The sequence below is a fragment of the Dechloromonas denitrificans genome (assembly GCF_001551835.1).
In the GTDB taxonomy this organism is placed as follows: domain Bacteria; phylum Pseudomonadota; class Gammaproteobacteria; order Burkholderiales; family Rhodocyclaceae; genus Azonexus; species Azonexus denitrificans.
In genome coordinates this window covers 570-55,275 of record NZ_LODL01000010.1, presented here as the reverse complement: position 1 = coordinate 55,275, position 54,706 = coordinate 570, and the positions used below count along the sequence as shown (strand labels likewise).

Below are 54,706 nucleotides of genomic sequence, written 5' to 3'. Positions count from 1 at the left end.
TTCGGCGTAGAAGTCGACGCGCTTCTGCGTGTAGTGGTCGTAGGCCTCGGCCTGCGCGGCGCGGACGCCCTGTTCCTTGTGGGCATTGATGAAATGGCACAGTTCGCGCGGCGGATATTTTTCGTCGTCGAGATTCAGGTTCTTCAGCAGGCGCTTGACCATCGCCAGCTGGTCGGCCGTATCGAGAATCTGAAAAGTCTGCGGCAGGCCGGCCTCGCGGTAATGGGCGCGCAACAACCGGTTGCACAGACCGTGGAAAGTGCCGATCCACATGCCGCGCGTATTGATCGGGACCAGCGACGAGAGGCGCGCCGTCATTTCCTTGGCCGCCTTGTTGGTGAAGGTCACGGCCAGGATACCGTGCGGCCCGACCTGGCCGGTCGACATCAGCCAGGCGATGCGCGTCGTCAGCACCCGGGTCTTGCCGCTGCCCGCCCCGGCGAGGATCAGCCCGTGCACAGGCGGCAGGGTGACGGCCTGGAGTTGCGGAGGGTTCAGGTTGGCAAGAAGGTCTGACATGGATCAATCCAAACTATTACTAAAGGCGTAGAATGCGCCCGATAATTCAGCGCCGGAAAATTGGTCTTACCAATTTGTTGTAATTGTGCAACGCAGCATATAGCTCACAACAATTCGTTACACACAGCAAAAACGGGGCAAGTATACTTGCCTACATATATATTGCAGTGCACAAAACTTTAAGCCCACAAGGCAGTCATACAAATAAGTGGTCACCACCACGCAGTACAAGGAGTAACAGCATGAATAACATGAACGCCCCCAAAATCCTGCCCTGGATTGCCAAGAAAGCCGGCATCAGTGACGAACTGGCGCTCAAGCTGTGGCGTCGCGCCGTGTCCGAGGCCGAATACCTGACCGGCAACTCGGAAGGTGCCGAGTACTGGGGCCTGGCCGTCGAGCGTTTCCTTGGCATCGTCGAAGACGAAGTCGGCGACACCCCGGAATATACCCTGACCCCGGCCCCGCGCCTGTCCTGGATGTGGCACCACCAGAGCCGGATGTCGCTGCTCTCGCTGATGGCCGCCCAGAATGCCTACCGTTACTGGCAGAACACCTGGGAAGGCATGTACGGGCAAAAACACGCCGCCTGAGTGAGGGCTGTTGGTAGCGCCGGATGCCCGGCGTAGATACACGCAGTTCACGCACCGGTTGCAGTGCGCCTAGACAGCCTCGTCAAACCCGGATCGCTCTGATTCGACCGGCCAAGCCGGCAGCAGAGAGTTGGTCGTGCAGGACCATCGCCCCATCCGGGTCAAGACGAGGCAACACCGGCGACCAGCGGCCATCCGGCCGCTGCGCCGACGGTCAACGGCAGAAAACAACCGAAAACCGCCACCACACCTCCCTGCTTTGCCCGCATCACCTCTCGAAACGGGTTCAACCGGTATAATTCCGCGCTTGACAACGATTCTTCAGCAGAGAGCCATGCAGGACAAATACGCCCCCGCCGACATCGAACGCGCCGCCCAGAGCCACTGGGACAAGACCGGTGCCGCGCGCGCCGTCGAAGACGCCACCAAGCCGAAATATTACTGCCTGTCCATGTTCCCTTACCCGTCGGGCAAGCTGCACATGGGCCACGTCAGAAACTACACGATCGGCGATGTGCTCTCCCGCTTCCACAAGATGCAGGGCTACAACGTGCTGCAGCCAATGGGCTGGGACGCCTTCGGCATGCCGGCCGAGAACGCCGCACTGCAGAACAACGTGCCGCCGGCCGGGTGGACCTATTCCAACATCGACTACATGCGCAAGCAGTTGCAGTCGCTCGGCTTCGCCATCGACTGGGAACGCGAATTCGCCACCTGCACGCCCGAGTACTACCGCTGGGAACAGTGGCTGTTCACCCGCCTCTATGAAAAGGGCCTGGTGTACAAGAAGCTCGGCACCGTGAACTGGGACCCGGTCGACCACACCGTGTTGGCCAACGAGCAGGTCATCGACGGCCGCGGCTGGCGTTCCGGCGCGCTGATCGAGAAGCGCGAGATCCCCATGTACTACATGAAGATCACCGCCTACGCCGAGGAACTGCTGTCCGAACTCGACAACCTGCCGGGCTGGCCGGAACAGGTCCGCCTGATGCAGAAGAACTGGATCGGCAAGAGCACCGGCGTCCGCTTCGCCTTCCCGCTGGCCGATAACGCCGACGAAAAGCTGTGGGTATTCACCACCCGCGCCGACACCATCATGGGCGTCACCTTCGTCGCCGTCGCCGCCGAACACCCGCTGGCGACCAAGGCTGCGGTCAACAACCCGGAACTGGCCAATTTCATCGAGGAGTGCAAGAAGGGCGGCGTCGCCGAAGCCGACATCGCGACGATGGAAAAGAAGGGCATGCCGACCAGCATCTATGTCACGCATCCGCTGACCGGCGAACGGGTCGAAGTCTGGGTCGGCAACTACGTGCTGATGAGCTACGGCGACGGTGCCGTGATGGCCGTGCCGGCGCACGATGAGCGCGATTGGGATTTTTCGGTACGACACTCACTGCCGGTCAAACGTGTAGTAGCCAGCCAACAGCTACTCCAAGATTGGCACAAAGCAACCGAAGCATTGAAGGCAGCGGGAATCGCTTACCCGGACACAGAGGTAGCACCGTACTCATTCATTTCGTTCATCGAACAAAATCTGTTTACCAAGCAGCTACCTAATGATGTTCATGAAGCAGTGAGCATGCTTCACACCCAATTGCTGCACGAATCTCCGAACTGTGACAAAGGAATTTTGATCAATTCCGGCAAATACGACGGCCTCGGCTATGAAGCCGCCGTCGACGCCATCGCCGCCGACCTCGCCGCCAAGGATCTGGGCGACAAGAAGGTGCAGTTCCGCCTGCGCGACTGGGGTATTTCCCGCCAGCGCTACTGGGGTTGCCCGATCCCGATCATCCACTGCAAGACCTGCGGCGACGTGCCGGTGCCCGACGAGCAATTGCCGGTCGTGCTGCCGGAAAACGTCGAGATCACCGGCGCCGGCTCGCCGCTCGCCAGGATGCCCGAGTTCTACGAGTGCAAGTGCCCGAAGTGCGGCGGCGACGCCCGCCGTGAAACCGACACCATGGACACCTTCTTCGAGTCGTCCTGGTACTTCCTGCGCTACGCCTGCCCGGACAACGCCACGGCCATGGTCGACGAGCGCGTCGCCTACTGGTGCAAGGGCGGCATCGACCAGTACATCGGCGGCATCGAGCACGCCATCCTACATTTGCTCTATTCGCGCTTCTTCACCAAGCTGATGCGCGACGTCGGCCTGATCGGCGATCTCGGCGAGCCCTTCGCCAACCTGCTGACCCAGGGCATGGTCGTCGCCCCGACCTTCTACCGTGAACTCGACGGAGGCAAGAAGCAGTGGCTCAACCCGGCCGACGTCGATGTCGTCACCGACGAGAAAGGTCGCCCGACCGGCGCCACGCTGAAGGCCGACGGCTTGCCGGTGGTCATCGGCGGCACCGAGAAGATGTCGAAGTCGAAGAACAACGGCGTCGATCCGCAAGCCCTGATCGACCAGTACGGTGCCGACACGGCGCGCCTGTTCATCATGTTCGCCTCGCCGCCCGACCAGTCGCTGGAGTGGTCCGATGCCGGCGTCGAAGGCGCTTACCGCTTCCTGCGCCGTTTGTGGAAGACCACCTACGACCACGTCCAGGCCGGACTGGTCGCCGCCAGCACCGGCAACGACGGTCTGAGTTCGGCCCAGACCGACCTCCGCCGCAAGCTGCACCAGACGATGGGCAAGGTCGCCGACGACTACGGCCGCCGCAAGCAGTTCAACACCGCCATCGCCGCTGTGATGGAACTGTTGAACGCCTACGACAAGTGCGACCTCAAGGAGGCCGCCGGCCGCGCGCTGGCCCAGGAAACGCTGGAAAGCATCGCCCTGCTCCTCTTCCCGATCGTACCCCACATCGGCCAGGCGCTGTTCGCCGAGCTGAAGCCGGGCCAGGATGCCGGCAACCAGGCCTTCCCGAAAGCCGATCCGGCCGCCTTGAAGCAGGACGAGATCGAACTGATGATCCAGGTCAACGGCAAGCTGCGCGGGGCCATCCGCGTTGCCGCCGCAGCCGACAAGGCGAGCATCGAAGCGGCCGCGCTGGCCAACGCGGATGCCGTCAAGTTCATGGAAGGCAAGGCGCCGAAGAAGGTTGTCGTCGTTCCCGGCCGTCTGGTCAACATCGTCGTTTAAGGAAATTTCGCCATGCGTGTCCCGTTCAGGCTTTTGCTCGCCGTGCTTTTCGCCGCCCTGGTGGCCGGCTGCGGCTTCCAGCTGCGCGGGACGCTCAGCGGCAACCTGCCTTACAAGACGATGTACATCGCGCTGCCGGAAACGGCCGACGTCAATATCTGGCTGCAGCGCTACATCAAGGCCAGCGGCAGCACCGAGATTCTCGACGAGCCGACCGGCGCCGAAGCGATCTTCCAGCAACTGGGCGACAGCCGGCAGAAGACCATTCTCAGCGTCAATGCCCAGGGTCGCGTCCGCGAATACCGCCTGCAACTGAATTACCGCTTCCAGGTCACCAACCAGAAGGGGCAGGTACTGGTGCCGCCGAATGAAGTCAGCCTGAGCCGCGACATCACCTTCGACGATTCCAACGTGCTGGCCAAGGATCTGGAAGAAGGCCTGCTCTGGCGCGACATGAACAACGACCTGGTCAACCAGATCATGCGCCGGCTCAGCCTGACCAAGCCGAAGAACCCCAATCAGCAAGAAGACGACTGATGCTGCTCAAGGGCGAACAGCTGGCGGCGCATCTCGAACGCGAGCTGCGCCCGCTTTACGTGCTCTACGGCGACGAGCCGCTGCTGGTCATCGAAGCGGCCGACGCCATCCGCGCCAAGGCACGGAAGCAGGGCTACAGCGAGCGCGAAGTGCTGACCGTGCTGCCGCAATTCGACTGGGGCGCCTTGCTCGCCGCCGGTGGCAACCTGTCGCTGTTCGGCGATAAAAAACTGATCGACCTGCGCATTCCGACCGGCAAGCCGGGCAAGGAAGGCAGCGCCGCCTTGCAGCAGTGGTGCCAGAACCTCTCGCCCGACAACCTGCTGCTGATCACGCTGCCCGAACTCGACTGGCGCGAGGAAAAGGCCGCCTGGTTCACCGCGCTGGTCAATGCCGGTGTCGCCATCAAGCTGATGGCCCCGCCACTGGCCGAACTGCCGGGCTGGATCGCCGGCCGCCTGCGCCGCCAGCAGCAGAGCGCCGACCTCGACAGCCTGAAATTCGTCGCTGAACGCGTCGAAGGCAACCTGCTCGCCGCCCACCAGGAAATCCAGAAACTCGGCCTGCTCTATCCGGCCGGACAGTTGAGCGCGGCACAGATTCGCGATGCGGTGCTCAATGTCGCCCGCTATGACATCGATGGCCTGCGCGAAGCCCTGCTCGCCGGTGATATCGCCCGCCTGACGCGGACGCTGGACGGCCTGATGCAGGAAGGCGAAGCACCGCCGCTGGTGCTGTGGGCGATGAGCGAGGAAGTCCGGGCGCTGACCGTCATTCGCGCCGGCATGGATGCCGGCCGGCCGCTCGATCAATTGCTCAAGGATGCCAAGGTCTGGGGACCGCGCGCGACGCCGGTGAAAAAGGCCTTGCAGCGACTGTCGACCGCAGCCCTCGAAGCGGCGCTGCAACATGCCGGCAAGATCGACCGCCTGGTCAAGGGCATCGGCCAGGGCAATGTCTGGGAGGAGTTTCTGCGCCTCGGCCTGCGTCTCTGCATGACCAATCAAAAATAGAAGGGCACGGCGCCTGCGCCGCGCAAAAGCAACCCGGGGGGGAGTGATGAAAAACGTTTGCCGCAGCCTACTCGCGCTCAGCCTGAGCGCCACGCCCTTCGCTGCCGTGGCAGCCGACAGCGTCGCCGCCCTGCTCCCCCTGTCGCTCGAAGAACTGATCGCCACCCCGGTCGTCACCGCCTCCCGCCACCAGCAGGGGCGCGAGCAAACGCCGGCCCACATCATGGTCATCACCCGCGAGCAGATGCGTGACCGGCGCTACAAGAGCCTCGCCGATCTGCTCGAAGACCTGCCCGGTGTCGATTTCCAGCGCGGCACCCGGTCCACGCAGTACAACAATTTCGTTTTTCAGGGCCACCTCAGCAACAACAAGCTGCTGATCCTGCTCGACGGCGTCCGCATCGACCACCCGGCCGGCGGCAAGATTCCGATTGCCGAGAACTTCTCGCTCTATTTCGCCAAGCAGGTCGAAGTCCTCTACGGCCCGGCCGCCGCGCTCTACGGCGCCGACGCCTTCGCCGGCGTCATCAACATCATCACCGAAAAGGCCGGCGATACGCCGGGCGGCAAGATCTCGGCCGGGGTCGGCAGCTACGGTTCGCTGGAAGGGAATTTCCTGGTCGGCGGCAAGCTCGGCGAAACCATTGCCTTGACCGTCGGCGCCCACTATCAGGAAAGCGACCGCGCCCCGCTCGACAAGGATTACCCCGACACCTACCGCAAGGTCGCGGCCGGCGGCGTGCCGGCCGCCCAGCGCGAGGATTACGTCGGCAACATCAGCAGCCAGAGCCAGTATTTCCGGCTCGACGCCGGCGAGGCACTGACCGTTGGCTTCTACCGCAACAATTTCCGCAGCCTGAGCAGCACCGGCGACCGGCCAAACAGCGTCTTCTATCTGAGCGATGCGTTCTGGGACACGACGATCGAGACCTGGCAAGGCAAATACCGCTTCGATCTGACGCCGACCCTGAAAGGCGAACTGATCCTCGACCATTCGACCTACGAGGTTGATCCCCGCTCGCGTTACATCAACTCGGTCACCAACTTCCAGAACCACGGCTACGACTATTCCTACGCCCGCCGGCGCGGCATCGAGCAGAATTTCAACTGGCAGGCCAGCGACGAACACGTGATCCAGGCCGGCCTCGGCTACAAGGATTATTACGCCATCGAAACGCCGGACCTGCCCTACCCCTACGACACCTCGAAAGGGGCGCAGGGCCAGGGCATGATCTATCCGAACACCAGCCTGCCCTTGCGCATCTTCGACAACCGCTACGACAGCTGGTCGGCCTACATGCAATGGCAGGCGCAATGGACGCCGAGCCTGTCGACGATGGTCGGTGCCCGCGAGGACTGGTTCTCGACCTACGGCTCGAGCTTCAATCCGCGCCTGGGCGTGGTCTGGCAGCCGGCGGCCGGCAATTACCTGAAACTGCTCTACGGCGAGGCCTTCCGCGCGCCGTCGCCGGAAGAAAGCTACAGCGCCTTCGGCAGCTTCAACGCCAGCGGCAAGCCGAGCGGCCTGTTCCGCGCTCCCAATCCGAGTCTCGAACCGGAAAAGTCGAAAACCCTGTCGCTGACCTGGGACTGGCGACCGACCAACAAATTCAACCTGGTCACCAACGCCTACCTGACCAAGGTCGAGCACATCATCATTACCCGCGCCGACCCGGTCCCGGTGCAGTACATCCCGGGCGCGACGCTGACCCAGACCGAGTCGAAACAGAACAGCGGCCGCGACCAATATCATGGCATCGACTTCATCCCGCAATGGCAGGCCCACCTGGGCGGGCCATGGCATGCCGATTTCTGGGGCAGCTACAGCTACGTCAAGGGCTGGATTCGTGAAACCGATGACGGCCCCGAACTGCAGCAGGTCAATATCGCCGCCCACAAGATCAAGCTCGGCGTCACGCTGCGCTACCAGGACTGGCTGACCATCACGCCGCGCCTGCAATGGATCGACGAAACGACGACCGGCGCCATCAACCGCATCCAGAACGACCGGATCAAGCTGACCGAACCGTACACGGTGGCCAGCCTGCACATCGGAGCCCACAAGCTGGCCGGCGAGCACCTGTCGCTCTATTTCGACATCTACAACCTGTTCGACGAGCGCTACTACGCGGCCAACACCTCGTCCTCAAGCGCCGTCCTGCAGGCCGTACCGCAGCAGCCCCGGACCTTCATGGGCACGGTCGAATACCGTTTCTGACCCGGCCGCGTGCGCACAGCTTCCACCTTCCGTCACCGACTGGCCCTGAGCCTGGCCTGCTGGCTCGGCCTCGGCCTGCCGCTGAGCGCGGCCGCCCAGGCCCAGGCCATTTCGGAATACGGCATGAAGGCCGTGCTCTTCTACCGGCTGTCCCAGTTCGTTTACTGGCCGAGCGACGAGAAGACGCCGGCCCCGCTGATCCTCTGCGTCGTCGGCAAGAACCCGTTCGGGGCCAGCATCGCGCAACTGAACCAGGGCGTCAGCGGCATTGAGGTGCGCATCGCGCCCAGCGATCCGCATGCCTGCCACCTGCTCTTCATCAGCCGCTCGGAAAGCGGCAACCTCGACAGTTGGCTGAGCCGGACCGAAGGCCGGCGCCTCGTCACCGTCTCCGACATTGCCGGCTTCGCCCGCGCCGGCGGCATGATCGAATTGCCCGTCGAAGGCGAGCGGGTCGGCATCGTGATCAATCGCAAGACGGCGCAAAGGAAAGGCTTCGAATTCAATGCCCAGCTTTTGCGCCTAGCCCGGGTCATCGAACCATGAAGCGCCTGAGCACACGCCTGCGCCGCCTGCTGCTGCCCGACCCGAGCATCCGCAACAAGCTGATCCTGCTCTCCGTCTCCTTCCTGCTCATCACCGTGCTGCTGGTCTTCCTGCTCGTCTATCACCAGCAGAAGCAGTTATTGCAGACCCAGCTCGCCGAATCGATGAGCGCCCAGGCCCGGCTGCTGGCCACCAACACGCAGGCGGCCATCGCCTTTCTCGACCGCCGCGAAGCCGATCGCCTGCTTTCCTCGCTGGCCGTCAATCCAGCCGTCGATGTCGGCTACGCGGTGCTGACCGACGGCAGCGTGCTGGCCAAATTCGAACGCGACGCCGAGCTCGGCCTGACGATCCCGCCCGGCGACGAGAGCACGCTGTTTCTAGAGAAACATCTGATCATCCGCCAACCCATCCATCTGGACGACCAGGCACCAGCAGTCGGCCGGATCGAACTACTCGTTTCGCTCGACCAGTACCACCAGACGATGCGCCGGACGGTCGGCGAAACCCTGCTCCTGCTTTTCGTCGCGCTCAGCATCCTGGCCCTGCTCACCCGCCTGATCGTCGGCCGCCTGACCGCACCGCTGGAAAAGCTCGATGGCCTGGTCAAACGGATCTCCTCCAGCGCCCGCTTCGACGAACGGGTCAGCATCAACCGGGCCGATGAAATCGGCCGTCTCGGCCAGGGCTTCAACCAGATGCTCGACACGCTGCAGACGCGGGACCAGGAACTCGACACCTACCGGGTGTCGCTCGAGCAAATGGTCGATGAGCGGACCGCCGCGCTGCAGGAAGCGATCGCCGAAGCGCGCCGGGCCAATCACGCCAAGTCGGACTTTCTCGCCCGCATGAGCCACGAAGTGCGGACGCCGATGAATGCGATTACCGGCCTCTGCCGGATGGTCCTCGAAACACCGCTCGCCCCGCAGCAACGCGAGCATCTGGAACAGGTCCTGCAGTCCTCCGACGCCCTGCTCGGCATCATCAACGACATTCTCGACTACTCCAAGATCGAGGCCGGCGGCCTGCGCCTGGAAAGCATGCCCTTCGACATCGAGCAAGTCTTCCAGTCGGTCGCCAGCCTGTTCAGCGCCAAGGCACAAGCCCAGGGCCTGAAGCTGAGCTTCACCGGAGCCGGCGAGGTGCCCCGCCCGCTGCTCGGCGATGCGCTGCGCCTCGGCCAGATTTTGATCAATCTGGTCGGCAATGCCGTCAAATTCACCAGCCGGGGCGCCATCGAAGTCAGCGTCAAGGTCGCCAAACGGCTGCCCGACAACGGGATCAGCCTGGCCTTTGCGGTGCGCGACACCGGTATCGGCATCCCGGCCGACCAGCACGAACATCTGTTCGCCCCCTTCACCCAGGCCGACAGCAGCATCACCCGGCGCTTCGGCGGCACCGGCCTCGGCCTGACCATCTGCCACCAACTGGTCGAACTGATGGGCGGCCATATTTCGCTGGAAAGTACGCCCGGCCAGGGCAGCACCTTCCGCTTCACGATCAGCCTCCAGCTCCCCGCCGACAGCGAGCAAACGGCCATGCCTGCGGTCGACGGCAAAAAAACGGCAAATTTGCCGCGCTGGGCCGGCGAACGCATCCTGCTCGTCGAAGACATCGCGATCAACCGGACCATCGCCATCGCCTTGCTGCAACGGGTCGGTCTCAACGTCGGCATCGCCGCCAACGGCCAGGAAGCCCTTGATCTACTGGCCAGGGAGGATTTCAGCCTGGTCCTGATGGATATCCAGATGCCGGTGATGGACGGCCTGACCGCGACCAGGCTGATTCGCGCCAAGCCTCATCTGCAGGCGCTGCCGGTGATCGCGATGACTGCCCACGCGACCAGTGAGGACCAGGAACAGACGCGCCTGGCCGGCATGAACGAGCATCTGGTCAAACCGATCGTGCCCCAACTGCTCTATGCGGCACTCAGCCGCTGGCTGCCGCCGAGCGCCACCGAAGATGCCACAGCGCCCGACAGCGTGCGGCCGGCCGTGAAAGTGCCTTGCCCCGCGCTGCCCGGCATCGACCAGAACAACGGCCTGGCCCTGCACATGCATCGTCCGGACCTTTACCTCCGCTCGCTGCACGCCTTCCGCCACGACTTTTCCGATATCGACCAACGCATCCGGGAGGAACTGGACAGCGCGAACATGATGGAAGCGCGCCGCCTGGCCCATTCGCTGAAGTCGGTGGCCGGCTCGCTCGGTGCCGGCGCATTGAGCGAAGCGGCCCGAGCCCTGGAGCAGGCGCTGGCCGGCGAACAGCCACTCAGCGCAGTGACTGCCCTGGTCGACCGCCTGAGCGACGCGGCAGCCATCATCAATGATGGACTTGCTGCGCTGCCTCCGCTAAGCTCCAACCCGAACCGCATAAACAAAGCCAAGCGCGACGATCTGGCGTCGATCATCGGCCAACTTGAGCAGAACCTGCGAAATGCCGACGCCGAGAGCGAAGCCCAGCTGGAGCGGCTGAAGGCCGCGCTGGCCGATGCGGCGCCCTTAAATGATGAGCTGAAAGGAAGGCTCGCCAGCCTTGGCGAGTTGATTGACGATGTCGAATATGAAGCCGCCCTGGAAAAACTGCATGAAATGCATCGCCTCCTGAAAGCCGACCAGGCATGAACCAACGGCAAACCGTGCTCGTGGTCGATGACGAAAAGCAGAACCGGACCCTGCTCGCCGAACTGCTCAAGGACGACTGCCGCGTTGCCCTGGCCGGCAATGGCAACCAAGCGCTGGACCGGGCGCACGAATTGCAGCCGGACCTGATCCTGCTCGACGTGATGATGCCGGACATGAACGGCTACCAGGTCATCCAAGCCCTGAAGAACGACGACACGACACGACAGATTCCGGTCATCTTCATCTCGGCGCTCGATTCACCGGCCGACGAGGAGCGTGGCCTTGATCTCGGCGCGGTGGACTACATCACCAAGCCCTTCCATCCGTCGATCGTCCGCAAGCGGGTGCGCAACCACCTGCAATCGGTACACCACCGGCACCTGCTGGAAAACCTGGCGATGATCGACAGCCTGACCGAGATCGCCAATCGCCGGCGCTACGACGAGGCGCTGGAACATGAATGGCGGCGCGGCGCCCGCAACGGCAGCCCGCTATCGCTGGCCATCATCGACGTCGATCACTTCAAGGCTTATAACGACCGCCTCGGCCATGCCGAAGGCGACCATGTGCTGCGCCAGATCGCCCGCGCCCTGAGCGCTTTCGTGCGCCGGCCCGGCGACCTGATCGCCCGTTACGGCGGCGAGGAGTTCGTCCTCCTTCTCCCCGAGACCGATGCCCAGGCCGCGGCCGAGATCGGCGAGGAGATCCGCGCCAGCATCGAAAACCTGCATCTGGCGCATCCGAATTCGCCGGTCAGCAACTACATCACGATCAGCCTGGGCGGCACGACACTGATCCCGAACGGCGGCCAGGTGGCGCCGCTATTCTTCCAGATCGCCGACGATGCGCTCTACGCTGCCAAGGCAGACGGCCGAAACCGTGCCTTCTGGCGGCAGCGCACCGACTGAAACTTGGCTAAAACGGGGAAGTGAATCAGCCGGCCGCTTTGTCTGCGGCCTGATCCGGCTCCAAATCTTCCCAGATACAGGAGCGTTCCTGGCGAACATCCTGCAAGGCGTGTTTCTGCTCCTCCTGCACCAGGCATTCGCCATGGCACTCGCCGGAAACCACCACTACTTTTACATCAGCATCTACCTGGCGTTCGCCGTCCCAGTAGCTGCACGTTGCACAGACCTTGACCTCGGTCGGCAAAATCAATTTTTCGGCCATCTTATCCTCGATGGAAAGCCCTGTTGTCGTTGCGGATAAGAGTTTACCCGGTTCTGGAAGTTCCCCCTAAATTTGCTGGCTATAATGTTCCTTTGCCCAGCACCCGGAACATCATGGACATCAAGGAATACATGCAGACCGTCGGCCGCCAGGCGCGGGCCGCCTCCCGCCGACTGGCCGGAGCGACGACTGCCGAGAAGAACGCCGCCCTGCTCCACATCGCCGCCGCCATCCGCCGCGACAAGGCCGCGCTACTCGCCGCCAATGCCGAAGACCTCGCCGCCGCCCGTGCCGCCGGCCTGGAAACCGCCATGCTCGACCGCCTGACGCTGTCCGACAAAGGCGTCGACAACATGGCCGAAGGCGTCGAACAGGTCGCCACGCTGGCCGATCCGATCGGCGAGATGAGCGACATCAAGTACCGCCCGTCCGGCATCCAGGTCGGCAAGATGCGCGTGCCGCTCGGCGTCATCGGCATCATTTACGAAGCTCGTCCGAACGTTACCGCCGACGCCGCGGCGCTCTGCCTGAAATCCGGCAATGCAGCCATCCTGCGCGGCGGCTCGGAAGCCATCCGCTCCAACCGCGCCATCGCCGCGCTGGTCCAGGAAGGCCTCCAGGCCGCCGGGCTGCCCGCCGAATCGGTGCAGGTCATCGACACCACCGACCGCGCCGCGGTTGGCGAGCTGATCACCATGCGCGAATTCGTCGACGTCATCGTGCCGCGTGGCGGCAAGGGCCTGATCGCCCGCCTGCTGGCCGAATCGCGGGTACCGATGATCCAGCATCTGGACGGCAACTGCCACGTCTATCTCGAAGAAGAAGCCGACCCGAACAAGGCGCTGAAGATCGTCGAAAATTCGAAGACCCAGCGCTACGGCACCTGCAATACCGCCGAATCACTGCTCGTCGACCGCAGCGTCGCTGGCCTGCTGCTGCCGCCGATTGCCGCCATGCTGACCGGCAAGAGCGTCGAAATCCGCGGCTGCGCCGAAACGCAGGCCATCGTGCCGAACGCCGTCGCCGCCACGGAAGAGGATTACTACACCGAATACCTGGCGCCGATCATTTCGGTCAAGGTGGTGGCCGGCCTCGACGAGGCGATCGCCCACATCAACCAGTATTCCTCGCACCACACCGAGTCCATCGTCACCGACAACCACCCGAAGGCGATGCGCTTCCTGCGCGAAGTCGATTCGGCGTCGGTCATGATCAATGCCTCGACGCGCTTCGCCGATGGTTTCGAGTATGGGCTGGGCGCCGAAATCGGCATCTCGACCGACAAGATCCACGCCCGCGGCCCGGTCGGCCTGGAAGGACTGACCAGCCAGAAGTGGGTGGTTCTCGGCGACGGGCACGTGCGCGGATAATTTTCGTCATTCCCACGAATGCGGGAATCCAGCGACTTTCCTGGGTTCCCGCCTTCGCGGGAACGACAAATACACTGGAGCAGACCGATGGCCAAGGCCACTTTCAACTGGGAAGACCCACTCCTGCTCGACAGCCAGTTGGCGGCCGACGAGCGCCAGGTACGCAACGCCGCCCGCAGCTTCGCGCAGAAGGCGCTGCAGCCGCGCATCCGCGACGCCTTCCGGCATGAGTTGGTAGACACGGCGATCTTCCGCGAGATGGGTGACATGGGCCTGCTCGGCTGCACGCTACCGCCGCAATACGGCGGCGCCGGCCTGAACTACGTCTCCTATGGCCTGGTCGCCCGCGAAATCGAACGCGTCGATTCGGCCTACCGGACCATGCTCAGCGTCCAGTCCTCGCTGGTCATGCTGCCGATCTTCACGTTCGGCTCCGAGGAACAGAAAGAGAAATACCTGCCGAAGCTGGGCAAGGGCGAGCTGATCGGCTGTTTCGGGCTAACCGAACCGAATTCCGGTTCCGACCCCGGCAGCCTGGCGAGCCGCGCCCATGCCGTGCCCGGCGGCTGGAAGCTGTCCGGCAGCAAGATTTGGATTTCCAATGCGCCGATTGCCGATGTCTTCATCGTCTGGGCCAAGGACGATGCCGGCGCCATCCGCGGTTTCATTCTCGACAAGGGCATGGCCGGGCTGTCGGCGCCGGTCATCCACGGCAAGGTGGGGCTGCGCGCCTCGATCACCGGCGAGATCGTCATGGACGAAGTCTTCGTGCCGACCGAGAACCTGCTGCCCAAGGTCAGCGGCCTGAAAGGCCCGTTCACCTGCCTCAATTCGGCCCGCTACGGCATTTCCTGGGGCGCCCTCGGTGCCGCCGAGTTCTGCTGGCACACGGCACGCCAATACACGCTGGACCGCCAGCAGTTCGATCGACCGCTGGCCGCCAACCAGTTGGTGCAAAAGAAGCTGGCCGACATGCAGACCGAAATCACGCTCGGCATCCAGGGCGTGCTGCGCCTCGGCCGGATGATGGACGACGGTAGCGCGACGCCGGAGATCGTCTCGATGATGAAGCGCAATAGTTGCGGCAAAGCCCTCGACATCGCCCGCCTTGCCCGCGACATGCTGGGCGGCAACGGCATTTCGGACGAATTCGGCGTCATCCGCCATCTGGTCAATCTGGAAGTGGTCAATACCTACGAGGGCACGCACGACGTCCATGCGCTGATTCTCGGCCGCGCCCAGACCGGGCTGTCCGCTTTCTGATTTTTGCCCGTTTTCGGGCGTCGACCGCAGGAATGCCTTGGGAGGGGCACATGAGCGAAGCAATTTACCAGGCCATCGTCGCCGCCCCCGGTTTCGCCCTCGGCATCGAATGCAGCGACGACGAAATCACCACCATCGAATTCCTCGAACCTCAGCCGGCGCTGCCGCCGCGTACCGCGTTGGCCGCCGAGGCGGTACACCAGCTGGAAGCCTACCTGGCCGACCCGGCCTTCACCTTCGGCCTGCCGCTGCGCCCGGCCGGCACCCACTTCCAGCGCCGCGTCTGGGCGCAGATCAGCGCCATTCCGCTCGGCCGGACGCTGACCTACGGCGAGGTCGCCAAAAACCTGCACAACGCCCCGCGCGCTGTCGGCCAGGCCTGCGGCGCCAATCCCTACCCGCTGGTTGTCCCCTGCCACCGCGTGATTGCCGCCGGTGGCGGACTCGGTGGTTTCAACCGGCACGGCGGCGGCTTCCTGCTCGATGTCAAACGCTGGCTGCTGCGCCATGAAAACAGCGAGTTCACCGCCGCGCCCGGCTGATCTCGCCGAGATCGACAACTTCTGCGATGCGCTGTGGCTGGAAGACGGGCTGGCCAAGGCGACGCTCGACAGCTATCGCTCCGACCTCGGTCGGCTGGCCGGCTGGCTGGCCGAGCACGGCCACGAAGCGCTGCTCGACCTGCGTGAAACGACGCTCGCCGCCTTCATCGCCCATCTGTCGCGCCTGACCCGCGCCACCTCGCAGGCGCGCTACCTGTCGACGCTGCGCCGCTTTTACCGCTGGCAACTCGGCCGTGGTCGAATTTTTACCGACCCGACGCTGAAGCTGGCCAACCCGAGCCGCCCGTCGCGGCTGCCGAAAGTGTTGTCGGAGAAGCAGGTCGACGGCCTGCTCAATGCCCCCGACCTCGATACGCCGCTCGGCCTGCGCGACCGCGCCATGCTCGAAACCCTGTACGCCACTGGCCTGCGCGTTTCCGAACTGGTCAATCTGCAACTGCATGAAATCGGCTTCAACGACGGCGTCGTCCGCGTCATCGGCAAGGGCAGCAAGGAACGCCTGGTCCCGCTCGGCGAACTGGCCATCGACTGGCTGGGCCGCTATCTGAACGAAGCCCGGCCGGAGATTCTCAAGGGCCAGCTCAGCGAAGCGCTGTTCGTTACCGCCCGCGGCGGTGCGATGACCCGTCAGGCCTTCTGGCAGCTGATCAAGCGCTATGCGGCGCGGGCCGGCATCGCACCGGACAAGCTGTCGCCGCACGTGCTGCGCCACGCCTTTGCGACGCATCTGCTCAACCACGGCGCCGACCTGCGCGTCGTCCAGTTGCTGCTCGGCCATGCCGACATCTCGACCACCCAGATTTACACCCATGTCGCGCGCGAACGGCTGAAGAGCCTGCACGCCACCCACCACCCGCGCGGCTAGCCAGCCGTGCCCCAGCCTTCAGCGAAAGACCGGAGACTCGCCATGCCCAGGATGCGCCTAGCTTTATCGACCATCTTCCTCACCGCCCTGCTCTTCTCGGGTGCCTCGCAGGCCGGCGAACTGGAAGACATCCGCGCCCTGCTCGGTCAGATGCAAAAGACGCTGCAGCAACAACAAGCCCGCATCGAACAACTGGAAAAGCAGGCCGCCACGCGCAGCCCCCCGGAAAGCGCCGCTCCGACCGCAGCCAGCACCCCGCTGCCCGCTGCCCGCCCGAACGCCGCCCCCCGGATCGTCATGGCTTCGACCGCCGGCAGCAGCCCAAACAGCATTCCCCCATCGACCCAACCCAATGCCACCGAGCCGAGCCAGCCCGACATGCCGTTCGCCACCTTCTATGGTCGCCTCGACATCTTCGGCGAAGCGAACTGGGGCGGCTCGACCGGCAACCGGCTGGCCATCGAATCCGGCGGCATGACTGGCAGCCGGGTCGGCCTCAAGGGCGGCAAGGCGCTCAGCCCCGAGACCAACTTTATCTACCAGCTGGAAACCGGCTTCTTCGCCAACGACGGCAAGCTGGGCCAGACCGACAGCACGCATACTCGCATCTTCGGGCGCCAGCTCTACGTCGGTCTCGAAGGCCGCCTCGGCAAGCTGACCGTCGGCCGCCAGTACTCGCCCTTCTTCCTTGAAATGATGGTGTACGACGCCTTCGACAACGGCTACGGCTCGCCGACCAACGACGGCAACGTCAAGCCGGGACCGACCCGCTACGACAATTCCATCGTCTACAGCAGCCCGCGCTATCACGGCCTGGCCAGCAGCACCTTCGCCTCGCTCGGCGGCGAGAACGGCGGCGTCGAACAAAGTACCCTCGGCCTCACCCTCGATTACGCCAAGGGCCCGCTCGGCCTCGGCCTCGCTTACCAGTACGACAACCACAACACCTATACCGACCGCAGCAACCGGCATGCCTTCGCCGGCGCCAGTTACCAGATCGGCAAGGTCCGCCTGATGGGCGGCCTGGCCGGCGTCGATACCCGTTACGACAGCGGGATCGACAGCGAGTGGCGAAGCTGGTTCTTCGGCTCGCGCATCGACGTCACTGCCACCGGCCAGTTGCGCCTGAACTACGGCGAAGGGCACACTCCCGGCGCCACCATCAAGGACCGCGGCCGCGTCTTCTCGGCCGCCTGGATGGAAAGCATCAACCAGCAGTTCAAGGCCTACGTTGTCTGGTCGCGCCACCTCAACGAAGAAGGCGTCGCCTTCGCGCCTTCCGGTACCGCCGCCAACGGCTACTACACGGTCAATCCCGGCGACACGGCGAACGGCCTGGCGGCCGGCGTCCAGTACTATTTCTGAGCGGCGCACGCGGTAAAATCAGGCGCCGACCACCCACCGACAGCCACGCATGAGCAAGCACGAACACGCCCCCGAAACGCAGGCCACCAAGTTCCTGAAGGCGCAGAAGATCGCCTTCTCCAGCCACCTCTACGCCTATGAGGAACATGGCGGGACCAAGGTCTCGGCCCGCGAACTGAATGTTGACGAGCACGCCGTGGTCAAGACGCTGATCTTCGAGGACGAGAACGCCAAGCCGCTGATCGTGTTGATGCATGGCGACTGCAAGGTCTCGACCAAGGAACTGGCCCGCCAGATCGGTTGCAAGAAAGTCGAGCCGTGCAAACCGGAAGTCGCCAACCGCCACACCGGCTACCTGGTCGGCGGCACCAGCCCGTTCGGTACCAAGAAGGCGATGCCGATCTATCTCGAAAAAAGCATCCTCGACCTGCCGCTGATCTACATCAACGGCGGCCGGCGCGGCTATCTGGTCGGTGTCCATCCACACGACATCCTGCGCGCACTTAATCCGAAGCCGGTCGAGGCGGCACTGAAAGGATGATTGCCATTAGCAATCGACAGTATTTAATCAATCGATTGGAGCTATAACAGAACGCTCCGTAAAGTGGCACTCATCAAAGAAGGAGCGCCACCATGAGCCAACTCGTCATCCGGCATTACACCCGACCCACCGCCCGCCGCCACTTGTGGACCGGCCTGGCGATGGCCGTCGTTGCCCTCGCCTTTGCCACCGAACAGTCCATGCACTGGCTGGCCGCCCACCCGATGGCGGCGCGCGGCCTTGAAGCCAGCTTGCTGGCCGGCCTCGCCACCGGCCTCGGGGCAATTCCGGTACTTTTCATGCGTCGACCGCAGGAACGCCTGATGGCGCCGATGCTCGGCCTCGCCGGCGGCATGATGCTCGCCGCCAGCCTCTTCTCGCTGCTCGTCCCGGCCGTGCAGAACGTCGCCGCCAGCGGCGCGCCGTGGCCACTCGCCATCGTCACTGCCGCCGCCTTGATGGCCGGCGTCGGGCTGATGCAGCAGATGGATAGTCGGACGGCGCACGCCCATGTCGAATCTATCGAAGTCGGCAAGGCGATGCCGCAGGTCGGCCTGGTGATCGCCGCCATCGCCTTGCACAACGTGCCGGAAGGCCTTGCCGTCGGCATCTCGGCCGCCGCCGGCGCCGACCACGGGATGACGCTCGGCATCGCGATCCAGAACATTCCTGAAGGCTGGATCGTCGCCAGCGCAATGATCGCCCTCGGCGCCGCGCCGTTGCGCGCCGCCTTGATCGCCCTGGCGACCGGTCTGGTCGAACCGGTCGGCGGCTTGTTCGGGGTCATCGCCAGCAGCCTGGCCGGCAGCGCCTTGCCGCTTGCCCTCGCTGCCGCCGCCGGCGCCATGCTCTGGGTAGTCAGCCACGAGTTGATCCCGGCCTCGCACCAACCCGGTCGCGAGGCAGCCGGCACGGCCGGCCTAGCCGCCGGTTTTGCGGCGATGACGGTGCTCGCCACCGCTTTCTGAAGCGCCAAAGCAAAAGCCCCCGGTCGACGCCGACCGGGGGCTTTTTCCTGATTGATGCTTAAACCGAGCGCTCGATGATGACGCCGACCCGCTTGACGCCGGGCATCATGCCCAGCTTGGCGACTGACACCCGCACCCATTGGGCGGCGAAGTTTTCCAGCAGCCAGGTGGCGATATGCTCGGTCAACTTCTCCAGCAGGTTGAAATGGCTGCCCGACAGATCGGCACGCAGACGCTCGACGACCACGGCGTAGTCCACGGTGTCGCGGATGTCATCGCTGGCGCCGGCCGATGCGGTCGACACCCCGATATGCAGAGAGATCTCGACCGTCTGCGACATGGCTTTCTCGCGCGGATAGATGCCTATCCACGTTTCGGCGCGCAGTTCTTCGATGAAAATGATGTCCATAGGGCGGTCGACCGCAGTGAGGGGTGTAAAATTCGCCGCGATTGTACCTCAGCGACCCAAGCAACCCATGCAAACCGCCCTCGCCATCCCCCTGGCCCTGATCGCCGCCTACCTGCTCGGCTCCGTTCCCTTCGCAATGATCTCCTCGAAAGTCTTCGGCCTGGCCGATCCGCGGACTTACGGCTCGGGTAATCCGGGGGCGACCAACGTACTGCGCAGCGGCAACAAGAAGGCAGCCCTGTTCACGCTGCTCGGCGACGCGCTGAAGGGCTGGCTCGCCGTCTTTCTGGCCCAGCAGGCCGGCTTCAGCGACCTCGCCGTCGGCCTCATCGCGCTCGCCGTCTTCGCCGGCCACCTGTTTCCGGTCTTCCTCAAGTTCAAGGGCGGCAAGGGCGTCGCCACCGCCGCCGGCGTGCTGCTCGCGCTCGATCCGCTGCTCGGCCTGGCCGTGCTCGGCACCTGGATCTTCGTCGCCTTCGCCTTCCGCTACTCCTCGCTCGCCGCCGTCCTCGCCGCTACCCTCGCCCCGGTCTTCCAGGTCATGATGCACGGCGCCAATGGCCAGACGCTGATCGTCGGCGTGCTCTCCCTCGCCCTGATCGGCAAGCACTGGCAGAACCTGCAGCGCCTGATGGCCGGCCAGGAATCGAAAATCGGCAGCAAGAAGAAATAAGCTATTTGGCCAGTCGCTCGTAGAGCTTGACCGTCGTATCGACGTGGCGCAGCAGCCGCTCGCCCTCGGCCAGCGCGGCCAGCGCATGCCGGCTTTTGCTGGCATGCTGCAGACTCGGCAGCAGCACGCTTTCAAACTTTTGCCACTGCTCGGTCACCTCGCTTAGCTGCGCCGCCAGTTCCGGCACGCCGATGCCGCTCCGCTTCAATTCCGCCAGATTGCTCTCGAATTCGCAGCAGGATGCGCCGAGACGCTGCAGCGTCGCCTCGTCGCTCAGCCCCCATTCGCGAAACAGGAACAGTTTGCCGATTCGTTGCGACAGCATGCGATTGCGGCCGGCAATATTGACGTAGTGCGCCGCCGGCAAGGCAACGTGCACTGCCGCCTGGCGGGCCAACAGGTCGATCGCCTCGAGGATTTCCTCGCTCAGCTCGAGCACTGCCGACGCCTTCTCCAGAGCCGGCTCGACCTCGCTCAGCGCCGCCCAGTAGCGCGGCCAGATCGCCTGCACCGCCTGTAGCTGCTCGGCCAAGTCGCCCGGCAAACCCAGACTCTCCAGGCGCGCCAGCGTCCGCTCCATCTGCGCATGGAGTTGGCGCAGCCTGACCGCCGCCTTGGCCGGGCTGATGTTCTGGCCGATCAACGCCCAGGCAGCCGCCATGCGCTGCGACAACAGGCGCGGCCGACCGCAGAGATTGATCAGGACGCCAGGTGACAAGGATTTGGCCAGACCCGCCGCGGCCTTTTTCGACTTCCGGGAAAAATTCACCCGCTGCTTGGTATTGCCGACTTCCGTATTCAACAGCGCGGCATTCTGGATATGGACGTTGCGCCCGTCGACGACGATGACGCCGCTCTCGCTCAGTAAGCGCAGACTGCGCGACAGGCTTTCCGGCGTCATGCCGATGCGCGCAGCAATGATTTTCTTGCTGGTCTTCAGCGTCACCGTGGTTTCGCCGGCCAGCCCGGGATGACCACCGGCCAGTTCGATCAGGTAGTCGAGCAGGCGCTGGGTGCCGGTCAAACCGTAGTGATAACCGGTGACATCGAATTCGACGGCGCATTGCCGCTCGGCCATCGCCTGGATGATTCGCCAGCTCAGGTCGAGATCCTGGCGGACGATGGCGCGCAGCTTGTGGATGTCGATGGCGACGACGATGCACGGCGTGATCGTCTTGCCGGAGGAAGCGTAGCGGCTGGCGCTGAAGGCCTCCCCGAGGCCGAGCAGTTGCTGCGACTGGGCCAGTTCGATGACCTTCTTGGTCTCGCCGGCCAGGATCGTCGACCGTTTCAGCGTACCGCTGACCAATACGTAGGCTTCGCGGACCGGGTCGCCGGCTTCGAACAGCACACTCTGCGCCGGCACTTCCAGCAGGCGACTGGCGCGGCTCAGTTCATCGAGCAGCTTCGGCGCCAGGCCGGCAAACAGCGGGCTGTGCGACAACAACTCGCGCTGCGCCCAGTTGGGCTTTCTTAACGGGACGTTCACTTTCGCAAAACCTCGCGACACTTCGGGCAAAACCACATGCTAAGCAATAAAAGAAGGGGGCAGAACCCCCTTCTTTTTGCCTAAGCACCCGGACGGGGCTTAGTAGACGTCGTGCTGCGTGTTGAAAACGTTGAACTTGCCGGTCGGCGTGACCAGCTTCGGATCGCGGATGACGGCCTTCAGCTTGCGCGTCTTGTCATCGACGACGACGATGGCCGACTCCTGGTCCTTGCCGTTCCACACTGAGAACCAGACTTCGTCACCGGCCTTGTTGTACTCCGGCTGGACGACGCGTTTCGGCCCGGCCTTGATGCCGGACCATTCACCGATCGGGATCAGCTCGCTGCCCTTTTCCAGGTTGTTGATGTCCCAGACGGCAACCGACTGGCTGACGCCCGGCTCCGGATTGAGCGTCGTATCGACCCACAGGTTCTTCGACTTCGGATGGGTTTTCAGGAACAGCGAACCGCCGCCCAGGCCCTTCAGCGTGCGCACGACCTTCCAGGCGTTATCCGGATTCTTCTTCGGATCGGTGCCGATCAGGGAAATGCTCTCGTCGCCGAGATGGCCGGTCGCCCAGACCGGGCCGAACTTCGGATCGATGAAATTGGCGCCACGCCCCGGGTGCGGCGTCTTGCCGACATCGACCAACTTGGTCAGCTTGCCGTCCTTGGTGTCGATAACGGCAATCTTGTTCGAGGCATTGGCCGCATCCATGAAATAGCGATGCGACGATTCGAAACCACCGTCATGCAGGAAGGGCGCCGCCTCGATCATCTTGATCTTCAGGTTGCTCAGGTCGCGATAGTCGACCGAATAGACCATGCCGGTTTCCTTCACATTGACGAAGAATTCCGGGTTGAAGTGCGAGGAAACGATGGCCGCGACGCGCGGTTCCGGATGGTAATCCTGGGTGCCGACAGTCATGCCGCGGGTGGACACGATTTTGCGCGGCTTCAGCGTGTCACCGTCCATGATCACGAACTGCGGCGGCCAGTAGGTGCCGGCGATCGCGTACTTGTCCTCGTAACCCTTGGCCTTCGAGCTTTCGACCGAGCGCGCTTCCATGCCGACCTTGATTTCGGCAACGGTGTCCGGTTTTTCCATCCACAAGTCGATCAGGTTGATCTTGGCATCGCGGCCGATCACGAACAGGTAGCGACCCGAGGCCGACATCCGCGAAATATGCACGGCATAACCGGTGTTCAGGATGCTGACAATCTTCTTGCTGTCGCCGTCGATCAGCGCAATCTCGCCGGCATCGCGCAGCGTCACCGAGAACAGGTTCTCCAGGTTGAGATTGTTCATTTTCTTCTTCGGACGCTGGTCGACCGGCACGATCACCTTCCACGACGCTTCCATTTCCTTCAGGCCGTACTCCGGCGGCGCCGGCGGCGTCTGCTGGATGTAGCGGGCCATCAGGTCGACTTCATCGTCGCTCAGCACGCCCGAGGTGCCCCAGTTCGGCATGCCGCCGGCCGAGCCGTACTTGATGAAGACCTTCAGGTAATCGAGTCCCTTGTCGAGCGTGATGTCCGGGGTCAGCGCCTTGCCGGTCGCCCCCTTGCGCAGCACGCCGTGACAGCCGGCGCAGCGCTCGAAAAAGATGCGCTTGGCCTTGTCGAACTCGGCCTCGGTCATCTTCGGGGCCAGCGGGTTGATGTCCTGGTGCATCTTGACGTTAGCCAGCGGTGAACCGCCGGCCGTCTGATAGTCGCGCATCGTGCCATCGCTGTGTGCGGCCGGCGCCTGGGCAAAAGCTAGCTGACAAAGCACGGCCAGGGCTGGCAGCGCCGCCAGGCGGTAGCGCTTGAAATTCCTTGCAATCATGAGTCCCTTATCCTCTCTGAAAATTGATACGGCGGCGCACTTTCGCAAGCAGGGGGATTTGCGCTTTGATCGAAATCAAGCATGAGGAAGAGCGAGAAGGCAGGCGGCTTCGGCGTCGGCGCGAACTTGACCAGCGACAAGAAAGCCATTTGGCGCAGCAAAAATCGTCATGAAAACGCGACAGCGCTGGCTGCGGCCGTCGATAGCAAAAAACGATAAGCGGAATTTATTCAATCAATTCGAACAATCGATGACTACTCTCTAGACTGCAGTCATCAGGTCGGGACGACCGACCTTAAATCAGGAGAGCACCATGATTTCGCGTTTCATAGATCGCTGGTTCGACGAACTCGCACCATGGGAGGCCTATGTTGACATCCTGGCCACCCTGCCGGACAACTTCTGAATTCAGTCACCGCGATCCGGGAGTCGCGATGGGCAAAAAATGCTGCCACAGCAAACCGCCATGCAAGAACTGTCCGAAGCGCCGCAAGAAGGCGAACGGCCCGCTCGAACGCGGCGCCGTCCCTGGCTACTTCGTGCCGCTGACCGCCATGTCCATCAAGGGCCAGCGCGGCTGCACCGAGAAGATGCCGGCCTCCTTGGGCGGCGTCCCGGCCTGCAAGCGCAGCGCTCCGGCCAGGGCGATCATCGCGCCGTTATCGGTACAGAACTCCAGCTCCGGGTAATAAACGCGGAAACGCTTGCGTTTTGCCTCCAGATCGAGGGTCGACCGTAGCTGCTTATTGGCGCCCACCCCGCCGGCCACCACCAGTTGCTGCAGGCCGGTCTGCTTCATAGCCTTCAGCGCTTTTTTCAGCAGCACGTCGACCATCGCCTCCTGGAAGGCGCGGGCCGCATTGGCCTTGAATTCGTCGGTCATCGCCTCGGCATGCTCGCGGACCAGCGTCAGCACCGCCGTTTTCAGGCCGGAAAAGCTGAAGTTGAGGTCGCCGGAATGCAGCATCGGCCGCGGCAGTTCGTACACGCCGGGGGTACCCGCTTCGGCCAGTTTCGACAACAAGGCACCGCCCGGATAAGGCAGGCCGAGCAGCTTGGCGCTCTTGTCGAACGCCTCGCCGGCCGCGTCGTCGAGCGTTTCGCCGAGCAGTTCGTATTCGCCGACGCCGGTCACCTTCATCAATTGCGTATGGCCGCCGGAAACCAGCAGCGCGACGAACGGGAAGGTCGGCGGGTCGCGCGACAGCAGCGGCGACAGCAGATGCCCTTCGAGGTGGTGCACCGGAATGGTCGGCTTGTCGATGGCCAAGGCCAGCGCCTCGGCAAAGGCACAGCCAACCAGCAGCGCGCCGGACAAGCCCGGGCCGCGCGTGTAGGCGACGGCATCGACGTCGTCGAGCGACTTGCCGGACAGCCCCAGCGCCTCGCGCAACAGTGGCACGACCCGCCGGATATGGTCGCGGGAAGCCAGTTCCGGGACGACGCCGCCGTACTCGGCGTGCATCGCTACCTGGGAGTGGAGCGCGTGCGACAAAAGCCCGGCTGCGCTGTCGTAGAGCGCAATGCCGGTTTCGTCGCAGGAGGATTCGATACCAAGGATCAGCATGGATCGCATTTTAACACTTGAGGCAAAAAGGTTTTTTGCAATATACTGTTCGGCTCTCCGCAAACATGCGGATAAAAATTTTGCGCGCACTGCCTTTTACTTGACCTGGCAGGCGCCTTACGGAAGGGGGTGATTTATATGCCGAACATTCGTGTCAAGGAAAATGAGCCGTTCGAAGTTGCTATCCGCCGCTTCAAGCGGACGGTTGAAAAGACTGGTCTCCTGACCGAGCTGCGTGCCCGTGAGTTTTACGAAAAGCCCACGACCGAACGCAAGCGCAAGGCTGCCGCTGCCGTCAAACGCCAGCACAAGCGCCTCCGTAGCCTGACCCTGCCGCCGAAACTGTACTAATCCAGTACGTTTCGCCGCACAAAAGAGCCGCCAGCCTTCAACAGCCGGCGGCTTTTTTCTTTGAATTTTCGAAAAGAACGTCCATGAGCCTCAAAGCACGTATCACCGAAGACATGAAAACGGCCATGAAGGCCAAGGAAGCCGGCAAGCTGGCTGCCATTCGCCTGCTGCTCGCCGCCGTCAAGCAGAAGGAAGTCGATGAGCGCGTCGAACTCGACGATGCCGCCGTCGCCGCCGTCATCGAAAAGCTGGTCAAGCAGCGCAAGGACAGCGTCACCCAGTACGAAGCCGCCAACCGCCAGGACCTGGCCGACGTCGAGAAGGCCGAAATCGCCATCCTCGCCGCCTACCTGCCGGAAAAAATGGGCAATGACGAAATCGCCGCCGCCGTTGCCGCCGCGGTCGCCGAAACCGGCGCCAAGGGCCCGGCCGACATGGGCAAGCTGATGGCCGTCCTCAAGCCGGCGCTGGCCGGCAAGGCCGACATGGCGGAAGTCTCCAAGCTGGTCAAGGCCGCGCTTGCCGGTTAAAACGCTATGATCCCGGATTCTTTCATCCAGGATCTGCTGGCCCGGGTCGATATCGTCGACCTGGTGGACGGCTACGTGCCGCTGAAGAAGGCCGGCGCCAACTACGCCGCCTGCTGCCCCTTCCATAACGAGAAATCGCCGTCCTTCACGGTCAGCCCGACCAAGCAGTTCTACCACTGCTTCGGCTGCGGCGCCCACGGCACGGCGATCAGCTTCGTCATGGAATATCAGGGCCTGGGTTTTGTCGATGCCGTCAAGGACTTGGCCACTCGCGCCGGCATGCAAGTGCCGGAAAGCGAAGGGCGCAGCTTCAACGATGAAAAACAGGGCCAGACGCGAACACTGATCGAAGTCATGGCGCGTGCCGCGCAGTACTACAAGGACCAGCTGAAGCGTTCGCCGAAGGCCATCGAGTATTGCAAGAAGCGCGGCCTGAGCGGCGAAATCGCCGCCCGCTACGGCATGGGTTATGCGCCGGAGGGCTGGCAGAACCTGCAGGAAGTCTTTCCGAATTACAACGCCGACGAACTGAAGGCCGCCGGCCTGGTCATCGAAAACGAGGCCGGCCGCCGCTACGACCGCTTCCGCGACCGGCTGATGATCCCGATCATCAACCCGAAAGGCGACATCATCGCCTTCGGCGGCCGGATCATCGACCAGGGCGAGCCGAAATACCTGAATTCGCCGGAAACGCCGCTGTTCGAAAAAGGCCGCGAATTGTTCGGTCTACCGCAGGCCCGCCAGGCCCTGCGCGAAACCGACACCGCCATCGTCACCGAAGGCTACATGGATGTCATCGCGCTGGCCCAGAACGGGGTCGGCAACGCCGTCGCGACGCTCGGCACGGCGACCACGGCGACCCACGTCACCAAACTGCTGCGTCAGGTCGACCGCGTCGTCTTCTGCTTTGACGGCGACAACGCCGGCCGCAAGGCCGCCTGGCGCGCCCTGGAAAATTCGCTGGAAGCGCTGGCCGACAACAAGCGACTCGCCTTCATCTTCCTGCCACAGGAACATGACCCCGACAGTTACATCCGCGAATTCGGCAAGGAACAGTTCGATCGCCAAGTCACCCAGGCCATGCCGCTGTCCGATTTCCTGCTGCGCGAACTGGCCCAGCGCTGCGACCTGACCAGCTCGGAAGGCAAGGCGCAACTGATCTACGAAGCCAAGCCGCTGCTGCTCAAACTGCCGACGCCGCTGTTGCGCCTGCAACTGGTCAAGCGCCTGGCCGAAGCCAGTGGTTTCGTGCAAAGCGAAGTCGAACGCCTGTGCGAGCTGAAATCCTACACCCCGGCCGCCCCGCCCAAAGCCAAGCGCACGGCTCCATCGCTGACCCGCAACCTGCTGCGCATCGTGCTGCACAAACCGAAACTGGCCGCCCAGCTACCGATCGACCTGCTGCCGGACACGCCGGAACGCCCGGCCTTGATCCGCCTGCACGACCTGGTCGTCGGCGCCAGCCAGGAAGCCAGCAGTTACGCCGCGCTGCGCGAACAACTACGCGGCCTGCCGGAAGAAGGCATCATCGAAAACGCCGCCTCGGAACTTCTCGCCCTGCCGTTTGACGAAGAAGGGGCTGAGGCCGAGTTTCGCGACACGCTGGAAAAACTGCAGGAAGGCGGCCAGAAGAGAGCCTTCGCCGAACTGCAGGCCAAGGCACAGCAATTCGGCGTCGCCGGGCTGAGCGCCGCTGAAAAGCAGGCCTACATACAGCTGCTCACCAACCGGGGAAACCGAAGCTAAGTTATGGTAGAATTTGAGGTTTTCCGCAATTCAAGGGATCGTGTTCATGGCCAAGGCAAAAGATACTGCTAAGGAAGCCCCCAAGGCTCGCACCAGCAAAGCCAAGGAGAAGGCAGCCGAAAAGGCGCTGCTCGAAGGCGCAATAGCAGAAACTCCGGAACCGCTTGACGCCGAAGCGCGCAAGACACGCCTGAAGGCCCTGATCAAGCTCGGCAAGGAACGCGGTTACCTGACCTACGCCGAAATCAACGACCACCTGCCGGATGACGTGGTCGACGCGGAAAGTATCGAAGCGATCATTTCGACCTTCAGCGAAATGAGCATCCAGGTCTTCGATGAAGCCCCGGCTGCCGAAGACCTGCTGATGTCCGACACCGCCGCCGCCGCGACCGACGACGAAGAAGTCGAAGCGCAGGCCGAACAGGCGCTGTCCACGGTCGACTCCGAATTCGGCCGCACCACCGACCCGGTCCGCATGTACATGCGCGAAATGGGCACGGTCGAGCTGCTGACCCGCGAAGGCGAAATCGAGATCGCCAAGCGTATCGAAGAAGGCCTCAAGCACATGGTCCAGGCGATTTCCGCCTGCCCGACCACGATCGACGACATCCTCGAAATGGCGACCAAGGTCGAAAACGAGGAAATGCGCATCGACGAACTGGTCGATGGCCTGATCGACCCGAACGCCGTTGAACAGGCACCGGCCGCCGAACTGCCGGAAGAAGCCGAAGAAGACGAAGAAGCCGACGAAGCCGAAGAAGAGGAAGGCGGCCCCGGCGCCGTTTCCGCTTCCCTGCTGCAACTGAAGGCCGACGCGCTGGAGCGCTTCAAGACCATCCGCGCCCTGCACGTCAAAATGCAGAAGGCGCTCGGCAGCAAGGGCCCGCACGACAAGGCCTACCTCAAGATGCAGGCCGAGATCTCCGACGAGCTGATGAACATCCGCTTCACCTCGCGCTCGATCGAGCGCCTGTGTGACAGCGTGCGCGGCATGGTCGACCAGGTGCGCGGTTGTGAACGCAAGATCCAGCAGATCTGCGTCGACCGCGTCAAGATGCCGCGGCCGCACTTCATCCAGTCCTTCCCGGGCAACGAAGTCAATCTCGACTGGGCCGACAGCGAAATCGCCGCCGCCCCCAAGACCTACGTCGCCATCCTGACCCGCAACGGCCCGGCCATCAAGGAAGAACAGAAGAAGCTGCTCGCCCTGCAGGATCGCATCGGCATCTCGCTGAAGGACCTCAAGGACATCAACAAGCAGATGTCCACCGGCGAAGCCAAGGCCCGTCGCGCCAAGCGCGAAATGACCGAAGCCAACCTGCGTCTGGTCATCTCGATCGCCAAGAAATACACCAACCGCGGCCTGCAGTTCCTTGACCTGATCCAGGAAGGCAACATCGGCCTGATGAAGGCCGTGGACAAGTTCGAATACCGTCGCGGCTACAAATTCTCGACCTATGCGACGTGGTGGATCCGTCAGGCCATCACCCGCTCCATCGCCGACCAGGCACGGACCATCCGCATCCCGGTGCACATGATCGAAACGATCAACAAGATGAACCGGATCAGCCGCCAGATTCTGCAGGAAACCGGTGCCGAACCGGATCCGGCAACGCTGGCCAAGAAGATGGACATGCCGGAAGAGAAGATCCGCAAGATCATGAAGATTTCCAAGGAGCCGATCTCCATGGAAACCCCGATCGGCGACGATGACGACTCGCATCTCGGCGACTTCATCGAGGACTCCTCGACGCTGGCCCCGGCCGATGCAGCGATGTATTCCAGCCTGCGCGGCGTCACCAAGGAAATCCTCGACACGCTGACGACGCGCGAAGCCAAGGTGCTGCGCATGCGTTTCGGCATTGAAATGAACACCGACCACACGCTGGAAGAAGTCGGCAAGCAATTCGACGTCACCCGCGAACGTATCCGTCAGATCGAAGCGAAGGCGCTGCGCAAGCTGCGTCACCCGAGTCGTTCCGACAAGCTGCGCAGTTTCATCGACACTAACGGTAATTAAGTTTTCCGGGCCTGTAGCTCAGTTGGTTAGAGCAGAGGACTCATAATCCTTTGGTCCACGGTTCAAGTCCGTGCGGGCCCACCAGTAAATCGAGCACTGCGGCCAATCCCCAGGGGTTGGCCTTTTGCTTTATTTCTTCATCTGAGCACTTCGAAACACTCTTCATCACTCGAGGTAGACAGTTCTAATTTGGCATCTTTATTAAAGGCTCTCGACATGCACACAGACTCCATCCTTTCGCACCTGAAAAAACACGGTCAATTGCTCGACGCGGATATCGCCAAGGGCACCGGCATTGACCTGACCGAGGTTCGCGCCTCGCTGCAGGAGCTATCCGCGCAAAAGGCCATCTCCATGTGCAGCATGACCACCTTCAAGAACGGCACCCCGATCGAAGGCATCTTCTGCCGCGTCGCCGGTTACATGCCGTCCGCCGCGCCCGGCCGCAAGCCAGGCGTCAAGAGCTAGGTCCAGGGGCCCCGCGGGGCCCTTTCTTTTGCCCTATCCCCGATGACCATCGCCCCGCCCCTGTTCAGCCGGCTGGCCAGCTTCTCGGAGCAGGCCTGGCTGGTCGGCAACCGGCTGGCCGCCTACGCCCTGCTCAACCTGCTCGACGACCCCGCCCTGCTCGCCTTCGCCTTCTGCTGAACCGATGTCGGCGGCAGCGCTATACTTGAAACGGAAGTTGAAGGCGCCTGCTTTCCGCAGCGCCGATCGCTTCAGACAGGGGAATCAGATGTTGCGAAAATGCCTCGCCGCCGGGGCGACCATCGTGCTGAGCCTGCTGGCTAGCGGTGTTGCTGCCGGTGCACCACTGAAAATACTCGGTTTTGACGACAGCTCATGCCAGGCCTGGTTCAAGTCGAAGGACGATCCGGAACAGCGCAAGCAATACGTCGCCTGGGCGCGCGGCTTTCTCAGCGGTCACAACTATGCCAATCAGTCGCAGCAGGTGACCGATCTGTCGAGCGGCACGGTCGAGCTGTACATCGAGCGTTTCTGCCGCGACAAACCCACCGCCCGCTTCATCGACGCCCCCTACCGGATGAGCGACCAGTATTCCGGTCGCGACGCGCCGATCAGCAAGTAAGGCAGGGCCGCCCCGGCTATTCGCAGACCCGGCCGCGCTGCAGTTTGACCTGTCCGCGCTTGACCTTGCTGTCGACGCGCTTACGCTGCGAGTTGCGCGTCGGCTTGGTCGGCCGGCGCGGCGGCGCCACGAAGGCAGCGCTGGCGATCAGTTCGCGCAGGCGAACCAGGCCGTCTTCGCGATTGCGCTCCAGGCTGCGGTGCTTTTGTGCCTTGATGACGACAATGCCATCGCTGCTGATGCGCTGGTCGCGCAGCGCCAGCAACTTGCCCTTGATCTCTTCCGGCAGGCTGGAGGCGGCGACATCGAAACGCAGATGCACCGCGTTCGAGACCTTGTTGATATTTTGCCCACCGGCGCCCTGGGCGCGGATGGCGGTGAATTCGACTTCGTTTTCGTTGAGGACCAGACCCGGCATGATGATTTCTTTCGCGCCCGGCCGTAGCCGGTCTATTTTGCTCGATCCAGCTGATCGTAAACGGCGGTAGCGACCTTGGCCAGTTCATTCTTGTCGATGCCGGCCGACAGCGCATAGCCGAACTTGCCTTCGACCCAGTAGAAGACATTCACCTGGCCTTCGCGGGCGAAACGGAAGCCGGTTTCCACCTTGCCAGCGTTTTCGGTAGTCAGGTAGAGCGTCAGGCGCTGGCCGCTGGCGTCCTGATACATGAACTGGGCGACCGGCCCGCTGTTGCCGGGCAGCAGCCGACCACCGACCAGTTCATAGCCGACGGCACCCAGCTTGGGCGGGCTGATCGGCGTGCCGAGCCGCTTCGACAGCCACTTGACCAGTTGCTCCTCCTGATCGGCCGTCACTTCGACCGGGCGCCGGACGTCCGGACTGTAGACAACGTGGGCGACGGCCGCCTGGCGGGGTAGCGGCGCCATCTGGGCCAGCCGTTCGCCGCTCTGGTACTGGGCGTGACCGAGCCAGCCTGCGACACCACCGAGCAGGGCGACCAGGAGCCCGGCCGCCAGGCGCTGCAGCGACCAGCGGCTGAAAAGTGCCGTTTTCGGCCGGTCGACCGCCGGCATCGCCGACGCCTCGGCCAAAGTCCGCAGATTTTCCGGCAGCACTTCGTCGAGCACCGGATCGAACAGCGCCTTGATGGCCCGCTTCTGCGCCTGATAGGCGCGCAACCGCTCAGCCTGATTGGGATGCTCGGCCAGGTAGGCATCGATTTCATGCCGCCGGGGCGGCGCCAGCCGGGCATCGACCCAGGCCTGGAGATCGGTTTCGGAGACTTGACTCATCGCACGACTCGCAGATTGGCGGCCAATGGGCGCCCCTCCATGATCAGGCGCAGCCGCTCGCGGCCACGCGACAGCCGGGACATCACGGTGCCCAGCGGAATTTCCAGCGCGGCAGCGACTTCGGCATAACTCATTTCCTCCAGCGCGACGAGCAGCAGCACGGCGCGCTGTTCGTCCGGCAACTGGCGGAGAGCGGCTTCGAGATCGACCAGTTCCAGCTGATCGCTCTGCGTCGGCCGGGTCGGCGCTTCGTCGCCATCATCCAGCGCCTGGGTGGACAGAGATGGCTGCCGCAACTGATCGACGCGCAGGTTGTGCATGATGCTGAACAGCCAGGCCCGCAGGTCGCTGCCGGCCCGCCACTGGGCCAGCCGGCGCCAGGCCCGTTCGAGCGTGTCCTGCACGAGATCGTCCGCCGCCGCGCGGTCGCCGAGCAGCGCCCGCGCGTAGCGGCGCAGGCGCGGCATTTCGGCGCGGATCGCGCGGCTATCCACGGTACGGCGTCAGGGCTTGGCGACGTGCCAGACGTTGTTGAAACCGTCACCGGTCGTGTCGCCGGCCTTCTGGTCCTTGCTCCAGAAATACAGCGGCTTGCCCTTGTAGGCCCATTGCTTGTTGCCGTCGCCCCGCTTGACGACGCTGTAATCACCGCTCGCCATGGCTTCATGTGGGGCGAACAGCGGCGGCCAGTTCGTTGCGCACGGCCCCGTGCACATGCTCTGGCCACTGCCAGCCTCGTCCTTATCAAAAACATAGAGCGTCATGCCGTTGCTGCCGGTCAGCATGCTACCGGATGTCATGGCCGGCCGGGTTTCGGCTGTCGAGCAGGCGGCCAGTGCGGCCGTCAGGGCCAGGGTGAGCATCAGTTTGTTCGTTTTCATGATCGTCTCCGTCAGGTTTGAGGTGCTACACCGAGATGAACGACAACTGGCCCTGCTTTATTCCCTGCCCGGCAAAAAAATCAGGCCACCCCCAGCCGCCACAGCGAGGTCACTTCCGCCGCCCGCGCCGCATGCAGCGGGTCGCTGGCATCCTGGGTCTTCGGATGTTTCGGCCGGGTATCGAGGCGGCCGAGCACTTTCAGACCAGCAGCCGCGATCCAGCCGAGCAGTTCGGCGCGCGAACGCAGGCCGAGATGTTCGGCGAGGTCGGAAATGATCAGCCAACCTTCGCCGCCCGGCGCCAGATGCGCCGCCAGGCCGTTCAGGAAGCCGCGCAGCATCTGCGAATCCGGATCGTAGATCGCATATTCGACCGGCGAACTCGGCTGCGCCGGCAGCCACGGCGGATTGCAGACGACGAGCAGGGCCCGGCCTTCCGGAAAGAGATCGGCCCGGACCACCTCGATGCCGGCGGTCAACCCGAGATTTTGGGCATTTTCCGCGGCACAGGCCAGGGCACGCGGGTCCATGTCGGTCGCCACGACGCGTGGGATGCCGCGCTTGGCCAGCACCGCCGCCAGCACGCCGGAGCCGGTGCCGATATCGAAGGCCACATTGCAGTTGGCCGGTAACGGCGCCTTGGCGACCAGATCGACATATTCGCCGCGGACCGGCGAAAAGACACCGAAATGCGGGTGGATGAGCGCCCTCAGCGCCGGCACCAGCGCCCCCTTCTTGCGCCATTCGTAGGCACTGACCAGGGCGAGCAGGCCGCGCAGCGAAATCACCGAATCCTCTTCACCCGGCCCCAGCGCCGCCCGGCAGGCCTCAGCGACGTCTTGGCCACGGCGCAGCGGCACGCGGTAATCGGCGGTCAGCGGCACCAGCAGGCTACCGAGAATGGCCGCCCGCCGACCTTGGGCGGCGCGATGCATCTGGAAAGCCTCGGCCGGCGTCGCCGGCTTCTGCTCGGCGCCCGCCCGCGGCTTGCGCTCGGCCCGCCGGGCCATGGCCTGCAGCAGGTTGCGGGCGTTCTGGTAGTCGCCGCGCCAGAGCAGGGCCGTGCCTTGCGCCGCCAGGCGGTAGGCGGCGTCGGCCTTCAGCGTATCGTCGGCGATGACGACATTTTCCGGTGGCGGCAGGCCGGCTTCGGAGCGCCAGCGGGCCGAGTGGTCCAGGCCGGCTTCTTGCCAGCGAATGAGTGGGAATGCAGTCGAGTTCATGCGGCATTGTAGGCCAGAAGCCCGGCTGCCAAGACTGGCCAGCGGCGTTTTTAGCCGGCGCTTTGCCTTTACAATCAGCCCACCGAGACGCCTCCACCGGACATCCAGACCATGAAATTCGAAGGTACCGAAAGCTACGTCGCCACCCGCGACCTGACCCTGGCGGTCAACGCCGCCATCGCCCTGCAACGGCCGCTGCTGATCAAGGGCGAACCGGGCACCGGCAAGACGCTGTTGGCCGAGGAAGTGGCGCGGGCATTGAACATGCCGCTCTTCCAATGGCACATCAAATCGACCACCAAGGCGCAACAGGGCCTCTACGAATACGACGCGGTATCGCGGCTGCGCGACTCGCAACTGGGCGACCCGCGCGTCGAGGACATCGGCCACTACATCGGGCATGGCGTGCTGTGGCAGGCCTTCGAGTGCGACGAACCGTCGGTGGTGCTGATCGACGAAATCGACAAGGCCGACATCGAGTTCCCCAACGACCTGCTGCGCGAACTCGACCGCATGGAATTCCACTGCTACGAGTTGCACCGGACGATCAAGGCCAAGCATCGGCCGCTGATCATCATCACCTCGAACAACGAGAAGGAACTGCCCGACGCCTTCCTGCGCCGCTGCTTCTTCCACTACATCAAATTTCCCGACAAGGAAACGATGCAGCGCATCGTCGGCGTCCATTTCCCGGTCCTCAAGCACGACCTGCTCAAGGAAGCGCTGGAAGTCTTCTTCGATCTGCGCGAAGTGCCCGGCCTGAAGAAGAAACCATCCACCAGCGAACTGATCGACTGGCTGAAGCTGCTGCTGGCCGAGGACATCCCGCCGGAAGCGCTGCGCGCCAAGGAGGCGAAGGACGCCATTCCGCCGCTGCACGGGGCGCTGCTCAAGAACGAGCAGGACGTGCACCTCTTCGAACGCCTCGCCTTCATGGCCCGCCGCAAGAGCTGAACCGGTGCTGGTCGATTTCTTCCTGCACCTGAAGGCGCGCCAGTTGCCGGTGTCGACCAATGAGCTGCTGGCCCTGCTCGAAGCGCTGGAAGCCCGGCTGGTCAGCGGCAGCCTCGATGATTTCTACCTGCTGGCGCGCGCCCTGCTGGTCAAGGACGAGGCCCTGTACGACCGTTTCGACCGCGCCTTCGGCGAGTATTTCAAGGGCATCGAGGCGCTGCCCGGTTTCGACGCCATGGTGCCGGAGGAATGGCTGGAACTGGCGGCCCGCAAGCACCTGTCGGAAGCCGACCGGGCCCGGCTGCAGAAACTCGGCTACGAAAAGGTCTTCGAGCAACTGAAGGAACGGCTCGCCGAGCAGAAGGAACGCCACGCCGGCGGCAACAAGTGGATCGGCACCGCCGGCACTTCGCCCTTCGGCCACGGCGGCTACAACCCGGAAGGTGTCCGCATCGGCGGCGAATCGGTCGGCAACCGGACGGCGATCAAGGTCTGGGAGCAGCGCGAATTCCGCAACCTCGACGATTCGCTCGAGCTCGGTGTCCGCAACATCAAGGTCGCGCTGCGTCGGCTGCGTCGCTTTGCCCGCCAAGGCGCGGCGACCGAACTCGACCTCGACGGCACGATCGCCGGCACGGCCCGCAATGGCGGCTGGCTCGACCTGCAGTTGCGGCCGGAACGCCATAATGCGATCAAGGTGCTGCTCTTTCTCGATATCGGCGGCTCGATGGACGATCACATCCAGGCCTGCGAGGAGCTGTTTTCCGCCGCCCGCGCCGAGTTCAAGCACCTCGAGCACTTCTACTTCCACAACTGCGTCTATGAAGGGGTGTGGAAGGACAATCGCCGGCGTCATGGCGAAAAATTATCGACCTGGGACGTCATCCACACCTACGGCCCGGACTACAAGCTGGTTTTCGTCGGCGATGCCAGCATGAGCCCTTACGAAGTTGCCCGCCCTGGCGGCAGCGTCGAACACTGGAACGAGGAAGCCGGCGCCGTCTGGCTGGAACGCCTGCTCAACACCTGGTCGCGGGCCGCCTGGCTCAATCCCTTGCCGGAAGCCCACTGGGGCTACACGCCATCGATCACGATGATCCGTCAGCTACTCGGCGAGCGGATGTTCCCACTGACCATCGACGGCCTCGAACGGGCCATGCGCAGCCTGGCGAAATAAACAGAATCTGGTGGAAAGCCGGCCGATAAGCCGGGTTCTGTTCCCCTCTTGCGAGGTTCGGCAATCATTCCTCTAGGCCTGCCGTTACCGACAGGCTCAAGCAACCTACCCGGAAGCAGCGCGGGCCACGCCTCAGCTTCCCTATTTGGTCTTGCTCCGGATGGGGTTTGCCATGCCGCTGAACGTTACCGCCAGCGCGGTGAGCTCTTACCTCGCCGTTTCGCCCTTACCTGATCCCCTTGCGGGGCCATCGGCGGTTTATTTTCTGTTGCACTTTCCGTTGCCTTGAGTCTTGCGACCGTATAGCACCCAGCCGTTAGCTGGCATCCTGCCCAATGGAGCCCGGACTTTCCTCCCGACACTTTCGTGTCCAGCGATTGCCTGGCCGACTTTCCGGGGCGGATTATACGCCGACCGGCAGACTGCTGCGGTCAACCACTTTCCTGAGCACAAAACTGGTGTGCACACCGGTCACGCCCTGGATACGGGTGATCTTGTTGAGCAGCAATTCCTGATAGGCATCCATGTCGCGAATGACGACCTTCAACTGGTAGTCCGATTGCTGGCCGGTGATCAGCAGGCATTCCAGCACTTCCGGAATGTCGTTGATGGCGGCTTCGAGGTTGGCAAAGCGTTCCGGCGTGTGCTGGTCCATCGAGATGCCGATCAGCGCCATCAGGCTCAGGCCAAGTTTCTTGGCGTCGAGCAGCGCGCGGTAGCCGGTAATCAGCCCCGACTCTTCCAGCGCCCGTACCCGGCGCAGGCAGGGTGAGGGCGACAGGCCGATGCGGTCGGCCAGATCCTGATTGCTGATGCGGCCATCGGCCTGCAGGATGGCGAGAATTTGCCGGTCGTAACGATCGATTTCCATATACTTGCTCAAATTATTCTAATGACGCAAGTTTCTGCCAAATTCGTCCTTGTTGATAGCCCAATGCGCAAGCACCTGCCACCTAAATTCACATAATATTTGCCCATCGAAATTGATTGCCGGAGCTGCACCATGAACAAGAAATCCGCCGCCAAATACTCAGCCTTTCCGCCGGTCCAGCTTGCCGACCGCCAATGGCCGAACCACGTCATCGACAAAGCGCCGATCTGGATGAGCACCGACCTCCGCGACGGCAACCAGGCGCTTTTCGAGCCGATGAATGCCGAAAAGAAGATGCGCATGTTCAAGACCCTGTGCGCCATCGGCTTCAAGGAAATCGAGATCGCCTTCCCGTCCGCCTCGGAAACCGAATTCGGTTTCGTGCGCGGCCTGATCGACGGCGGCCACATTCCCGACGACGTCACCATCGAAGTCCTCACCCAGGCCCGCGAACACCTCATCCGCCGCACCTTCGAGTCGCTCAAGGGCGCCAAACAGGCCATCGTTCACGTTTATAACGCGACCTGCAAGACTTTCCGCGACAACGTCTTCGGCATGAGCAAGGCAGAAGTCGTCGCCATGGCCGTCGATGCCGTCAAGCTCATCCGCCAGCTCGCCGAGGAGATGCCGGAAACCCGGATCACCCTCGAATACAGTCCGGAACTGTTCACCGCCACCGAACTCGACTTCGCCAAGGAAGTCTGCGACGCCGTCACCGCCGCCTGGGGCGCGACGCCGGAGCGCAAGGTCATCCTCAATCTCCCGACCACGGTCGAGATCGCCACCCCGAACATCTACGCCGACCAGATCGAGTGGATGCACCGTAATCTCGAACGGCGCGACAGCGTCATCATCAGCCTCCACCCGCACAACGACCGCGGCACCGCCGTCGCCGCCGCCGAGCTCGGCCTGATGGCCGGCGCCGACCGCGTCGAAGGCTGTCTCTTCGGCAACGGCGAACGGACCGGCAACGTCGATCTCGTCACCCTCGCCCTCAACATGCATACGCAGGGCGTCGATCCGCAGCTCGACTTCTCCGACATCAACGCCGTCGCCCGCACTTTCGAACACTGCACCCAGCTCCCGATCCACCCGCGCCACCCATACGTTGGGGATCTCGTTTTCACGGCCTTCTCCGGCTCCCACCAGGACGCCATCAAGAAGGGGTTTGCCGCTCAAAAGGCGGATGAGCAATGGTCGGTGCCTTATCTCCCGATCGACCCGGCCGACGTCGGCCGCAGCTACGACTCGGTGATCCGCGTCAACAGCCAGTCGGGCAAGGGCGGCATCGCCTACCTGATGGAAACCGAACACGGCGTCGTCATGCCGCGCCGTCTCCAGGTCGAGTTCTCCGGCGTCGTCCAGCAGCACACCGACACGCACGGCGGCGAAGTCAGCGCCGACGACATCTGGAACTTGTTCGCCCAGACCTACCTCGACACCGAAACGCCAGTCCGTTACCGCGAGCACCATCTCTACGAACACGGCAGCGCCCAGGGCATCCGCCTGAACATCGAGATTGACGGCACGCCGCACATTCTCACCGGCGAAGGCAACGGCCCGATCAACGCCGCGGTACACGCCCTGCAGAGTGCCGGCATCCAGATCCAGGTGCGCAGCTACGAAGAGCGCTCGATGGTGCCGATGGGCGAGGACGGTAACGCCCGGGCCTGTGCCTTCATGGAAATCGCCGGCCGCCGGAGCGGTGAATGCTACGGCGTCGGCGTCGACAGCAACATCGTCACCGCCTCGATCAAGGCCTTGCTCAGCGGCGTCAATCGCCTCGGCGCCGGGCAGATGAGCGAAGAACGCCAGCAGGCCGCGTAAGACACCGACAATCCCTTGCCGGAACAACGGCAAGGGATTGAATATCCTGTCATTTTCGGCATTTTTTCTTGCCAGCCTGGGTGGTCCGGCGTAAGATGCAGCCCAGCCTTGGGTCACTGTACCCGGCCTCACCGTTCTGCCCCGCGTAAATGCTGTCCCTCTGCCGCGCCATCGTTTCTGGCCTGCCGGCACGCTGAACTAATCATTTCCCGTCGCAAACGCCGTTTCAATGGTCGCCTGACCGCGCCCAGGGTTTGCCTGGAGCAGCAGGTAGCCTTACCTCAGGGAATTCATGGTTCGCATCCAGTTCGCAATCGATCTTCATTATGAACTGAACTATCCAGGCGCCGATTTCGTCTTCAATATCCACGCCGCGAAGACCGCCAGCCAGTCCATCGTTGCCGAAAACCTGCAGATCAGCCAGCAGGTGCCGAGCACGATCCAGACCGACCCGGTCACCCATGCCCGCTACCTGCGCCTGACCGCCGCCCCCGGCCCGCTCCACGTCACCTATCAGGCAACGGTCGATATCGACCACCACATCGGCAACCCGGACGCGATCAACGAAACCCCGGTCGCCCAGTTGCCGCTATCGGCGCTGACCTACATCTATCCGAGCCGCTACTGCCAGTCCGACCGCCTCGCCATGCTGGCGATGAGCGAATTCGGCAATCTGCCCAAGGGCTACCGCCGGGTCGAGGCGATCCAGAACTGGGTGCGCCGGCAAGTCACCTTCCGCGGGGCCACCAGCAGTTCGACGACCTCGGCGCTCGACACGCTGACCGACCGCGTCGGCGTCTGCCGCGACTTCGCGCATTTGATGATCGCCATCTGCCGCGCCCTGAGCATTCCGGCCCGCTTCACCACCGGTATCGACTACGGCGCCGACCCGGCGCTCGGGCCGACCGATTTCCACGCCTACGTCGAGGTCTATCTCGACAAGCGCTGGTATCTGTTCGATCCTTCGGGCACCGCCATTCCGATGGGCTTCGTCCGTCTCGGCACCGGGCGCGACGCGGCCGATGTCTCCTTCGCCACCATTTTTGGCGGCGTCGTTTCACCGCCACCGCTGATCTCGGTCAGCGCCCTTACCGAAGCCGGCCGCCCGTGGGAAACACCCCGCCACCGGCCGGAAGCCTTATCGACCGATGCTACGGTCGACAAGGCCTGAACCCCGAAATCCATTTACAGGAGAATTACCCTTGGCAAAAGAAGAACTACTTGAAATGCAAGGCGTCGTGAATGACGTCCTCCCCGATACCCGCTTTCGCGTCACGCTGGAAAACGGCCACGAACTGATCGCCTACACCTCCGGCAAGATGAAGAAGAACCACATCCGCATCCTGGTCGGCGACAAGGTCACGCTGGAACTCTCGCCCTACGATCTGTCCAAGGGCCGCATCACCTTCCGTCACATCGAAACCCGCACCGGCACCTCCGCACCGCCGCGTCGTCGTCGTTTCTAAACGCTGTTTCTAGGTGCGCGACCGGCGTCCTGGACGAAACTGATAGGTATCGTCGTAATACGCCGGATCTTCGCTGTCCGGGACCACCCCGGGAATGCCCAATAAGGGCAAGGGCTGAAAATCGCGCGGCCGGGCATACCGGCCGCTGGCCAGATCGGCCGCCAGACGCGCGTCAACCACTGCCCGCAACGCCGACGGCGACTGCTGCAAGCCATCTGCATCGATCTCGTAGAGGATGGCCTTGGCGGTCAGGCCGCGAAACGGCTTGAGCAAGGCCTCGTAGGTCGCATGGCCAAAAATGAGAAAGCGCATGCTTTGCCGGACTTCGGCGCGATGCTCGACGAACAGCCGCTTCCACTCGAAATTGCGCAACATCTCCAGCAGCTCGGGCCGGCTGGAAAGCACGGCAATGCCGCATTCGTCGAAATGGGTCAGCGCATCGCGGACCGTGCCGCGCTGCTCGCCGGCCGCCGTCATCGCCCGCACGTGACGCGCACTGACCGCCACCTTGGTGCGCGGAAAGGCAAACCAGACCACCGCATTGAAGAAGTCATGCCAGTTGTCGGGCCGGGTTTCCACTTCACCGCTTTCCCAGATCCGGCATTCGTAAGCCAGGCCGTCCGCTTGCGGCGGCACGAAGCGGATGCGCCGGCCGTTCTCGGTCACAATCGGCAGCACCCCGGCCAGCGCCGCGACGGCCACGGCATCGGGAGTGTTCGGCAGCTGCTCCAGCCACGGCCGCAGCGGGTCGAACAGCGACAGCGCGTAAGGCGAATCGGAACTCAATTGCCGGCCGATTTCGCTTCTTCGCTCTCTTCCCTGACGAAGACCAGTTCGCCATCCTTGACGCGGAAAGTCCCCATCAGCTTGCCCATGCCCTCGGCCGGCTCGCCGTCCATCTTGGCAAAGCTCTCGCAAGTCTGCGTTTCGGTGGCGTACATGCGCTTGCCGCTCTTGACGATGAAAGCACCGGACGGCACCTGGTAGATCTCGACCTTGGTCTTTTCGGTACCGACGCCCAGGTGATGGCGGCGCAGGCAGGCCGGCATCCGCGACACGACGAGGTAGAGATTGACCTTGCTGTCCCAGAAATACGGCTGTTCGCGGATCAGCGACAGCACATGCTCGCGGGTATTGTCGATTTCATACGTCGCGCCATCGTTGATACAGGCGGTGAGCAGCGGCGCAGCCAGCAACGGCAGGATCAGGTGACGCAGACGCATGATTTTTTTCCTTAACGCATTTTCCAGGACAGCGTTTCGCCGGCGCGCAGCGGCACGATGGTGTCGGTGCTGATGTACGGGTAATCGGCCGGCACCGTCCAGTTTTCCTTGACCAGCGTCAGCGTGCCGCTGTTGCGCGGCAGGCCGTACCAGTCCGGGCCGTGGAAGCTGGCAAAGGCCTCCAGTTTGTCGAGGGCACCAGCCTGCTCGAAGGCTTCGGCGTACAGTTCGATCGCGGCATAGGCGGTGTAGCAGCCGGCACAACCGCAGGCCGCTTCCTTGGCGCCCTTGGCATGCGGCGCCGAATCGGTGCCGAGGAAGAATTTCGGATTGCCGGAGACGGCAGCGGCGACCAGCGCCGCGCGGTGCGTCTCGCGCTTCAGCACCGGCAGGCAATACCAGTGCGGCCGCACGCCGCCAAGGAAGATGGCGTTGCGGTTGTAGAGCAGATGGTGGGCAGTTATGGTGGCGCCTACGGTCGACGGTGCCGCAGCGACAAATTCCGCCGCATCCTTGGTCGTGATGTGCTCCATCACCACCTTCAGCTTCGGGAAACGCTGGGTCAGCGGCAGCAGCACGGTGTCGATGAAGACTTTTTCGCGATCAAAGAGGTCGACCGCCGGATCGGTCACTTCGCCATGGACCAGCAGCGGCAGGCCGACCCGCTCCATTTCGGCCAGCGTGTCGTAAGCCTTGGCGATATCGGTCAGGCCGGCATCGGAATTGGTCGTCGCCCCGGCCGGGTAGAGCTTGACCGCCTTGACGAAACCGGAGGCGGCGGCCTTGGCTACCTCGCTGGCCGGCGTGTTGTCGGTCAGGTAGAGCGTCATCAGCGGCTCGAAACTGGCACCGGCCGGCAGTGCGGCAACGATGCGGTCGCGATAGGCGGCGGCCTGGTCGACGGTGGTCACCGGCGGCTTCAGGTTGGGCATGACGATGGCACGGCCGAACTGGGCGGCGGTGTGCGCGACAACGGCGGCCAGTGCTTCGCCATCGCGCAGATGGAGATGCCAGTCATCGGGGCGGGTAATGGTCAGTTGCATGCTTGTTTCTCTGGGTAATTTCGTTAATTTTAGCAGGCTGCCGATTCAGCTCGGCGGATTGCCCGCCCGGCGACCTGACAAAGCGGCAAAAAATGGCGCCCGACCAGGCCTGCTCGCTTCCTGATCCAGGTCATTGATTGGCATTCCGTTCGCGCGCAGACTGAAACTTCGAAACCGCCCGCAACAAGGAGGCTACCCATGACCGAAGCCCAACTGAAAACCGCGATCACTTCGCCCTGGCCCTTTTTCGGTGTCAGCCCGCAAGGCGACGTGCTGGCGCGCTACGTGCCCTACGGCCCGGTGTTCCGCTGGAGTTGGAACCAGATGATCCCGATGCCGGTGCAAGGCAGCGACCTGTGCTGGCTGCTGCATGCTGCCTCGGAAGAAGGTCATTCGATTGCCGACACCGAGGCTCCGCGCAAAACAAAAGGCCAGTGAGTCCTGGGCCGGGTAGCCAGCCCGGCCGACCGTAGCGTTATTCGTTTTTCAGCGCCAGCGCCCGCTCGTAGAGCGCATTTTTCGCCGCGCCGCTAATCGCCGCCGCCAGCTTGGCGGCCTGCTTGACCGGCAGGCCGTCGGCCAGCAGCAGCTTGAGGACGCGCTCGCCTTCGCCATCGTCGGCATCGGCCGGCGCTCCGGATACCATCAGCACGAATTCGCCGCGCTGGCGATTGGGATCGCCCTTCAGCCAGTCGAGCGCCTCGCCGAGCGGGCAACTGTGGATCGACTCAAACATCTTGGTCAGTTCGCGACCGATGACCAGTGTCCGCTCACCGAAGACCGTGGCGAGATCGGCCACGGTTTCCAGCACGCGATGCGGTGCCTCGTAGAAAACCAGGGCATAGGGATGTTCGCGCAGCCCTTCGAGCACCTGCCGGCGCTGGCCGCCCTTGCTCGGCAGAAAACCGTAGAACAGGAAATGCTCGTCGAGCAGGCCGGAGGCGGACAGCGCCGTCGTCGCCGCGCACGGACCGGGCAAGGGTACGACCTTGCAGCCGGCAGCGCGCACGGCGGCGACGACGCGGGCGCCCGGGTCGGAAATGCCCGGCGTGCCGGCATCGGAAATCAGCGCCACCGCCTCGCCGGCCTGCAGGCGCTCGACAATGCGGGCGGCCGCCTCATGTTCGTTGTGCTGGTGCGCCGGCAGCGTCCGCGCCGACGAGCCGAGCTGCTTGAGCATCGGGCCGCTGTGCCGGGTATCTTCGGCGGCGACCCAGGGGACGCGGCGCAGGACTTCTTCGGCCCGCCGGGTCAGGTCGGCCATATTCCCGAGCGGCGTCGGGACAACATACAATGCAGCAGATTCTTCCGTCATTTTTTCGGCTATGCAAACAAAGACCAACGATACCACCACCGCCCGTGGCCGCGAAGCCGAGGCGCTGGCGGCGCGCCATCTGGAGGGCTGCGGTCTACGCCTCGTCGAGCGCAATTTCCGGGTGCGCGGCGGGGAAATCGACCTGATCTGCCGCGACGGCAAGGTGCTGGTTTTCGTCGAAGTCCGCCAGCGCAGCCGCAGCGATTTCGGCGGGGCCGGCGCCAGCATCACGGCCGGCAAGCGTCGCCGCATCATCCTCGCCGCCCGCCATTACCTGCTCGGCAAGCCGGAAGGCGACTGCCGTTTCGACTGCGTGCTGATCGATAACGGCAAACTGGAATGGCTCCGCGATGCGTTTGCTGCTGACGATTAGCCTGGCCCTGTGGTTGGGTCTGTGGCTGATTGTGGCCCAGGCCGAAAGCGTGCGCCTGCTGGTGCAGAGTTCGCCGCTGGCCGGCAGCCAGTATTACGCGGTCGGCGAATTCTGGCAGCAACTGCAGGTCGGCGACGCGCTGACCCTGGTTCGCGAACCGGACAACCGACACGACCGCCACGCCATCCGTGTCGAGTGGCGCGGCCATCAACTGGGCTATGTCCCGCGCGCCGAAAACCGCAGCGTTGCCGCCGCCATGGACCAGGGCGAACGGCTCGTCGCCCGCATCGCCAGGCTGACCGAACACCCGAACCCCTGGCGCCGGGTGGAGTTCGAGGTCTTCATCGAGCTGTGATGTAGAATGCTTTAATTACTGGCCCCAACCTGCTGAAAAATATGGATCTGATCGCCCGCGTCGCCAAGCATTTCGAAGACAGCGCCCAAACCAAGCTGAACGCCGTCGAAATGATGGCAGCCCCCATCGCCGCCGCCATCGAGACGATGACCAATTGCCTGATCAACGGCGGCAAGGTACTCGCCTGCGGCAACGGCGGCTCAGCCGGCGATGCGCAGCATTTCGCGGCCGAACTGATCGGCCGTTTCGAGGCCGAACGCCAGGAACTGGCCGCCATCGCACTGACCACCGACACCTCGATCATCACCGCGGTCGCCAACGACTACTCGTTCAGCCAGATTTTCGCCCGGCAGGTGCGCGGCCTCGGCCACGCCGGCGACGTGCTACTCGCCATCTCGACTTCCGGCAATTCCGCCAACGTCATCGAAGCGATCAAGTCTGCCCACGAACACGACATGCACATCATCGCGCTGACCGGCAAGGGCGGCGGCATGATTGGCGAAATGCTGCGCGACGACGACATTCATCTTTGCGTGCCGGCCGACCGGACGGCGCGAATTCAGGAAACCCACCTGCTCGTCATCCATTGCCTGTGCGATGGCATCGACGCGCTTTTATTGGGAGTCGAATGATGCACAAATTCAAGCTGAGCCTCGGCGCGGCCGCCCTGGTCATCGCCCTGCCCATGTTGCAGGGCTGCGTCCCGGCCGTCATCGTCGGTGGCGCGGCAGTCGGCGTGATGAGCGCCCACGACCGCCGCTCGACCGGCACCCAGACCGACGACGAATCAACCGAATGGAAGGCCGCCTCGCGCGTCCCGGCGCAATACAAGGACGTTTCGCACCTCAACTTCACCTCCTACAACCACATCGTGCTGATTACCGGCGAAGTGCCGAGCGAAGAGGCGAAGCAGGCGATCGGCGAAGCCGTCGGCAAGATCGAAGGCGTCCGCCTGGTCCATAACGAAACGACGATCGGACCCTTGTCCTCGCTCGGCTCGCGCAGCACCGACTCCTACATCGACTCCAAGGTCAAGGCACGGCTGGTCGACTCGAACCAGATTTCGGCCAACCACATCAAGGTCGTCACCGAAAAGGCCGTCACCCACCTGATGGGCATCGTCACCGAACGCGAAGCCAAGGTCGCCGTCGCCGTCGCCCGTACCACAGATGGGGTGCGCAAGGTGATCAATGTGATGGAAGTGCTGCCCGACGCCGATGTTCGCCGCATCGACAACCAGGCGCTCGGTGCCCGGACGCCGCCGCCGGCAACGGCGCCGGTGGAAACCCGCTGAGCCGCTAACAACATGTAATAGGGGGAGAGGGCCATGAATCTGGAAAAGGTCATATTCGGTTTTTTCATCGTCCTCGCCGCCACCCTCAATTTCGGTTTCTTCATCGGCGACATCGAACGGCCGGAACTGCACAACGTCTACGAACTGGCCGCCGCGCTGATCGTCAGCCTGATCGCCACCGCCCTCAAGTTCGGTGACCGCACCCAGATCGGCGCCATCCACCTGTCGACCAGCCTGGTCGCCGACCTGCAGCTGATCGCCGCCGCCCTCACCTGGGGCATTGCCGAACACGTCACCGGCGTCGGCATGACCGCCCATGTCACCTCCAGCGTCGTTTCGCTGTCCGGCGGCGCCCTCTTCGCCAACGTCGTCTCGGTCATCATCCTCATTGTCGAAACCGTGATGCTGCGTCGCTAGGAGTTGCGCGTGAACAGCGCCTTCTTCCTCGTCCTCCGGCGCATGCGGGCGCCGATTATCCTGCTCATCGTCATCTATGGCATCGCGGTCATCGGCCTGACGCTGGTTCCCGGGGTCGATGCCGAAGGCAGGCCGGCCGCCCCGCTCAGCTTCTTCCACGCCTTCTATTTCATCAGCTACACGGCGACGACCATCGGCTTTGGCGAAATCCCCAATGCCTTTTCCGATGCCCAGCGCTTGTGGGTCACCATCTGCATCTACCTGACCGTCGTCGGCTGGTCGTATTCCGTGGTGACGCTGATCGCGCTGCTCCAAGACAAGGGCTTCCAGAACACGCTGACCACCAACCGCTTCGCCCGCCGCGTCCGCCGCCTGAAAGAGCCGTTCTACCTGATCAGCGGCTGCGGCGAAACCGGCAACCTGATCTGCCGCAGTTTCGACCACATCGGCCAGGCCTTCGTCGTCCTCGAAAAGGACGAATTGCGCGTCCAGGAACTCGACCTCCAGGACTTCAAGACCGACACCCCGGCCCTCGCCGCCGACGCCCGCCAACCCGACAACCTGCTGCTGGCCGGGCTGACGCATCCGAAATGCCGCGGCGTACTGGCCGTGACCAATGATGAGGAAGCCAATCTCGCCATTGCCATCGCCGTCCGGCTGCTCAACCCGGACATCCCGGTCATCGCCCGCGCACGCACGCCCTCGGTCAAAGCCAATATGGCCTCGTTCGGTACCGATCACATCATCAGCCCCTACGAACGTTTCGCCGAGCAACTGGCACTGGCGGTGACCGCGCCGGAACATTTCCGGCTGATCGAACTGCTGACCAGCCTGCCGGAAACGCCGATTCCCGAACCGCACCGGCCGCCGGCCGGCCACTGGATCCTGTGCGGCTACGGCCGCTTCGGCCACGCGCTGGCCGAGCGCCTGCAGCAAACCGGCATCCGACTGACCATCATCGATCCCGGCGCGCCGGATGCCGACTGCAGCATCGTCGGCGATGGCACCGAGGCGAGCACCCTGCGCCAAGCCGGCATCGCCACCGCCTCGGGCATCATCGCCGGCAGCGACAACGACGTGAACAACCTGTCCATCGCCGTCACCGCCAGCGAACTGAAACCCGAGCTTTTCGTCGTCACCCGCCAGAACCATGCCGCCAACAGCGCGCTGTTCAAGGCCTACGGCGCCGATTTCACGATGGTGCCGAGCCGCATCGTCGCCCAGGAAGCAATCGCCATCCTGACCACGCCGCTTCTCGCCCGCTTTCTGGCCGCCTTGGACAGTCAGGACGAAAGCTGGAGCCGGGCCTTGGTCGAACGGCTGCAGGCACTGTGCGACGGCCGCACGCCGACCCTCTGGGGCTGCCGCCTGAATGCTGCGGAGGCCCCGGCCGCCTGGCAGGCACTGATGCGCGAGCGGACGATCCGGCTCGACGACATCCTGCGCGACGGTACCGAGCGCAGCCGGCCGCTGGCTGCGGTCGTGCTGCTCATCGAACGCGACACGGTTTGTCACCTGCTGCCCGGCCCCGAGTTCAAACTGGTCGCCGGCGACCATCTGTTGCTGGCCAGCCCGCTCGATGCCCGCCGCAACCTTGAATTGACGCTGGAAAACGCCAATGAACTCGACTACGTGCTGAGCGGCCTGGAAAGCAGCGGCAGTTGGCTGTGGCAACGGCTATTCGGCGCAAAGTCGTCCTGAGCCGGCTCATTCCGGCGGTCGACCGGTAAAAACCGGGCATTTTCAGCCGGTGCCGGGTAAGCCAGCGGATCAGGCATAAAAAATGGGCGCCCTGCCGGCGCCCATCTCTTTGGCTCGGCGTAGCGGCCGGTTAGACCCGGAAACGCTCGGTCGCCGTTTTCAGCGACTGGGCGGTGGCGAGCAGCGAACGGGCCGCCTCGGCGGTGATGTTCATGCTGACCCCGGTCGCTTCGACCTGGTTGGCAATATGCTCCACTTCCTGGGCCAGCGAGGTGCTGGCTTCGCTCTGTTCGCGCGTCGAGGCAGCAACATCGCGGACCAGGTTCTGCGCCGAGCGCGAGCCCTCGGCGATGCGATGCAGCAGTTCGCTGGTTTCGCCGGCCGTCGTCCGGGCCTTTTCGGCAGCCGGCAGCGCGTCGTCCATGACCTTGGCGGCATTGACGGTTTCGTTCTGGATGCGGTCGACGACGCCGGCGATTTCCTGCGTCGCCTTTTCGGTACGCTCGGCCAGCACGCGCACTTCGTCGGCCACCACGGCAAAGCCGCGACCCTGCTCGCCAGCCCGCGCCGCCTCGATCGCCGCATTCAAGGCCAATAGATTGGTCTGCCCGGCAATGTCCTTGATCACCGCCGCCATCCGCGCCACTTCCTGGGTGTTGGCCGACAGGCTGCGCACCTGCTGCGCCGCGTCGCCGACCCGGCCGGCCATCGTCGCGATGTTGCCGGCCACTACCTCGACGCTGCGCTCACCCTGGATCGCCAGTTCGGCGGCGCCGCTGGCGAAGCGTTCGGTTTCGCCCGCATTGTCCGAAACGTGGTTGATCGATACCGTCAGCTCCTCCATCGCCGCCGCCATCGTCTGCGTCGCTTCGGTCTGCGCCGAAGCGGAGTCGGCGACCTTGGCCGAGGTCTCGGCAATCTCCTGCGCCGAGCGGGTGACCTGGCCGGCGTTGCGGCTGATTTCCTGCATCATCTGGCGCAAGGCCTGCACCAGGTGATCGAGTTCGCCGAGCAGGCTCTTCGGGTTGGCGGTGTTCAGCGACACCGTCAGGTCGCCCGCCGCCACCTTGCTCATGGTCGCCACGGCATCGGCCGGCTCGCCGCCGATCTGGGCCAGGATGGCGCGCGCCATCCACCAGGCAACGGCACCGACCGAGAGCAGCAGCAGGGCGATGACCAGCGCCACTTCGCGCAACTGCTGGTAGAAAATGGCATCGAGGTCGTCGATATAGAGTCCGGTCCCGATCACCCAGTCCCAGGGTTCGAAATGCACCAGGTTCTGCAGCTTCGGCACCTGCACCTCGCTGCCCGGTTTGGCCGTCATCGTCTGGACATAGACCGTCTTGTCGAGTGCCGTCTTGACCAGGTTGCGCACCGTGTAGGCGCCGCTCTTGTCCTGGCGATCCCAGTGGCTCTTGCCGACATACTCGGGGCGCACCGGGTGCATGACGCCCATGCCCTTGCTGTCGTAGATGTAGAAATATTCAGTGCCGGCGTAGCGCATGCTGCGCAGCACGTCCTTGGCATGCTTCTGGGCCTGCTCCCGGGTCAGTTCGCCCTTCGCTTCCTGCGCCTGCAGATCCTTGACCATGCTCAGTGCAATATCGATGGCCGCCTGCAGCGTTGCCTTGCGGTCGGTCAGCAACTGGCTGCGCAGATGCACGGCCTGGAAGCTGCCGAGCAGGATCAGCCCGATCAACGCAACGAGCACCGACAAGGTCAGGCGCCCTTTCAAACTGCCGAAATTCAGAAAACCCATGATTGTCTCGCGCTCCACTGGAGCGATCGCGCCCTCGCTGGTGGAGGAGACGTCGCATTATATTTTTGTGCCGGACGGCACGGCCACTGTAGGGCCAAGCCCGAGCCAACGCAATACGGATAATCCGAAGTCTCAGGCTGCCAGCATCCGGCGCAGACCGCGCATCAGCATGCCGAGAGCGGGCAGCTTCATATAGAGCTCTTCGGCGGTATCCCAGTAGTCACGGTGGTAGCAGACCTTGCCGTCGGCATCGAATTTCAGGTGCGAGACACCGCGCATGACCTGGGCCTGGCCCTTGCCCCACAGCCGGACCCGATAGAAAAACTCCCAGACCAGCATGGCACCACTGGCATCGACCATCCGTTCGACGACCACGAAACGCGGCTCGGCGACCTGCTGGAACATGTGACTGAAGATGCCCTGGATGGCACCGATGCCACGCACCTCGTTGAACGGGTCCTTGAAGTAGGCGTTGGCGCTGTAGAACTCGGGAAAACGGGCGACGCTTTCCGGGGAAAGCTCGTGATAGAAACGGATCAATGGGTCGAGGTTCATCTCAGCCTCCGGTCAAGCGGCGAATCAGCGGGAAATACCAGCGGTAGGGCAGCAGCGCCAGCAGCTTCATCAAGCGGCTGAAACGCTTCGGGAAATGGATTTCGAAATTTGCCGATTTGAAGCCGTCGACCGCAGCAATCGCCGCCTGCTCCGGCGTCAGCAGCGCCGGCATCGCGAAATCGTTCTTCGCCGTCAGCTGGGTGGCGACGAAGCCGGGGTTGATCACCCAGACGCCGATTCCCTTTGGGGCCAGATCGAGGTGCAGCACTTCGGCAAAATGGATCAGCGCCGCCTTGCCCGGCCCGTAGCACAGCGCCTTGGGCAGGCCGCGATAGCCGGCGACGCTGGCCACGAACGCAATGCCGCCACCGGCCTGGAGGTCGGGCAACACGGTCGCGGCGAGGCGCAAGGCGCCGTTGAAATTGACCGCCAGCACCTGCTCGGCCAGCGCCAGATCGAAGTTGTCGGCGCCCATCGGCACGTAGTCGCCGGCCAGATAGACCACCAGATCGATGCCGCCCCAGGCCGCCAGCAGGCTTTTTCGGGCAGCGGCCAGGCTGGCGCTGTCGGTGGCGTCGCAGGGCAGCACCAGCGCATCGGCAATCGCCAGAGCCTGCAGCTTGTCGGCCCGGCGCGCCGAGAGCGCCAGCCGCGCCCCGCGCCCGGCCAGTTCGCGGGCGATGGCGGCACCGATGCCGGACGAGGCGCCAACCAGCCAGACACGCTTGCCGGGCCAATCGGTGATGGTCGGGTTCATCGCTTGATGAAGCTCAGCGTCACTTCGCCCAGACTGAAGCCCCATTTCGACATGTAGGAGCGGTTCAGCATCACCTTGTCGTCGATCAGGAACATCCAGTCGTCGAAATCGACGTTGTAGACCTTGCCGTCCACCGGCAGAGCCAGCACGTAGCGCCAGCGCAGCGCGTTGCCGGAGACTTCGCCGATCGCCTCGCCGACCACGTCGTCGGCCGTACCGCGGAAGCTGCCATCGGCTTGCTTGGTCAGGGTCCACACCCGGCGCGAGGTCGAGCCATCCGACCACTTGAAGTTTTCATCGAGAACGCCGGTATCGCCCTTCCACTGCGCATCGATGACGACATGGAAGCGTTTCTTGACCTCGCCGGAGCGGCCCTGGAACATGCCCCAGGCCTCCAGCCGGCCGTTCAGGTAGGTCTTCAGGTCGAGGGCCGGTTGTTCGGCCCGGTATTGCTCGACGCCGGTCGAAGCACAGGCGGTCAGGCCAAGGGAAAACAGCACAGCAGCGAACAGTTTCATGATTGAAGCTCCAGGGAATGGCGCCAGCGCCAAAGCAGCACACCGGCCAGCGCCTTGAAGGCGAGCGGCAGCAAGGCGTAGGCGAAAGTCAGCGCGCCCAGGCCGCTGCCGCTGCCCGGCACATAGCCGAGACCGCCGAGCAGAGGCAGGGCAAGCCCGGCGGCAAGCGCCAGATTGAGTTTGGCAATGAAGTTCCAGACCCCGAAGCAGGCGCCCGCCTGCCCCTGCCGCTCGCCGAGATCGGCGGCAATCGCCGCCGGCAAGGCGAGATCCGCCCCCAGCGCCAGGCCGGAAGCGATGCAGATGGCGGCGAAAGGCCACAGGTCGCCGCTGCCGAGCTGGCTGGCGCCGGCAAAGGCCAGGATGGAAAGGAGCATCGCCGCCAACCAGGCGGCGACCCGGCCGTAACGCCCGGCCAGCCGGACCCAGAGCGGCAAGGAGGCGGCGCCGGCGACGAAATACACAGCCAGCAGCGGCCCGCTCGCCTTTTCCAGCTGCAGCACATCGGCGACGAAGAACAGGAACAGCGTGGCCGGCAGCGCCGCAGCGATGCCGTTGGCGACAAAGACCAGCAACAGCCGGCGAAAGGCGATATCGGCCACAACCCGGCGCAGGCTGGGCAACAGCCGCTCCCCGGATGCCGCCAGCGGCCGGCCGACGCCGACCCGCGAAAAGGTGGTCGCCGCGGCGATCAGCAACAGGGGCGGCAAGATCCAGCTGAGCCGGGCAATGCCTTCGTTCAACGTACCGGCCAGCAATGTCGGCAAGGCGGCGGCAAGGACCACGCCGAGCAGCCCGAAACCTTCGCGAGCCGCGGTCAGGCGGGTGCGCAGCGCCGAATCGACGCCGACATCCGCCCCCCAGGCCTGATAGGCAACGGTAGCGGCGGAGAAGCCAAGATAAGTCAGGGCCAGCGAAGCGAGCAACCACGGCCCGGCCTGCTCGGCCGGCGGGTTGAGCAAGGCAACGAAACCGAGCCCGAAGGGCAGCAAGGCCAGCCCCACCATGCGCCGCCGCGAGACCCGGTCGGCCAGCCAGCCCAGCCAGGGATCGATGCCGGCATCGAGCAGGCGGGCGCCGAGCAGGATGAAACCGAGCAGCGCCAGCTCCATGCCCGCCGTTTCGGCGTAATAGCGCGGCACATGGACGTAGATCGGCAAGGCGGCGAAGGCGAGCGGCAGGCCGAGCAGGCCGTAGGCGAGGACGCGGGCGGTGGTCATGGTGGCGCCAGGCGCGGCCGGCCGCAGGCCTGGCATCACCCCACCCGCTGCAGCAAAGCCGCCCTGAGTTCGGGCGCACTGGTCTTCGGGTCGAGCCAGATGGCAAAGAACGCCTGCGCGAAAGCCGGCTCGTCGATACTGCCCAACAGGCGGCCGTTGAAGTAGAAGCGAGCCGCCTCGGGCGTGTATTGGCCGATGATGTGATCGCCCGCCTTGACGTCGGGAAACAGCCGCGCCATCGCCGCCCCCCAGCGTTGCAGGCTGGCCTCGTCAGTTCGCCCCAGATTGCGGATTTCCTTGACGCTGGCCTCGGCAATCGCCTGCCCGGCAAGGCTGCGCTTGTAGGTCAGCTTCAGCGCCAGCGGTGGTCGTTGCGGGTCGTCGGTCGCCCACAGCGTCGCTTCGTAGACGAGGAAGCCGAAGCGGCGGAATTCGCCGCTGCCCCAGCGTTGCAGGCTGGCTGTCGGGTCGCTGTTCGCCAAGGCGGCGAAGGGTGCCGCCGCCAGCGCCAGCAGCACGGCGCGCCGGGTGGCGCTCAGCGGCTTTTTGCCCCTTTCCGGCCGTCGACCGGCGGACTCGACTGCTGCCGGCTCAAGCATGGGTGAGTTCGAACTGGACGACATCGATGTTTCCGGCCAGGAAGCCGGCCTCGCAGTAGCAAAGATAGAGACGCCACAAGCGGCGGAAATGCTCGTCGAAACCGAGTTTCTGGATTTCCGGCCAGCGCCGCTCGAAGGCCAGTCGCCATTCGACCAGCGTGCGGGCGTAGTCGAGGCCGAAGGCGTATTCGTTGCGCACGGCCAGCCCCTGCCGGGCGGCGGCTTCGCGGAAGGCGGTGCGCGACGGCAGCATGCCGCCCGGGAAGACGTACTGCTGGATGAAGTCGGTGCCCTTGCGATAGCTGGCGAACAGGTCGTCACGAATGGTGATGCTCTGGATCACCGCCTTGCCGCCCGGCTGCAGCGCTTTGGCGACGGTCCTGAAATAATCCGGCCAGAAGCGCTCGCCGACCGCCTCGAACATTTCGATGGAAACGACGTGATCGAACCGCTCCTCGGTGTCGCGGTAATCCTGCAGGCGCAGGTCGGCCTGCGGTACGCGCTTTTGCGCCCAGGCGAGCTGGGCCGGCGACAGGGTCAGGCCGGTCACCTGCAAGCCATCCTGCACCGCCAGTTCGGCGAAACCGCCCCAGCCGCAGCCGATTTCGAGCACCCGCTGCCCCGGCCCGGCCTTCAGGCGCCGCAGGATGCGGCGGTACTTGGCGTGCTGGGCGCTGACCAGCGAACCGTCATCCACGGCGCGGTAGATGGCTGACGAATAGCTCATGCTCGGGTCGAGCCACTGCTCATAGAAATCGTTGCCCAGATCGTAGTGGGCCATGATGTTGCGCTTGCTGCCGGCCCGGCTGTTGCGGTTCAGCCAATGCCGGACGCGGGCCGCCAGCAGGTTGCGCCAGGAGCCATAGACGGCCTTCTTCAGTACCGCGCGGTTGCGCGCCAGCAGGGCTAGCAGGCCGCTGATGTCGGGCGAATCCCAATGACCGTCGAGGTAGGCTTCGGCCAGGCCGATATC

59 protein-coding genes, 1 tRNA gene and 1 other RNA gene (1 of these 61 running past the window's edge) are annotated in these 54,706 nt (G+C 63.8%); 37 read left to right on the top strand and 24 right to left on the bottom strand.

What is annotated here, in order from left to right; all coding sequences use genetic code 11:
• Positions 1 to 519, bottom strand: the start of a protein-coding gene (locus AT959_RS04505) for a UvrD-helicase domain-containing protein (RefSeq protein ID WP_066881054.1). 1,617 nt of this gene lie to the left of the window's left edge; 519 of the gene's 2,136 nt are visible here — the first part of the coding sequence; it begins with the start codon at positions 517 to 519; its stop codon lies beyond the left edge, outside the window.
• 242 nt (positions 520 to 761) lie between these two features.
• Between AT959_RS04505 and AT959_RS04500 the strand changes: the two genes are divergently transcribed.
• From AT959_RS04500 to AT959_RS04465, 8 genes are all read left to right on the top strand, one after another.
• The gene (locus AT959_RS04500) at positions 762 to 1,112 is read left to right on the top strand and encodes a hypothetical protein (protein WP_066881052.1); all 351 of its coding nucleotides are present in this window, start codon (positions 762 to 764) and stop codon (positions 1,110 to 1,112) included.
• 334 nt (positions 1,113 to 1,446) lie between these two features.
• Positions 1,447 to 4,203, top strand: a complete 2,757-nt coding sequence (gene leuS, locus AT959_RS04495; RefSeq protein ID WP_066881050.1) for a leucine--tRNA ligase — start codon at positions 1,447 to 1,449, stop codon at positions 4,201 to 4,203.
• A gap of 12 nt (positions 4,204 to 4,215) precedes the next feature.
• Positions 4,216 to 4,740 carry an LPS-assembly lipoprotein LptE gene (locus AT959_RS04490; RefSeq protein ID WP_066881047.1) on the top strand — a complete coding sequence of 175 codons (525 nt, stop codon included), beginning with the start codon at positions 4,216 to 4,218 and terminating at the stop codon, positions 4,738 to 4,740.
• Entirely contained in the window at positions 4,740 to 5,753 is a 1,014-nt protein-coding gene (holA, locus tag AT959_RS04485; RefSeq protein WP_066881045.1) for a DNA polymerase III subunit delta, read from the top strand. Before AT959_RS04490 ends, holA begins: the two co-directional genes overlap by 1 nt.
• A 46-nt stretch (positions 5,754 to 5,799) precedes the next feature.
• The gene (locus AT959_RS04480) at positions 5,800 to 7,971 is read left to right on the top strand and encodes a TonB-dependent receptor plug domain-containing protein (protein ID WP_066881043.1); all 2,172 of its coding nucleotides are present in this window, start codon (positions 5,800 to 5,802) and stop codon (positions 7,969 to 7,971) included.
• Between the two features lie 9 nt (positions 7,972 to 7,980).
• Positions 7,981 to 8,517: a YfiR family protein gene (locus AT959_RS04475; RefSeq protein ID WP_066881041.1), complete on the top strand. Its 537-nt coding sequence runs from the start codon at positions 7,981 to 7,983 to the stop codon at positions 8,515 to 8,517.
• Positions 8,514 to 11,141: an ATP-binding protein gene (locus AT959_RS04470; RefSeq protein ID WP_066881039.1), complete on the top strand. Its 2,628-nt coding sequence runs from the start codon at positions 8,514 to 8,516 to the stop codon at positions 11,139 to 11,141. The genes AT959_RS04475 and AT959_RS04470 overlap by 4 nt, the downstream gene beginning before the upstream one ends.
• Complete coding sequence (locus AT959_RS04465) at positions 11,138 to 12,049, top strand: diguanylate cyclase domain-containing protein (protein ID WP_066881037.1); 912 nt, start codon at positions 11,138 to 11,140, stop codon at positions 12,047 to 12,049. Before AT959_RS04470 ends, AT959_RS04465 begins: the two co-directional genes overlap by 4 nt.
• A 25-nt stretch (positions 12,050 to 12,074) precedes the next feature.
• Here AT959_RS04465 and AT959_RS04460 read toward each other — a convergent pair whose 3' ends face one another.
• Positions 12,075 to 12,311 carry a hypothetical protein gene (locus AT959_RS04460; protein ID WP_066881035.1) on the bottom strand — a complete coding sequence of 79 codons (237 nt, stop codon included), beginning with the start codon at positions 12,309 to 12,311 and terminating at the stop codon, positions 12,075 to 12,077.
• A 113-nt stretch (positions 12,312 to 12,424) separates the two neighbouring features.
• On the opposite strand from AT959_RS04460, the gene AT959_RS04455 reads away from it, so the two are divergent.
• The 7 genes from AT959_RS04455 to AT959_RS04425 all read left to right on the top strand — a co-directional run bounded on the left by AT959_RS04455 (position 12,425) and on the right by AT959_RS04425 (position 19,246).
• Entirely contained in the window at positions 12,425 to 13,681 is a 1,257-nt protein-coding gene (locus AT959_RS04455) for a glutamate-5-semialdehyde dehydrogenase (RefSeq protein ID WP_066881033.1), read from the top strand.
• A gap of 87 nt (positions 13,682 to 13,768) precedes the next feature.
• Positions 13,769 to 14,944 (top strand): acyl-CoA dehydrogenase, encoded by a 1,176-nt coding sequence (locus AT959_RS04450; protein ID WP_066881031.1) that lies wholly within the window; start codon positions 13,769 to 13,771, stop codon positions 14,942 to 14,944.
• Between the two features lie 50 nt (positions 14,945 to 14,994).
• Complete coding sequence (locus AT959_RS04445; protein WP_205629828.1) at positions 14,995 to 15,486, top strand: methylated-DNA--[protein]-cysteine S-methyltransferase; 492 nt, start codon at positions 14,995 to 14,997, stop codon at positions 15,484 to 15,486.
• A complete protein-coding gene (gene xerD, locus AT959_RS04440) occupies positions 15,452 to 16,372 on the top strand; it encodes a site-specific tyrosine recombinase XerD (protein ID WP_066881027.1) in 921 nt (306 codons plus the stop codon). The genes AT959_RS04445 and xerD overlap by 35 nt, the downstream gene beginning before the upstream one ends.
• A 42-nt stretch (positions 16,373 to 16,414) precedes the next feature.
• Positions 16,415 to 17,737: a porin gene (locus AT959_RS04435; RefSeq protein WP_083518206.1), complete on the top strand. Its 1,323-nt coding sequence runs from the start codon at positions 16,415 to 16,417 to the stop codon at positions 17,735 to 17,737.
• A 49-nt stretch (positions 17,738 to 17,786) separates the two neighbouring features.
• Complete coding sequence (gene ybaK, locus AT959_RS04430) at positions 17,787 to 18,278, top strand: Cys-tRNA(Pro) deacylase (RefSeq protein ID WP_066881023.1); 492 nt, start codon at positions 17,787 to 17,789, stop codon at positions 18,276 to 18,278.
• A 92-nt stretch (positions 18,279 to 18,370) separates the two neighbouring features.
• On the top strand, positions 18,371 to 19,246 hold the full coding sequence (locus AT959_RS04425) for a ZIP family metal transporter (RefSeq protein WP_066881021.1): 876 nt from the start codon (positions 18,371 to 18,373) through the stop codon (positions 19,244 to 19,246).
• A 58-nt stretch (positions 19,247 to 19,304) separates the two neighbouring features.
• On the opposite strand, the gene AT959_RS04420 is transcribed toward AT959_RS04425, so the two are convergent.
• Positions 19,305 to 19,655: a dihydroneopterin aldolase gene (locus AT959_RS04420; protein ID WP_066881018.1), complete on the bottom strand. Its 351-nt coding sequence runs from the start codon at positions 19,653 to 19,655 to the stop codon at positions 19,305 to 19,307.
• Positions 19,656 to 19,722: 67 nt separating this feature from the next.
• On the opposite strand from AT959_RS04420, the gene plsY reads away from it, so the two are divergent.
• The gene (gene plsY / locus AT959_RS04415; protein WP_066881016.1) at positions 19,723 to 20,328 is read left to right on the top strand and encodes a glycerol-3-phosphate 1-O-acyltransferase PlsY; all 606 of its coding nucleotides are present in this window, start codon (positions 19,723 to 19,725) and stop codon (positions 20,326 to 20,328) included.
• A 1-nt stretch (position 20,329) separates the two neighbouring features.
• Here plsY and AT959_RS04410 read toward each other — a convergent pair whose 3' ends face one another.
• Entirely contained in the window at positions 20,330 to 21,817 is a 1,488-nt protein-coding gene (locus AT959_RS04410; protein WP_066881014.1) for a type IV pili methyl-accepting chemotaxis transducer N-terminal domain-containing protein, read from the bottom strand.
• Between the two features lie 99 nt (positions 21,818 to 21,916).
• The gene (locus AT959_RS04405) at positions 21,917 to 23,647 is read right to left on the bottom strand and encodes a nitrite reductase (RefSeq protein ID WP_066881012.1); all 1,731 of its coding nucleotides are present in this window, start codon (positions 23,645 to 23,647) and stop codon (positions 21,917 to 21,919) included.
• An 81-nt stretch (positions 23,648 to 23,728) separates the two neighbouring features.
• On the opposite strand from AT959_RS04405, the gene AT959_RS20995 reads away from it, so the two are divergent.
• Entirely contained in the window at positions 23,729 to 23,866 is a 138-nt protein-coding gene (locus AT959_RS20995; RefSeq protein WP_157651208.1) for a hypothetical protein, read from the top strand.
• Between the two features lie 313 nt (positions 23,867 to 24,179).
• Here AT959_RS20995 and tsaD read toward each other — a convergent pair whose 3' ends face one another.
• The gene (gene tsaD, locus AT959_RS04400; RefSeq protein ID WP_066881010.1) at positions 24,180 to 25,214 is read right to left on the bottom strand and encodes a tRNA (adenosine(37)-N6)-threonylcarbamoyltransferase complex transferase subunit TsaD; all 1,035 of its coding nucleotides are present in this window, start codon (positions 25,212 to 25,214) and stop codon (positions 24,180 to 24,182) included.
• Between the two features lie 138 nt (positions 25,215 to 25,352).
• Between tsaD and rpsU the strand changes: the two genes are divergently transcribed.
• The 8 genes from rpsU to AT959_RS04365 all read left to right on the top strand — a co-directional run bounded on the left by rpsU (position 25,353) and on the right by AT959_RS04365 (position 30,951).
• Positions 25,353 to 25,565, top strand: a complete 213-nt coding sequence (rpsU, locus tag AT959_RS04395; protein ID WP_011286295.1) for a 30S ribosomal protein S21 — start codon at positions 25,353 to 25,355, stop codon at positions 25,563 to 25,565.
• A gap of 83 nt (positions 25,566 to 25,648) precedes the next feature.
• Positions 25,649 to 26,095 carry a GatB/YqeY domain-containing protein gene (locus AT959_RS04390; protein WP_066881008.1) on the top strand — a complete coding sequence of 149 codons (447 nt, stop codon included), beginning with the start codon at positions 25,649 to 25,651 and terminating at the stop codon, positions 26,093 to 26,095.
• Between the two features lie 6 nt (positions 26,096 to 26,101).
• Positions 26,102 to 27,841, top strand: coding sequence for a DNA primase (gene dnaG / locus AT959_RS04385; RefSeq protein ID WP_066881006.1), 1,740 nt, complete (start codon positions 26,102 to 26,104; stop codon positions 27,839 to 27,841).
• A 46-nt stretch (positions 27,842 to 27,887) separates the two neighbouring features.
• Positions 27,888 to 29,861, top strand: a complete 1,974-nt coding sequence (gene rpoD, locus AT959_RS04380) for an RNA polymerase sigma factor RpoD (protein WP_066881004.1) — start codon at positions 27,888 to 27,890, stop codon at positions 29,859 to 29,861.
• Positions 29,862 to 29,868: 7 nt separating this feature from the next.
• Positions 29,869 to 29,945: transfer RNA gene (locus tag AT959_RS04375), tRNA-Ile, on the top strand.
• A 132-nt stretch (positions 29,946 to 30,077) separates the two neighbouring features.
• On the top strand, positions 30,078 to 30,329 hold the full coding sequence (locus AT959_RS04370; protein ID WP_066881002.1) for a transcription initiation factor IIE subunit alpha family protein: 252 nt from the start codon (positions 30,078 to 30,080) through the stop codon (positions 30,327 to 30,329).
• A 42-nt stretch (positions 30,330 to 30,371) separates the two neighbouring features.
• The gene (locus AT959_RS21365) at positions 30,372 to 30,509 is read left to right on the top strand and encodes a hypothetical protein (RefSeq protein ID WP_169795445.1); all 138 of its coding nucleotides are present in this window, start codon (positions 30,372 to 30,374) and stop codon (positions 30,507 to 30,509) included.
• An 88-nt stretch (positions 30,510 to 30,597) separates the two neighbouring features.
• A complete protein-coding gene (locus tag AT959_RS04365; RefSeq protein ID WP_066881706.1) occupies positions 30,598 to 30,951 on the top strand; it encodes a hypothetical protein in 354 nt (117 codons plus the stop codon).
• 16 nt (positions 30,952 to 30,967) lie between these two features.
• Here AT959_RS04365 and arfB read toward each other — a convergent pair whose 3' ends face one another.
• From arfB to AT959_RS04340, 5 genes are all read right to left on the bottom strand, one after another.
• Positions 30,968 to 31,369, bottom strand: coding sequence for an alternative ribosome rescue aminoacyl-tRNA hydrolase ArfB (arfB, locus tag AT959_RS04360; protein WP_066880999.1), 402 nt, complete (start codon positions 31,367 to 31,369; stop codon positions 30,968 to 30,970).
• Between the two features lie 32 nt (positions 31,370 to 31,401).
• The gene (locus AT959_RS04355) at positions 31,402 to 32,205 is read right to left on the bottom strand and encodes an anti-sigma factor family protein (RefSeq protein WP_066880998.1); all 804 of its coding nucleotides are present in this window, start codon (positions 32,203 to 32,205) and stop codon (positions 31,402 to 31,404) included.
• A complete protein-coding gene (locus AT959_RS04350; RefSeq protein WP_205629827.1) occupies positions 32,202 to 32,699 on the bottom strand; it encodes an RNA polymerase sigma factor in 498 nt (165 codons plus the stop codon). The genes AT959_RS04355 and AT959_RS04350 overlap by 4 nt, the downstream gene beginning before the upstream one ends.
• A gap of 9 nt (positions 32,700 to 32,708) precedes the next feature.
• Positions 32,709 to 33,086, bottom strand: coding sequence for a COG4315 family predicted lipoprotein (locus AT959_RS04345; protein WP_066880996.1), 378 nt, complete (start codon positions 33,084 to 33,086; stop codon positions 32,709 to 32,711).
• Between the two features lie 80 nt (positions 33,087 to 33,166).
• Positions 33,167 to 34,309, bottom strand: coding sequence for a 50S ribosomal protein L11 methyltransferase (locus AT959_RS04340; protein ID WP_066880994.1), 1,143 nt, complete (start codon positions 34,307 to 34,309; stop codon positions 33,167 to 33,169).
• Positions 34,310 to 34,420: 111 nt separating this feature from the next.
• Between AT959_RS04340 and AT959_RS04335 the strand changes: the two genes are divergently transcribed.
• Together AT959_RS04335 and AT959_RS04330 are read left to right on the top strand one after the other, a co-directional pair.
• Entirely contained in the window at positions 34,421 to 35,263 is an 843-nt protein-coding gene (locus tag AT959_RS04335) for an AAA family ATPase (RefSeq protein ID WP_066880992.1), read from the top strand.
• Positions 35,264 to 35,267: 4 nt separating this feature from the next.
• On the top strand, positions 35,268 to 36,440 hold the full coding sequence (locus AT959_RS04330; RefSeq protein ID WP_066880990.1) for a vWA domain-containing protein: 1,173 nt from the start codon (positions 35,268 to 35,270) through the stop codon (positions 36,438 to 36,440).
• A 10-nt stretch (positions 36,441 to 36,450) separates the two neighbouring features.
• Here AT959_RS04330 and rnpB read toward each other — a convergent pair.
• Together rnpB and AT959_RS04320 are read right to left on the bottom strand one after the other, a co-directional pair.
• Positions 36,451 to 36,833, bottom strand: an RNA gene (rnpB, locus tag AT959_RS04325) — RNase P RNA component class A.
• Positions 36,834 to 36,843: 10 nt separating this feature from the next.
• Positions 36,844 to 37,311, bottom strand: a complete 468-nt coding sequence (locus AT959_RS04320) for an Lrp/AsnC family transcriptional regulator (RefSeq protein ID WP_066880989.1) — start codon at positions 37,309 to 37,311, stop codon at positions 36,844 to 36,846.
• 132 nt (positions 37,312 to 37,443) lie between these two features.
• On the opposite strand from AT959_RS04320, the gene leuA reads away from it, so the two are divergent.
• From leuA to infA, 3 genes are all read left to right on the top strand, one after another.
• Positions 37,444 to 39,138 carry a 2-isopropylmalate synthase gene (gene leuA / locus AT959_RS04315; RefSeq protein ID WP_066880987.1) on the top strand — a complete coding sequence of 565 codons (1,695 nt, stop codon included), beginning with the start codon at positions 37,444 to 37,446 and terminating at the stop codon, positions 39,136 to 39,138.
• 292 nt (positions 39,139 to 39,430) lie between these two features.
• Positions 39,431 to 40,309 (top strand): transglutaminase-like domain-containing protein, encoded by an 879-nt coding sequence (locus AT959_RS04310; protein WP_066880985.1) that lies wholly within the window; start codon positions 39,431 to 39,433, stop codon positions 40,307 to 40,309.
• A gap of 31 nt (positions 40,310 to 40,340) precedes the next feature.
• A complete protein-coding gene (infA, locus tag AT959_RS04305; protein WP_066880983.1) occupies positions 40,341 to 40,604 on the top strand; it encodes a translation initiation factor IF-1 in 264 nt (87 codons plus the stop codon).
• A gap of 9 nt (positions 40,605 to 40,613) precedes the next feature.
• Here the strand turns inward: infA and AT959_RS04300 are convergent, their stop codons facing one another.
• The 3 genes from AT959_RS04300 to pyrC are packed head-to-tail and all read right to left on the bottom strand — an operon-like array spanning position 40,614 to position 42,870.
• A complete protein-coding gene (locus AT959_RS04300; RefSeq protein WP_066880981.1) occupies positions 40,614 to 41,390 on the bottom strand; it encodes a DUF3025 domain-containing protein in 777 nt (258 codons plus the stop codon).
• Positions 41,387 to 41,827: a hypothetical protein gene (locus AT959_RS04295; protein WP_066880979.1), complete on the bottom strand. Its 441-nt coding sequence runs from the start codon at positions 41,825 to 41,827 to the stop codon at positions 41,387 to 41,389. The genes AT959_RS04300 and AT959_RS04295 overlap by 4 nt, the downstream gene beginning before the upstream one ends.
• Positions 41,828 to 41,838: 11 nt before the next feature.
• Positions 41,839 to 42,870 carry a dihydroorotase gene (gene pyrC, locus AT959_RS04290; RefSeq protein ID WP_066880977.1) on the bottom strand — a complete coding sequence of 344 codons (1,032 nt, stop codon included), beginning with the start codon at positions 42,868 to 42,870 and terminating at the stop codon, positions 41,839 to 41,841.
• Positions 42,871 to 43,068: 198 nt separating this feature from the next.
• Here pyrC and AT959_RS04285 point away from each other — a divergent pair, with 198 nt between their 5' ends.
• Complete coding sequence (locus AT959_RS04285) at positions 43,069 to 43,308, top strand: hypothetical protein (protein ID WP_066880975.1); 240 nt, start codon at positions 43,069 to 43,071, stop codon at positions 43,306 to 43,308.
• A gap of 37 nt (positions 43,309 to 43,345) precedes the next feature.
• Here the strand turns inward: AT959_RS04285 and rsmI are convergent, their stop codons facing one another.
• Positions 43,346 to 44,185 carry a 16S rRNA (cytidine(1402)-2'-O)-methyltransferase gene (gene rsmI / locus AT959_RS04280; protein ID WP_066880973.1) on the bottom strand — a complete coding sequence of 280 codons (840 nt, stop codon included), beginning with the start codon at positions 44,183 to 44,185 and terminating at the stop codon, positions 43,346 to 43,348.
• Positions 44,186 to 44,195: 10 nt separating this feature from the next.
• On the opposite strand from rsmI, the gene AT959_RS04275 reads away from it, so the two are divergent.
• From AT959_RS04275 to AT959_RS04250, 6 genes are read left to right on the top strand one after another with little or no spacing between them, the layout of a single operon-like run.
• Positions 44,196 to 44,558 (top strand): YraN family protein, encoded by a 363-nt coding sequence (locus tag AT959_RS04275; RefSeq protein ID WP_066880971.1) that lies wholly within the window; start codon positions 44,196 to 44,198, stop codon positions 44,556 to 44,558.
• Positions 44,536 to 44,913, top strand: a complete 378-nt coding sequence (locus AT959_RS04270; protein ID WP_066880969.1) for an HIRAN domain-containing protein — start codon at positions 44,536 to 44,538, stop codon at positions 44,911 to 44,913. The genes AT959_RS04275 and AT959_RS04270 overlap by 23 nt, the downstream gene beginning before the upstream one ends.
• 41 nt (positions 44,914 to 44,954) lie before the next feature.
• Positions 44,955 to 45,545 (top strand): phosphoheptose isomerase, encoded by a 591-nt coding sequence (locus AT959_RS04265; protein WP_066880967.1) that lies wholly within the window; start codon positions 44,955 to 44,957, stop codon positions 45,543 to 45,545.
• Complete coding sequence (locus tag AT959_RS04260; protein ID WP_066880965.1) at positions 45,542 to 46,207, top strand: BON domain-containing protein; 666 nt, start codon at positions 45,542 to 45,544, stop codon at positions 46,205 to 46,207. Before AT959_RS04265 ends, AT959_RS04260 begins: the two co-directional genes overlap by 4 nt.
• A 33-nt stretch (positions 46,208 to 46,240) precedes the next feature.
• Complete coding sequence (locus tag AT959_RS04255; RefSeq protein WP_066880963.1) at positions 46,241 to 46,624, top strand: DUF6394 family protein; 384 nt, start codon at positions 46,241 to 46,243, stop codon at positions 46,622 to 46,624.
• Positions 46,625 to 46,633: 9 nt separating this feature from the next.
• On the top strand, positions 46,634 to 48,325 hold the full coding sequence (locus tag AT959_RS04250) for a potassium channel family protein (protein ID WP_066880961.1): 1,692 nt from the start codon (positions 46,634 to 46,636) through the stop codon (positions 48,323 to 48,325).
• A gap of 130 nt (positions 48,326 to 48,455) precedes the next feature.
• Here AT959_RS04250 and AT959_RS04245 read toward each other — a convergent pair whose 3' ends face one another.
• The 7 genes from AT959_RS04245 to AT959_RS04215 form a co-directional block, all read right to left on the bottom strand.
• Complete coding sequence (locus AT959_RS04245; RefSeq protein WP_066880959.1) at positions 48,456 to 50,084, bottom strand: methyl-accepting chemotaxis protein; 1,629 nt, start codon at positions 50,082 to 50,084, stop codon at positions 48,456 to 48,458.
• Positions 50,085 to 50,216: 132 nt separating this feature from the next.
• Positions 50,217 to 50,639, bottom strand: a complete 423-nt coding sequence (locus AT959_RS04240) for a nuclear transport factor 2 family protein (RefSeq protein WP_066880957.1) — start codon at positions 50,637 to 50,639, stop codon at positions 50,217 to 50,219.
• A 1-nt stretch (position 50,640) separates the two neighbouring features.
• A complete protein-coding gene (locus AT959_RS04235) occupies positions 50,641 to 51,396 on the bottom strand; it encodes an SDR family NAD(P)-dependent oxidoreductase (RefSeq protein WP_066880955.1) in 756 nt (251 codons plus the stop codon).
• Positions 51,393 to 51,914: a DUF3833 domain-containing protein gene (locus tag AT959_RS04230; protein ID WP_066880952.1), complete on the bottom strand. Its 522-nt coding sequence runs from the start codon at positions 51,912 to 51,914 to the stop codon at positions 51,393 to 51,395. Before AT959_RS04230 ends, AT959_RS04235 begins: the two co-directional genes overlap by 4 nt.
• Positions 51,911 to 53,134, bottom strand: coding sequence for an MFS transporter (locus tag AT959_RS04225; RefSeq protein WP_066881702.1), 1,224 nt, complete (start codon positions 53,132 to 53,134; stop codon positions 51,911 to 51,913). The genes AT959_RS04230 and AT959_RS04225 overlap by 4 nt, the downstream gene beginning before the upstream one ends.
• A 35-nt stretch (positions 53,135 to 53,169) precedes the next feature.
• Positions 53,170 to 53,733 carry a chalcone isomerase family protein gene (locus AT959_RS04220; protein WP_066880951.1) on the bottom strand — a complete coding sequence of 188 codons (564 nt, stop codon included), beginning with the start codon at positions 53,731 to 53,733 and terminating at the stop codon, positions 53,170 to 53,172.
• Positions 53,726 to 54,706: SAM-dependent methyltransferase (locus AT959_RS04215; RefSeq protein ID WP_066881700.1), on the bottom strand; the 981-nt coding region annotated here is incomplete at its 5' end. The genes AT959_RS04215 and AT959_RS04220, both read right to left, overlap by 8 nt.

What these genes read in the sequence shown, in the direction of transcription:
- AT959_RS04500 (WP_066881052.1), top strand. Translation starts at nt 762, where the DNA reads ATGAATAACATGAACGCCCCCAAAATCCTGCCCTGGATTGCCAAGAAA.
- leuS (WP_066881050.1), top strand. Translation starts at nt 1,447, where the DNA reads ATGCAGGACAAATACGCCCCCGCCGACATCGAACGCGCCGCCCAGAGC.
- AT959_RS04490 (WP_066881047.1), top strand. Translation starts at nt 4,216, where the DNA reads ATGCGTGTCCCGTTCAGGCTTTTGCTCGCCGTGCTTTTCGCCGCCCTG.
- holA (WP_066881045.1), top strand. Translation starts at nt 4,740, where the DNA reads ATGCTGCTCAAGGGCGAACAGCTGGCGGCGCATCTCGAACGCGAGCTG.
- AT959_RS04480 (WP_066881043.1), top strand. Translation starts at nt 5,800, where the DNA reads ATGAAAAACGTTTGCCGCAGCCTACTCGCGCTCAGCCTGAGCGCCACG.
- AT959_RS04470 (WP_066881039.1), top strand. Translation starts at nt 8,514, where the DNA reads ATGAAGCGCCTGAGCACACGCCTGCGCCGCCTGCTGCTGCCCGACCCG.
- AT959_RS04465 (WP_066881037.1), top strand. Translation starts at nt 11,138, where the DNA reads ATGAACCAACGGCAAACCGTGCTCGTGGTCGATGACGAAAAGCAGAAC.
- AT959_RS04460 (WP_066881035.1), bottom strand. Translation starts at nt 12,311, where the DNA reads ATGGCCGAAAAATTGATTTTGCCGACCGAGGTCAAGGTCTGTGCAACG.
- AT959_RS04455 (WP_066881033.1), top strand. Translation starts at nt 12,425, where the DNA reads ATGGACATCAAGGAATACATGCAGACCGTCGGCCGCCAGGCGCGGGCC.
- AT959_RS04450 (WP_066881031.1), top strand. Translation starts at nt 13,769, where the DNA reads ATGGCCAAGGCCACTTTCAACTGGGAAGACCCACTCCTGCTCGACAGC.
- AT959_RS04445 (WP_205629828.1), top strand. Translation starts at nt 14,995, where the DNA reads ATGAGCGAAGCAATTTACCAGGCCATCGTCGCCGCCCCCGGTTTCGCC.
- xerD (WP_066881027.1), top strand. Translation starts at nt 15,452, where the DNA reads ATGAAAACAGCGAGTTCACCGCCGCGCCCGGCTGATCTCGCCGAGATC.
- AT959_RS04435 (WP_083518206.1), top strand. Translation starts at nt 16,415, where the DNA reads ATGCCCAGGATGCGCCTAGCTTTATCGACCATCTTCCTCACCGCCCTG.
- ybaK (WP_066881023.1), top strand. Translation starts at nt 17,787, where the DNA reads ATGAGCAAGCACGAACACGCCCCCGAAACGCAGGCCACCAAGTTCCTG.
- AT959_RS04425 (WP_066881021.1), top strand. Translation starts at nt 18,371, where the DNA reads ATGAGCCAACTCGTCATCCGGCATTACACCCGACCCACCGCCCGCCGC.
- AT959_RS04420 (WP_066881018.1), bottom strand. Translation starts at nt 19,655, where the DNA reads ATGGACATCATTTTCATCGAAGAACTGCGCGCCGAAACGTGGATAGGC.
- plsY (WP_066881016.1), top strand. Translation starts at nt 19,723, where the DNA reads ATGCAAACCGCCCTCGCCATCCCCCTGGCCCTGATCGCCGCCTACCTG.
- AT959_RS04405 (WP_066881012.1), bottom strand. Translation starts at nt 23,647, where the DNA reads ATGATTGCAAGGAATTTCAAGCGCTACCGCCTGGCGGCGCTGCCAGCC.
- AT959_RS20995 (WP_157651208.1), top strand. Translation starts at nt 23,729, where the DNA reads ATGAGGAAGAGCGAGAAGGCAGGCGGCTTCGGCGTCGGCGCGAACTTG.
- tsaD (WP_066881010.1), bottom strand. Translation starts at nt 25,214, where the DNA reads ATGCTGATCCTTGGTATCGAATCCTCCTGCGACGAAACCGGCATTGCG.
- rpsU (WP_011286295.1), top strand. Translation starts at nt 25,353, where the DNA reads ATGCCGAACATTCGTGTCAAGGAAAATGAGCCGTTCGAAGTTGCTATC.
- AT959_RS04390 (WP_066881008.1), top strand. Translation starts at nt 25,649, where the DNA reads ATGAGCCTCAAAGCACGTATCACCGAAGACATGAAAACGGCCATGAAG.
- dnaG (WP_066881006.1), top strand. Translation starts at nt 26,102, where the DNA reads ATGATCCCGGATTCTTTCATCCAGGATCTGCTGGCCCGGGTCGATATC.
- rpoD (WP_066881004.1), top strand. Translation starts at nt 27,888, where the DNA reads ATGGCCAAGGCAAAAGATACTGCTAAGGAAGCCCCCAAGGCTCGCACC.
- AT959_RS04370 (WP_066881002.1), top strand. Translation starts at nt 30,078, where the DNA reads ATGCACACAGACTCCATCCTTTCGCACCTGAAAAAACACGGTCAATTG.
- AT959_RS21365 (WP_169795445.1), top strand. Translation starts at nt 30,372, where the DNA reads ATGACCATCGCCCCGCCCCTGTTCAGCCGGCTGGCCAGCTTCTCGGAG.
- AT959_RS04365 (WP_066881706.1), top strand. Translation starts at nt 30,598, where the DNA reads ATGTTGCGAAAATGCCTCGCCGCCGGGGCGACCATCGTGCTGAGCCTG.
- arfB (WP_066880999.1), bottom strand. Translation starts at nt 31,369, where the DNA reads ATGCCGGGTCTGGTCCTCAACGAAAACGAAGTCGAATTCACCGCCATC.
- AT959_RS04355 (WP_066880998.1), bottom strand. Translation starts at nt 32,205, where the DNA reads ATGAGTCAAGTCTCCGAAACCGATCTCCAGGCCTGGGTCGATGCCCGG.
- AT959_RS04345 (WP_066880996.1), bottom strand. Translation starts at nt 33,086, where the DNA reads ATGAAAACGAACAAACTGATGCTCACCCTGGCCCTGACGGCCGCACTG.
- AT959_RS04340 (WP_066880994.1), bottom strand. Translation starts at nt 34,309, where the DNA reads ATGAACTCGACTGCATTCCCACTCATTCGCTGGCAAGAAGCCGGCCTG.
- AT959_RS04335 (WP_066880992.1), top strand. Translation starts at nt 34,421, where the DNA reads ATGAAATTCGAAGGTACCGAAAGCTACGTCGCCACCCGCGACCTGACC.
- AT959_RS04320 (WP_066880989.1), bottom strand. Translation starts at nt 37,311, where the DNA reads ATGGAAATCGATCGTTACGACCGGCAAATTCTCGCCATCCTGCAGGCC.
- leuA (WP_066880987.1), top strand. Translation starts at nt 37,444, where the DNA reads ATGAACAAGAAATCCGCCGCCAAATACTCAGCCTTTCCGCCGGTCCAG.
- AT959_RS04310 (WP_066880985.1), top strand. Translation starts at nt 39,431, where the DNA reads ATGGTTCGCATCCAGTTCGCAATCGATCTTCATTATGAACTGAACTAT.
- AT959_RS04295 (WP_066880979.1), bottom strand. Translation starts at nt 41,827, where the DNA reads ATGCGTCTGCGTCACCTGATCCTGCCGTTGCTGGCTGCGCCGCTGCTC.
- pyrC (WP_066880977.1), bottom strand. Translation starts at nt 42,870, where the DNA reads ATGCAACTGACCATTACCCGCCCCGATGACTGGCATCTCCATCTGCGC.
- AT959_RS04285 (WP_066880975.1), top strand. Translation starts at nt 43,069, where the DNA reads ATGACCGAAGCCCAACTGAAAACCGCGATCACTTCGCCCTGGCCCTTT.
- rsmI (WP_066880973.1), bottom strand. Translation starts at nt 44,185, where the DNA reads ATGACGGAAGAATCTGCTGCATTGTATGTTGTCCCGACGCCGCTCGGG.
- AT959_RS04275 (WP_066880971.1), top strand. Translation starts at nt 44,196, where the DNA reads ATGCAAACAAAGACCAACGATACCACCACCGCCCGTGGCCGCGAAGCC.
- AT959_RS04270 (WP_066880969.1), top strand. Translation starts at nt 44,536, where the DNA reads ATGCGTTTGCTGCTGACGATTAGCCTGGCCCTGTGGTTGGGTCTGTGG.
- AT959_RS04265 (WP_066880967.1), top strand. Translation starts at nt 44,955, where the DNA reads ATGGATCTGATCGCCCGCGTCGCCAAGCATTTCGAAGACAGCGCCCAA.
- AT959_RS04260 (WP_066880965.1), top strand. Translation starts at nt 45,542, where the DNA reads ATGATGCACAAATTCAAGCTGAGCCTCGGCGCGGCCGCCCTGGTCATC.
- AT959_RS04255 (WP_066880963.1), top strand. Translation starts at nt 46,241, where the DNA reads ATGAATCTGGAAAAGGTCATATTCGGTTTTTTCATCGTCCTCGCCGCC.
- AT959_RS04245 (WP_066880959.1), bottom strand. Translation starts at nt 50,084, where the DNA reads ATGGGTTTTCTGAATTTCGGCAGTTTGAAAGGGCGCCTGACCTTGTCG.
- AT959_RS04240 (WP_066880957.1), bottom strand. Translation starts at nt 50,639, where the DNA reads ATGAACCTCGACCCATTGATCCGTTTCTATCACGAGCTTTCCCCGGAA.
- AT959_RS04235 (WP_066880955.1), bottom strand. Translation starts at nt 51,396, where the DNA reads ATGAACCCGACCATCACCGATTGGCCCGGCAAGCGTGTCTGGCTGGTT.
- AT959_RS04230 (WP_066880952.1), bottom strand. Translation starts at nt 51,914, where the DNA reads ATGAAACTGTTCGCTGCTGTGCTGTTTTCCCTTGGCCTGACCGCCTGT.
- AT959_RS04225 (WP_066881702.1), bottom strand. Translation starts at nt 53,134, where the DNA reads ATGACCACCGCCCGCGTCCTCGCCTACGGCCTGCTCGGCCTGCCGCTC.
- AT959_RS04220 (WP_066880951.1), bottom strand. Translation starts at nt 53,733, where the DNA reads ATGCTTGAGCCGGCAGCAGTCGAGTCCGCCGGTCGACGGCCGGAAAGG.